Source organism: Okeania sp., from assembly GCF_035285525.1.
Classification (GTDB): Bacteria; Cyanobacteriota; Cyanobacteriia; order Cyanobacteriales; family Microcoleaceae; genus Trichodesmium.
The window spans coordinates 1-51155 of the sequence record NZ_JAYKGW010000226.1; the positions used below are offsets into that span (position 1 = coordinate 1).

The 51155-nt window shown below is 34.9% G+C and carries 43 protein-coding genes and 2 pseudogenes; 17 read left to right on the top strand and 28 right to left on the bottom strand.

Annotated features, from left to right (window positions below; translation table 11 throughout):
- Positions 1 to 277 precede the first annotated feature (277 nt).
- A complete protein-coding gene (locus VKJ25_RS21215; protein ID WP_324238635.1) occupies positions 278 to 1075 on the bottom strand; it encodes a hypothetical protein in 798 nt (265 codons plus the stop codon).
- Positions 1076 to 1414: 339 nt separating this feature from the next.
- On the bottom strand, positions 1415 to 1582 hold the full coding sequence (locus VKJ25_RS21220; protein ID WP_324238636.1) for a DUF2283 domain-containing protein: 168 nt from the start codon (positions 1580 to 1582) through the stop codon (positions 1415 to 1417).
- Positions 1583 to 2620: 1038 nt separating this feature from the next.
- Between VKJ25_RS21220 and VKJ25_RS21225 the strand changes: the two genes are divergently transcribed.
- Both VKJ25_RS21225 and VKJ25_RS21230 read left to right on the top strand, forming a co-directional pair.
- Positions 2621 to 2779 (top strand): hypothetical protein, encoded by a 159-nt coding sequence (locus VKJ25_RS21225; protein WP_324238637.1) that lies wholly within the window; start codon positions 2621 to 2623, stop codon positions 2777 to 2779.
- A 219-nt stretch (positions 2780 to 2998) separates the two neighbouring features.
- Positions 2999 to 3178, top strand: a complete 180-nt coding sequence (locus VKJ25_RS21230) for a hypothetical protein (protein WP_324238638.1) — start codon at positions 2999 to 3001, stop codon at positions 3176 to 3178.
- Between the two features lie 147 nt (positions 3179 to 3325).
- On the opposite strand, the gene VKJ25_RS21235 is transcribed toward VKJ25_RS21230, so the two are convergent.
- From VKJ25_RS21235 to ribE, 7 genes and pseudogenes are all read right to left on the bottom strand, one after another.
- Positions 3326 to 4072 (bottom strand): hypothetical protein, encoded by a 747-nt coding sequence (locus tag VKJ25_RS21235; protein ID WP_324238639.1) that lies wholly within the window; start codon positions 4070 to 4072, stop codon positions 3326 to 3328.
- A gap of 439 nt (positions 4073 to 4511) precedes the next feature.
- On the bottom strand, positions 4512 to 4985 hold the full coding sequence (locus tag VKJ25_RS21240; protein ID WP_324238640.1) for a hypothetical protein: 474 nt from the start codon (positions 4983 to 4985) through the stop codon (positions 4512 to 4514).
- A gap of 174 nt (positions 4986 to 5159) precedes the next feature.
- Positions 5160 to 6407, bottom strand: a complete 1248-nt coding sequence (locus VKJ25_RS21245) for an urease accessory protein UreH domain-containing protein (protein WP_324238641.1) — start codon at positions 6405 to 6407, stop codon at positions 5160 to 5162.
- Between the two features lie 350 nt (positions 6408 to 6757).
- Positions 6758 to 6988, bottom strand: a complete 231-nt coding sequence (locus VKJ25_RS21250; protein ID WP_324238642.1) for a PIN domain-containing protein — start codon at positions 6986 to 6988, stop codon at positions 6758 to 6760.
- Between the two features lie 660 nt (positions 6989 to 7648).
- A pseudogene (locus tag VKJ25_RS24760) lies at positions 7649 to 7774 on the bottom strand (DUF5615 family PIN-like protein); the annotation flags it as partial.
- A gap of 308 nt (positions 7775 to 8082) precedes the next feature.
- Positions 8083 to 8673, bottom strand: coding sequence for a GNAT family N-acetyltransferase (locus VKJ25_RS21255; protein WP_324238643.1), 591 nt, complete (start codon positions 8671 to 8673; stop codon positions 8083 to 8085).
- A 354-nt stretch (positions 8674 to 9027) separates the two neighbouring features.
- Entirely contained in the window at positions 9028 to 9750 is a 723-nt protein-coding gene (ribE, locus tag VKJ25_RS21260; protein ID WP_324238644.1) for a riboflavin synthase, read from the bottom strand.
- A 422-nt stretch (positions 9751 to 10172) separates the two neighbouring features.
- Here ribE and VKJ25_RS21265 point away from each other — a divergent pair, with 422 nt between their 5' ends.
- From VKJ25_RS21265 to VKJ25_RS21280, 4 genes are all read left to right on the top strand, one after another.
- Positions 10173 to 10676: a bifunctional nuclease family protein gene (locus tag VKJ25_RS21265; protein WP_324238645.1), complete on the top strand. Its 504-nt coding sequence runs from the start codon at positions 10173 to 10175 to the stop codon at positions 10674 to 10676.
- 538 nt (positions 10677 to 11214) lie between these two features.
- Positions 11215 to 12330 (top strand): aldo/keto reductase, encoded by a 1116-nt coding sequence (locus VKJ25_RS21270; protein WP_324238646.1) that lies wholly within the window; start codon positions 11215 to 11217, stop codon positions 12328 to 12330.
- A 706-nt stretch (positions 12331 to 13036) separates the two neighbouring features.
- Complete coding sequence (locus VKJ25_RS21275) at positions 13037 to 13588, top strand: gamma-glutamylcyclotransferase family protein (protein WP_324238647.1); 552 nt, start codon at positions 13037 to 13039, stop codon at positions 13586 to 13588.
- 110 nt (positions 13589 to 13698) lie between these two features.
- Complete coding sequence (locus VKJ25_RS21280) at positions 13699 to 13830, top strand: hypothetical protein (protein ID WP_324238648.1); 132 nt, start codon at positions 13699 to 13701, stop codon at positions 13828 to 13830.
- Between the two features lie 448 nt (positions 13831 to 14278).
- Here the strand turns inward: VKJ25_RS21280 and VKJ25_RS21285 are convergent, their stop codons facing one another.
- Positions 14279 to 15124 (bottom strand): M48 family metalloprotease, encoded by an 846-nt coding sequence (locus VKJ25_RS21285; protein WP_324238649.1) that lies wholly within the window; start codon positions 15122 to 15124, stop codon positions 14279 to 14281.
- The gene (locus tag VKJ25_RS21290; RefSeq protein WP_324238650.1) at positions 15124 to 15546 is read right to left on the bottom strand and encodes a BlaI/MecI/CopY family transcriptional regulator; all 423 of its coding nucleotides are present in this window, start codon (positions 15544 to 15546) and stop codon (positions 15124 to 15126) included. Before VKJ25_RS21290 ends, VKJ25_RS21285 begins: the two co-directional genes overlap by 1 nt.
- A 147-nt stretch (positions 15547 to 15693) precedes the next feature.
- On the opposite strand from VKJ25_RS21290, the gene petE reads away from it, so the two are divergent.
- Together petE and petJ are read left to right on the top strand one after the other, a co-directional pair.
- Positions 15694 to 16095: a plastocyanin gene (petE, locus tag VKJ25_RS21295; protein ID WP_324238651.1), complete on the top strand. Its 402-nt coding sequence runs from the start codon at positions 15694 to 15696 to the stop codon at positions 16093 to 16095.
- A 308-nt stretch (positions 16096 to 16403) separates the two neighbouring features.
- Positions 16404 to 16748: a cytochrome c6 PetJ gene (gene petJ / locus VKJ25_RS21300; RefSeq protein WP_324238652.1), complete on the top strand. Its 345-nt coding sequence runs from the start codon at positions 16404 to 16406 to the stop codon at positions 16746 to 16748.
- 393 nt (positions 16749 to 17141) lie between these two features.
- Here the strand turns inward: petJ and bioU are convergent, their stop codons facing one another.
- Positions 17142 to 18149, bottom strand: a complete 1008-nt coding sequence (gene bioU, locus VKJ25_RS21305) for a (S)-8-amino-7-oxononanoate synthase BioU (protein ID WP_324238653.1) — start codon at positions 18147 to 18149, stop codon at positions 17142 to 17144.
- A gap of 1204 nt (positions 18150 to 19353) precedes the next feature.
- Between bioU and VKJ25_RS21310 the strand changes: the two genes are divergently transcribed.
- The 3 genes from VKJ25_RS21310 to VKJ25_RS21320 all read left to right on the top strand — a co-directional run bounded on the left by VKJ25_RS21310 (position 19354) and on the right by VKJ25_RS21320 (position 21166).
- A complete protein-coding gene (locus VKJ25_RS21310; RefSeq protein WP_324238676.1) occupies positions 19354 to 19566 on the top strand; it encodes a DUF2997 domain-containing protein in 213 nt (70 codons plus the stop codon).
- A 20-nt stretch (positions 19567 to 19586) separates the two neighbouring features.
- A complete protein-coding gene (locus VKJ25_RS21315) occupies positions 19587 to 19973 on the top strand; it encodes a DUF1257 domain-containing protein (protein ID WP_324238654.1) in 387 nt (128 codons plus the stop codon).
- A gap of 761 nt (positions 19974 to 20734) precedes the next feature.
- Entirely contained in the window at positions 20735 to 21166 is a 432-nt protein-coding gene (locus VKJ25_RS21320) for a ferredoxin (RefSeq protein WP_375340362.1), read from the top strand.
- 923 nt (positions 21167 to 22089) lie between these two features.
- On the opposite strand, the gene VKJ25_RS21325 is transcribed toward VKJ25_RS21320, so the two are convergent.
- The 3 genes from VKJ25_RS21325 to VKJ25_RS21335 all read right to left on the bottom strand — a co-directional run bounded on the left by VKJ25_RS21325 (position 22090) and on the right by VKJ25_RS21335 (position 30581).
- Complete coding sequence (locus VKJ25_RS21325) at positions 22090 to 25707, bottom strand: response regulator (protein ID WP_324238655.1); 3618 nt, start codon at positions 25705 to 25707, stop codon at positions 22090 to 22092.
- Positions 25708 to 26119: 412 nt separating this feature from the next.
- On the bottom strand, positions 26120 to 26623 hold the full coding sequence (locus tag VKJ25_RS21330) for a response regulator (RefSeq protein WP_324238656.1): 504 nt from the start codon (positions 26621 to 26623) through the stop codon (positions 26120 to 26122).
- A gap of 1723 nt (positions 26624 to 28346) precedes the next feature.
- A complete protein-coding gene (locus VKJ25_RS21335) occupies positions 28347 to 30581 on the bottom strand; it encodes an ATP-binding protein (RefSeq protein ID WP_324238657.1) in 2235 nt (744 codons plus the stop codon).
- 989 nt (positions 30582 to 31570) lie between these two features.
- Between VKJ25_RS21335 and VKJ25_RS21340 the strand changes: the two genes are divergently transcribed.
- From VKJ25_RS21340 to gatC, 3 genes are all read left to right on the top strand, one after another.
- The gene (locus VKJ25_RS21340) at positions 31571 to 31921 is read left to right on the top strand and encodes an SH3 domain-containing protein (protein ID WP_324238658.1); all 351 of its coding nucleotides are present in this window, start codon (positions 31571 to 31573) and stop codon (positions 31919 to 31921) included.
- A 965-nt stretch (positions 31922 to 32886) separates the two neighbouring features.
- On the top strand, positions 32887 to 33408 hold the full coding sequence (locus VKJ25_RS21345) for a photosystem I assembly protein Ycf3 (protein WP_324238659.1): 522 nt from the start codon (positions 32887 to 32889) through the stop codon (positions 33406 to 33408).
- A gap of 529 nt (positions 33409 to 33937) precedes the next feature.
- A complete protein-coding gene (gene gatC, locus VKJ25_RS21350) occupies positions 33938 to 34228 on the top strand; it encodes an Asp-tRNA(Asn)/Glu-tRNA(Gln) amidotransferase subunit GatC (protein WP_324238678.1) in 291 nt (96 codons plus the stop codon).
- 355 nt (positions 34229 to 34583) lie between these two features.
- Here the strand turns inward: gatC and VKJ25_RS21355 are convergent.
- The 3 genes and pseudogenes from VKJ25_RS21355 to cobJ form a co-directional block, all read right to left on the bottom strand.
- Positions 34584 to 34970: pseudogene (locus VKJ25_RS21355) on the bottom strand (PIN domain-containing protein); the annotation flags it as partial.
- 155 nt (positions 34971 to 35125) lie between these two features.
- Positions 35126 to 35296, bottom strand: coding sequence for a UPF0175 family protein (locus VKJ25_RS21360; protein WP_324238661.1), 171 nt, complete (start codon positions 35294 to 35296; stop codon positions 35126 to 35128).
- Between the two features lie 363 nt (positions 35297 to 35659).
- Positions 35660 to 37708, bottom strand: coding sequence for a precorrin-3B C(17)-methyltransferase (gene cobJ, locus VKJ25_RS21365; RefSeq protein ID WP_324238662.1), 2049 nt, complete (start codon positions 37706 to 37708; stop codon positions 35660 to 35662).
- 208 nt (positions 37709 to 37916) lie between these two features.
- Here cobJ and VKJ25_RS21370 point away from each other — a divergent pair, with 208 nt between their 5' ends.
- The gene (locus VKJ25_RS21370) at positions 37917 to 38375 is read left to right on the top strand and encodes a hypothetical protein (RefSeq protein ID WP_324238663.1); all 459 of its coding nucleotides are present in this window, start codon (positions 37917 to 37919) and stop codon (positions 38373 to 38375) included.
- A gap of 515 nt (positions 38376 to 38890) precedes the next feature.
- On the opposite strand, the gene VKJ25_RS21375 is transcribed toward VKJ25_RS21370, so the two are convergent.
- The 7 genes from VKJ25_RS21375 to VKJ25_RS21405 form a co-directional block, all read right to left on the bottom strand.
- Positions 38891 to 39307: a secondary thiamine-phosphate synthase enzyme YjbQ gene (locus VKJ25_RS21375; RefSeq protein ID WP_324238664.1), complete on the bottom strand. Its 417-nt coding sequence runs from the start codon at positions 39305 to 39307 to the stop codon at positions 38891 to 38893.
- A gap of 274 nt (positions 39308 to 39581) precedes the next feature.
- Complete coding sequence (locus VKJ25_RS21380) at positions 39582 to 41288, bottom strand: mechanosensitive ion channel family protein (RefSeq protein ID WP_324238665.1); 1707 nt, start codon at positions 41286 to 41288, stop codon at positions 39582 to 39584.
- A gap of 349 nt (positions 41289 to 41637) precedes the next feature.
- Positions 41638 to 42750: a glycosyl transferase gene (locus tag VKJ25_RS21385; protein ID WP_324238666.1), complete on the bottom strand. Its 1113-nt coding sequence runs from the start codon at positions 42748 to 42750 to the stop codon at positions 41638 to 41640.
- A gap of 1549 nt (positions 42751 to 44299) precedes the next feature.
- Positions 44300 to 45793 carry a UDP-N-acetylmuramoyl-L-alanyl-D-glutamate--2,6-diaminopimelate ligase gene (locus VKJ25_RS21390; RefSeq protein WP_324238667.1) on the bottom strand — a complete coding sequence of 498 codons (1494 nt, stop codon included), beginning with the start codon at positions 45791 to 45793 and terminating at the stop codon, positions 44300 to 44302.
- 723 nt (positions 45794 to 46516) lie between these two features.
- Positions 46517 to 46714 (bottom strand): type II toxin-antitoxin system VapC family toxin, encoded by a 198-nt coding sequence (locus VKJ25_RS21395; protein ID WP_324238668.1) that lies wholly within the window; start codon positions 46712 to 46714, stop codon positions 46517 to 46519.
- A gap of 195 nt (positions 46715 to 46909) precedes the next feature.
- Positions 46910 to 47119: a hypothetical protein gene (locus VKJ25_RS21400; protein ID WP_324238669.1), complete on the bottom strand. Its 210-nt coding sequence runs from the start codon at positions 47117 to 47119 to the stop codon at positions 46910 to 46912.
- A gap of 48 nt (positions 47120 to 47167) precedes the next feature.
- Positions 47168 to 47290 (bottom strand): hypothetical protein, encoded by a 123-nt coding sequence (locus tag VKJ25_RS21405; protein WP_324238670.1) that lies wholly within the window; start codon positions 47288 to 47290, stop codon positions 47168 to 47170.
- A gap of 182 nt (positions 47291 to 47472) precedes the next feature.
- On the opposite strand from VKJ25_RS21405, the gene VKJ25_RS21410 reads away from it, so the two are divergent.
- Positions 47473 to 47703, top strand: a complete 231-nt coding sequence (locus VKJ25_RS21410) for an element excision factor XisH family protein (protein WP_324238671.1) — start codon at positions 47473 to 47475, stop codon at positions 47701 to 47703.
- 334 nt (positions 47704 to 48037) lie between these two features.
- On the top strand, positions 48038 to 48370 hold the full coding sequence (locus tag VKJ25_RS21415; RefSeq protein WP_324238672.1) for a XisI protein: 333 nt from the start codon (positions 48038 to 48040) through the stop codon (positions 48368 to 48370).
- Positions 48371 to 48701: 331 nt separating this feature from the next.
- Here VKJ25_RS21415 and VKJ25_RS21420 read toward each other — a convergent pair whose 3' ends face one another.
- The 3 genes from VKJ25_RS21420 to VKJ25_RS21430 all read right to left on the bottom strand — a co-directional run.
- Entirely contained in the window at positions 48702 to 48977 is a 276-nt protein-coding gene (locus VKJ25_RS21420; RefSeq protein WP_324238673.1) for a glutaredoxin family protein, read from the bottom strand.
- Between the two features lie 162 nt (positions 48978 to 49139).
- Positions 49140 to 50105, bottom strand: coding sequence for a 3'(2'),5'-bisphosphate nucleotidase (locus VKJ25_RS21425; RefSeq protein WP_324238674.1), 966 nt, complete (start codon positions 50103 to 50105; stop codon positions 49140 to 49142).
- A gap of 176 nt (positions 50106 to 50281) precedes the next feature.
- The coding region (locus VKJ25_RS21430; protein WP_324238675.1) for a Calx-beta domain-containing protein at positions 50282 to 51155 on the bottom strand (874 nt) is incomplete at its 5' end.

The window sequence follows — 51155 nt, forward strand, 5'->3', positions numbered from 1 at the left end:
TTTCACAAATTACCGATGACTCGTAAAATTCCCGAATAATTTTCGGCTTTTATATTCTGATTATTTTTTTGATTAAATATAGATTTAAACATTTTTTCAGCATCATTTTATCATAGTCAATTATCAAGATCGTAGGAGTTTGATTTCTCCATCTAATTTGGCTAGGGTTGGGAGACCAAACCCCTACAGTTTTTTTTCACAAATTACCGATTCTAAGTATATAAAGTACAGAATTTAACAATCAAATAATTATCAATTATCCATTATTAATTATTCATTAATGAACTATCCAATATAAAGGAGAAACAATTCCATAAGGTTTCCATTTTAAAGGTTCTCGTAAAATAGAGTGGGGACTACCGAATTCATCGGTACGATTTGGACGGGGGTCATTTCGATGTAAAACACCAAAAGTAGATATAGCATAAAAACGTAAATTTTGTTTAGGAATACCCCTTTTTAATATATTTGTAGTTCTGGGTAAATGAACTTTAAATATATCTAATTCTGGGTCTAAACGACCAGGCCATATTTCTCCTCTTTCACATTTACTCATGGCTATAGCTAAACGTAAATCTTCGATGCGATCGCTTTGATCTATTAAGTCAATAAATCTTTCTATTACTTTACTATAAAATATGTCACTTCCTGGTTCCCATTTATGGAGTAAAATTAGACAACCAAGATTATCTTTAATCAGACATTCTTCTAGAAATTCTTGATGCAATGGATTAGAAATTCCACTTTGTAATTGATTAAAAATTTCCCCTGGATAATCTCGAACAACTAGGTTGATTTCTTCTGGTTTTCGTTGCCACCAATGTTTGACTTCTATGTGAAAAGAATACAAAGGTAAATCGTAGAAACTTTTAATTCTAATTCCGTCAATAATTGTCGGTTCTAAAGAAGCTCCATTGAGAATAATATTTTCAGCTTTATTAGCTAATTTTTTGGCATCATTAGTAATAGGTGTAATTTGAAAATTAGGATGATTTTTTTCTGGCCAATAAGCTAATCCAGCTAAATAAGTTGTTTTCCCTGCACCAGTAGGTCCGATAATGCAAATATTCCCCATTTTTTTTGATTAATTCTTGAAATTTTTAGGTGTTTATATTAATTATTAAAATGCAGGGGGGAATGGCATTCGCCCCTACCATTAAAATATTATACGATTGCTATATGAATTAATTGAAAATAATAAGAGTCATAAATAATCCCCCTAAATGCTCCTTTGTAAGGGAGACTTTGAAGACTTCCCTCCTGAGAAAGATATCAACAATAATTGTAGATTTTAAAGAGGCTCCATTGAGAATAATATTTTCAGCTTTATTAGCTAATTTTTTGAGGATAATCCTACCAAACTAAAATCTGCATTAATCGGCAATTCAAACCAGGTTTTTTCCGATAGTCTTTTTCAGAAAAACATTACTTCTAAATTTTCAATTTCATTTGTTTTCGGATGAAAACTAGCAACAACTCCATACTCAATTTCTGCTGATTCTTTTTCTGGGTATGGAGTGCATTTATTAATATAAAGAGTATCTCCTATACGGTCATATTCAAAAGTTAATTTCGAGTCCATATAATTTCTCCTTGAGTAATTTTAGCCGTCAAGTAAGCAGTTACGATCTAATTACGTTCTTCAGGAAAAGTATCAGTGACAACAACTACCACAATGTACCTGCCTTTACGAATATTAGGATACTACCTTGATAATAAGATTGTATTTTCATACCTTACATCACATCTAAATTTATTTACCTCAAGTAAGGTATCGGCAATTAACTGTTGATATACTCTTCCTCAATCTGGATGTTTTTCAGTTATATGAATTCCTCTTTCATTGGTTAATTGAATATCACTATTTAAGTAATAACATAAAAAATTGATCATACAATTTTTTTGCTATTTACAAGTTTTACTGCAGCAATTTTTAGGTCAATAAACCACATGAAAAAATGATAAATCAGTAAGGAAGTTGAATATAACATCCCGATAAGGGCGAATGCCATTCTCCCCTACTCTTGAAAATCTGAGGAATCATAAATGATGCTTTAGTTGGTATTATTATCTTACTCAAACGTTATAGTTTTCTCAAAGCGATCGCTCTGAAAAAAATATTATTTATTTGACTTTTGGAATTATAATTATAGTAGTTGTTAATAATGTCAGATTTAATATGGATGCTGAGGAACTTTTAAAGCTTTTGAACTACCCCAAAGTTTACAAACTCTATTTATCGAAATCGAACGCACAAAAACTCTACTAACTGTTATCCATGAAGGAAAACCATTAATAGTTATTCATCCTGCTATTACTGAAACTAAACGTGATCCCTGTGGAGTAATGAAAGGAAGCGCCGAAATATTAGTAGATATAGTCGCTCCTGTTACCGAATCTTGGGAAGCGATTGATAATTAATAATATAAAATTCGGTTTAACAGTAGTCCCTATCGACGAAGCGGAAGCAATATCTGGGCACCCCTGAGATTACTTCCTTCCATGGAGTGACCGTCGCAATGACGTAAGGTATAGTAATTGATTTGATATAACGGATAGTTTATAAGGGAATTACTATAACTTTCATTATTCATTGTTTATTATTATTTTCTAAAATATTATGATTACACAAACACAACTAAATTTAGAACAATTTTTAGCTCTTCCAGAAAGAGATACAACTGATGAATTAATAGACGAAAAAATACAATCTAAAATGTCTCCCAAAAGATTTAATTATCGTTTAAAAGGAGCACTTTATCTACTCCTAACTAACTGAAGTAAATCAAAAGGAGAAGTAGGAATAGAATGGGGAATTATCCTACAAAAAAATGGTAAATATTGGGTTCCCGTACCCGATTTATTATATATTTCTTATCATAAATTACCCCAAGAAAGATTTGAGGATGAACTCTGTCCTTTTCCTCCAGAATTAGCCATTGAAATTAGATCTCCTGGTCAATCTTTTGGCTATCTAAGTTAAAAAGCAACAGATTATTTGAATGCTGGAATTTTGAGAGTTTGGATTGTTGATTCACAAGCAAAAAGCATTACGATTTTTTATCCTTTTTATCCGCCAAAAACTAAACGGGGGCAACAATGTTTAACAGATGAAGTTTTGCCAGAATTAGAAATAACTGTTGAACAAGTTTTTCAGCAATCAGGAATTGAAATTTAATTGATAATCGCTAATTGATATAGCCACAAGAAATCATTGGTGACAAAAAACTGTAGAAGTTTGGTCTCCAAACATCCTAGCACTTGGGGAAAGGAGACCACACCCTTACCAGAAAATCTGATAATTTCTTGAGAATTTATATAATTATTAATTATCCAAATAACTTGCCAAATATATCCAAGGTAATTCTAATAAATTACGATGATAAATACTGGTAATAAAACATCGCACCGACAAACCAGAACGACTTTGATTGATTTTTTCCAACTCCGATTTTACAGGTTGAAAATAATTATTAATTACATAATTATGACGTTGTAACCAATTCAAATTAGAGCCATGAGGCAAATAACTCAATAGAGAAATTTCCTGTTCAATATCACAATTAATTAAATCAGCTTTATTTAAACAAATAATAATCCGTCGTGGTTGAGAACAATCATTAATAAAAAACTCAACCCAACGATTAAATCTATTACACCATTGTTGCCGAGTAATAAAATTTTCCCGATCTATATGAGGCTGTAAAATTTCTCGATAGGGAGGAACAATTAAAAAAATTCCTGCACTTTTACTAACTATTTCTTGAAAATTTTGCCATTCATTAATATGCTCAAATTGCCACGACCTCCGAAATAATTCTCCTGGAGAATCTATCCAATCTACAGAAATTTTACTAACACCAATAGGCAATTTAACTTCCACATTTAAAGAACATTTTTCAATAGTTTTAGTCGGTTTAATCGTACCATCTAAATTTAGCAAATTTGCCTGGATATTTTGATTATTTTGATTAACTAAATTAACCCGAACATAATTTCCTTTGGATTTAGTTAATGCTAATGCCAAATGAGTTTTTCCCACAGCGCGATCGCCTATATAAACTACTCCCATCTTTTCAGTTATCCGTTATTACTTATCCGTTATTAGTTATTAGTTATTAGTTATTAGTTATTACTTATTAGTTATTAGTTACAACATATTTCTGAATAATGAGTACAAAGCATTGATAGTAAAATTATTGTAGTGCGGGGATTTTGCCCGCGATAACTCTACCTTAAAGATACCAATTTTTATTATCAATAGGACTTACGCAGGCTAACTCAGAAACCGAGTTTCTTGTAGATGTTGATTGTCAAAAACAATGACTTACTCAGGACTTACGCAGGTGAACCCAGAAACCCGGTACGAGCGTAAACGCTTACTGTTCAAAATAAGGATTTGTCGTAGAAACCGGGTTTCTTTGCGTAAGTCCTATTACTGTAGAAACCCGGTTTCTTTGCCTAAGTCCCGATCAATAATCCATTATTAATTATTAATTATTAATTATTAATTATCTATTAGTAACAGTGACAGAATAATTAAATTTAAAAGGTTTAAAACTGGTTCCATCTTTAGCACTCCCAATAATTTCTAAATCATAAACACCAGCTTGAGGAAACATAATTTCTGCCCCTGGAATATCTTGATATTGTTCAGTCTTAATTCCTTTTAATTCTGGATTCATTATCGTTTTACTGTCAGAGTTACGAGGTTCAAGATAAACATTTAACTGACAATTACATTTACTAAAAGGAATACTTTTACCTCCTTGGCGAGTCAGAGCAAACCAAGCTAAAGAAGACTTACCAACCTTGGGATTATGATTAGGTGTAATGTGAAAAGTACAAGCTACATCTTGAGAAACTTCTACATTATGAGCGTAAGTAGGAATTAGTTTATTAGGCAATTTATGATTAACTATTTCTGCTTTTGTGCCAACAGAAAATGCTAAAATTAACAATAAGATTTTGATACTAATTTTCATTATTTTGTAATCCTAAAAAAATTGTACCGTTACGGATGTTGCATTTCCAGTAGGGACGTTGCATGCAACGTCCCTACTGAGACATTATTTAAAGTGCGTTACAATATTATTGGGGGGCGGGTTTATCTAATTTTGGGTGAAAACTCATTAACTTAATCAAGAAACCCGCCCCTACTATTTATTAATTTTATCACTAACTTGTTTCAATGGTAAAACATAATATTTATCTAAATTAAACCAAGACCAAAAATATCGCGATCGCACAAACAATACAACTAATATTACCATCCCCAAAATGACGGAACGCAACTTATTTTCCCAACTCCATTCTAGGGAACCCAAATAATTAGAACCCATTGCTACCGCATGAACTCCAGATAAAATAAAAGCTGGCACACTCAATAAATGTAACCTCCGCCACCACTTATCCAGAAACTTCACTGCGCCATCAAAACTCGTTAACGCTAACGGTAACATTAATCCCAAACTAATAAAACCAGTCCTTATGGCGAACTGATGTTGAGGCAACATGAACGAAACTGCTTGGAGACTCCAATTTAAACTGTGGTCTAACATTCGCCCTGTATGCGCCATTGATAACACAAACGCTCCCACACCCAAAGCACGACGATAACGTAAAGGTTGACTCCAAAACCGACTGAGGGGACGCGCTACCAAAGCTAAAATCAGACAAAATATGGCAGCATGACCAGTGTAGTCAATCATATCACCATTTCGCAGCACTACCATAACGCCAACACAAATACTTACCCAACCTGCCATTTGAAATAATTGACTGCGTTTATCTGCGCTCAAAAAAGAAGTCAACATTCCTACTCCCAACATTGAAGGTAATGTTCCTAAACCAAAGGCGAACATACTCCCTGCACCTAACCAAATATTGCTAGTTTCTGCCGCTTTTATTTGAGCAGCATACAGAAAACCACATGGCATCAAACCCCAAACTAATCCTAGTAACAGGGGAGTCCACCATTTATTTTCCATAGAAAGGTTGACCATAACTGTACTCAAGCGCTGATGCAATTTACCTTTTTTCAGAGGATGGAATATTGGCAAATTTGGTAATAGTTTGGGTTGCACTTTTGCTAAACCAAACCAAATAAGCATTACACCTGTAATTATTGCTAACCATCGTCGCAAGTCACTGTCAATACCTGCTAAATGACCGCTTGCTACTAACACAGAACCTAATGCTCCAATACCTGCACCTGTTAGGGTGTAGCTACAGAGACGACCAAAGTTAAGTAGGGTATGAAATTGAAATTGATGCCATTTCTTCTCATAAATGGGAGATTTTGTAGAAAGGGAGAAACTTGCAGTTATTGGTCCGCACATTCCGACGCAGTGACCGAAACTGCCGAAAAATCCTAAAGTTGTTAATAATAATAAGTCTAATAGCACTTTATTTATATTATAAATAACACCCCAAAAACTAAATTAAAGTATTTATAATTCATCGGAAATAATTAATGTAATTATTTCTGTTTTATTTTGACGATAAATGCGAAAATCACTGTCTAAAGTTAATAAACTACTGCCTATAATTAATTCGCTCATTCTGACTATAGCAGGGAACAGGGAACACAGAAGGTAGGAACAGGGAAGAGTTGTTCAAGTGTTTCCGTGGTCTTTGATTTATCATCAGTCCATGTCCTAATCGCCTTGTCGGTTGCTATAAATCAAGTATCTGCAAAAGACATAGGAAAAGATTGGTATTTTTTCATTAACTCTCGAACAATAGTTACTTCATTTCAGAAATGAAAAGGAACTTCAAAATAACCACTACTGACTAAACCTATTACTGCATCCTTACCACCATAGATATCTTTCAAAATAAAACAAGCTTCACTAATAATTGCTTCACAGGTGAATACTGGTTTAGCAATATTTCCCCATTCTTGAAGTGCCCAGTTATGGTGGCGAGCGCTTTTGTTTAGGATAGCTACCAAAACTCCTGTATCTAGGATAACTTTTCTGTACATATTAGTTGATTTTTTCTATTTTAGTTCCTTTTTTTTCAAAGACAGCTCGCCTATTCCGCTTTCCAAACAACCAACAAATTCTTGAGCTGCTTCTAAGATTGAAATAACTTCTTCTTGTTGATCCGAAAAATTCTGTTTTTGCCCTTTAAATAAATTGCAAAAATTCAATAACATCTCCAACCTTTTGCTGTTGTTGAGGAGTTGATTTTTTCAGACTTTCTAAAATAGTTTTTTCTTGAGTAATTGTTTGAATCATTTGTTTATTTTTCTAGTAAGTTTAACAAGATTTTTTATATTATAACAGATTTTTGATGTGACATTAATAATCCACAAATTCTCAAAATGTAAGGTTATAGTTTTCTAAATTTCCTTTGACCAATTATAAAAGCGATCGCTTTGTTAACTATTTTATGATAATTCTCACATTATTGTCAAAGGCGATCGCTAGAGGAAATTTCCTGCTTTAAAGAACAACTAAGTCAATTAACTTGGTTTCTAGGTTGGTTTGTGTCTTGGTTATAAAGGTAAGTAAGTAATTTGATTTGCCAATTCTTTAGGAATAGAAGCTTTAGCAATAATTTCTAAATCTTGTACACATTTACCAATAGAAACATCCCGTTGGTGAGCATAGATAATTCCAGAAAAACTTACACTCTCAGCTTAACGGTAACTTACTTCAGTTAAAAAATCATCATCTTGAGTAAATAAGACACGCTGAAGTTGACTAGCGCTATTAAATACTTTTGTATCGGGTTCTCCAGATAGACCATCTTCTTGAACTGTTAATACATCTAAACCTCACCGACGCAACCCTTCTGTAAAAAGTAATATCAAAACAAGAGGGAACCGGGAACAAGGAGTAGGGAATAGGGGAGAGTAATTAATAATTTATGGATAATAATTGATGATATTTTTAATTTTTGGAGATGTCTATTAGTTAAACTTCTTCCTTCTTAGATCATGCTCGGATAATCACTTAACAATAAATTCATTGCGACTGGAACATAGTCGAAGGAAGCAATAGATACGGGTTTGAGATATCTCTTCTATCTATATCCTAATCATAACTATTTAACTAAACATGATATTACTTCTTACTTCTTCCTTCTTTCTTCCTCCATAAAATCTTCTTTATTCAAAGTATACTTAACACCTACTTGCTGAGATTCTGAATAAACAAAATTTCGTTCAAACTTTAACCCTACTTTTTCCATGACTCGAATAGAAGCTTTATTTTCTGACAAAGCACTAGCAACTATTCGCTCTATTCCTAACTCTAAAAAACCTTTCTTAACTAAAGCTTTTGAACCTTCAGTTGCATATCCTTTTCCCCAGACTTTTCTTGGCAACCGATAACCAAGTTCAATATCATTAACTTCATACAAAATTGCTCCCATATAACCATCTAAACCTGGTCGAAAATGAAACCAACCAATAAATGTATTACTTAACTTTTCCATAGCTGCCCAAAAACCATAATAATTAGGATATTGTTGGTAATATCGGAAAACTTTAGGCAAAAATTCATTTTTAATCTCATTGTATGAAGTTGGTGTTCCAGAGCGAGCGCCTAACTTAGTAAATCTCGTTACTTCTGGATCCCTATCTAACTGAAATAATAATTCTGTATCAACTTCTGTAAACTGTCGCAAAATTAATCTTTCTGTCTCTAAAAAAATCTTCATTTCCCCCCTACTTTCTCTTTTCTGAAACTATCTAATAGGATTAGGATTTACCCATAAAAGCAAAAGCTATTGGTAGTGGTGCATCAAGCTTAAAGTAGTAGAATAGATTTTTGAGGTAAAAGCCTTGAAAAATGAGCGTTATACGATTTTCCTAAAACACTATTTCCAGCTTGAAACGCCAGTAGGGTGTGGAGTGCGTAGCGTAACGCACCAAGACTCTAGAGTTGTTTGGAAATAAAAATTTAAAATACTCAAAAGTTTACTAGATAAAGCTTTCAAAGGGATAAAAAAATAAACTTCAGTATTTTAAGTGTATGACTTCAGCTAGAGATACTGATCACTGAAATAACCTCCCTATAAAAAACCATTTTCTACTAAAAATTCAGGTGTAATATCTTTTAAACTATTAGTAGAAGTTGTTCCTAAAGCTGAAGGCAAAACCGAATAATTATTCTTTCCATGACGCAAAAATTTAGCTACATATTTACCCAGAATATCCGCTTCAATATTTACTAAACTACCTGGTTTTAAATAACTCAAATTTGTTTCATTAAAACTATGAGGAATAACTGCCACCTCAAACCATTTACCATCCACATCACAATCAGCTACAGTTAAACTAATACCATTAACTGCAATGCTACCCTTCGGTACGATATAAGGCGCAATCTGACATTCCCATCTTTGATCTGCTGTCTGTGGCGCTGCAAATTTCATTTCCCAAGCATTTATAGTTTCTGTAGAACTTTGCAAACATCCCACCCCATCTATATGACCGGTAACAAAGTGGCCTCCCAACTTACTCCCCGCTCTTAATGAAGTTTCAAGATTAACATATTTATCTGATAATTGGCCGAGGGTACTACGTTGTAGCGTCTCAGGTGACACGATCGCTACAAATTCTTGAGCTAAAATATTTGTTACTGTCAGACAAACACCATCTACAGCTACACTGTCACCAATGGCCAAATCCTCTAAGATGATTTGACTGTTAGTAGATGACCCCAGAGATATTAAAATTTGGCTTTCTGCTAAAAGCTTAATTTTTCCGAAAGCTTGAATTAATCCTGTAAACACTTTTTTTCCTCTGATTAATTAATTAAAGATTAGTTAAATTTTATGAATAAAAACTCTATCTATATCCAAACTGAAGATGCAGTTTAAAGACTACAACCCTACAGTTTTTTTCAGATATCATTTAGGAGATAGATTATGGCAACCTATTAGTCAAGGTAGACACCATACCTCCATAGAAGATAATAAATAAATGTAAAAATAATTAATCTAGGTAGATATCAAATCATGCTAAAAAAATTTCATTTATCTTTACCGAAAAATTGGGTCTAAATCTTCCCCTTTGGGAATGAAAAAAAAATAAACCTCAGTATTTCAAGTCTCTGGCAAAAGCTACGAGGTACTGATAACTAATAACTGAAATGACCTAGTTATTTACATACTACACAGTTTGACTAAAATTATTATAAAATGAGGCAGAAAGAATGATTGAAATGAAAGTCGCTGGAATCGCATTGGATGCAGCAACACGCAACCCAATTGTTTTGCTAAGAGATAGTACAGAGCGACGTGCATTGCCCATATATATAGGTCAAGAACAGGCCAAGGCAATTATCACTGCTCTAGAAAGTCAGCAACCTCCACGTCCATTAACTCACGATTTAGCAGTAAGTATTTTAGAATCACTAAACGGGTTTCTGGAAAAGGTAGTAATTCATTCATTGCAAGATAACACATTTTATGCTGTGCTAATTGTAAAGCAAGGAGAAGCTAGAAGAGAAATTGATGCTCGTCCTAGTGATGCTATTTCTATTGCCCTCCGCACAAATAGCCCGATATGGGTAATGGAAGAAGTAATAGCAGATGCCTCTATTCCTGTAGATCGAGATGCAGATGAAGCTGAAAGACAAGCATTTCGCGATTTTGTGTCCAAGCTTCGTCCTGAAGATTTAATCAAACGTGGTCGCTCTAGCACTGGTGGAGTATAGCACTACGGAAAAGTCAAAAGTTAGAAATAATCTCTGAGAGAGTTTGAGCATTTATATATGTCTTAGCCTCTGGTTCAACTGCTATACTCTGATATCCCTTTTTCTTGACGGGAGTCAAACTTTAAAAATTAAAATCAAAAAATATTTACTTCTTCTTAATTCTTAATGCATGAATTTGGAATTTTGACTTTTGACTTAGATAATGTTCCTCAAGTTAAGATTTTGGGGTAACACAAAGCAGACAAATAAATAAACCATTCTTAAAGACTACCTTCTCTATAATTTTTTGTTCCTCCTGATTCTTAACTACTCCCTACTCCCTATTTCAAGAAAAAGGTAAACTTTCAGCTATTAACTGTCAACTCCCAGATTTTTAATGAATAAAACAAAACAATTATTTCGTTTTCTTCTTAATTTAATGCATGAATTTTGACTTTTGAATTATATATCTTACTTTTTAAGGCATGAATTTTAACTTTTGACTTTTGAATTAGATTAAGATTTTGATACACAAATAAAATAGGATTGCTATATACAGGTGCATTATCGTAGGTTTGGCAAAACAAACTTAAATATTTCAGTATTTTCTTTGGGTACTATGCGATATTTGGTATCTGAGGAAAATGCTGTAAAAACAATACAAAAAGCTGTGGATAAGGGAATTAATCATATAGAAACAGCTAGAGGTTATGGTAAAAGTGAAAAGTATTTAGGCATAGCTTTAATATCTGGATTGCGACGTAACCTACTCTATATAACCACAAAAATTACACCAACAAAAGATGTCAATTTGATAGAAAGTTATATAGATGAATCATTGGCAAATCTAAATACAGATTATCTAGACTGTTTAGCTATTCATGGCATTAATACTTGGGAACATTTAGAAATTATCTATCATAACATTAAAGGGTTTCAAAAAGTAATAGATGATGGACGAGTCAGAAATATTGGTTTCTCAACTCATGGTCCTTTAGAAGTGATTTTAACTGCCATTAATACAGACTTTTTTCAATTTATTAATTTACATTATTACTACTTTTTTCAACGTAACGCTCCGGCAGTAGAATTAGCCCATCAAAAAGATATGGGCATTTTTATTATCTCCCCAGCAGATAAAGGTGGACAGTTATACACACCACCTCCTACTCTTCAGAACTTGTGTCAGCCTTTTTCTCCACTGGAATTAAATTATAGATTTTTGTTAAGTGACCCTAGAATTACCACTTTGAGTTTAGGTGCTGCTCAACCAGAAGAGTTAGAATGGCCACTGACTATGAGCGATCGCACAGAATCTCTGACTTTTCAGGAAAAAGAAGTATTTCAGCGCTTGGAAACCATAGCATTAGAGCGCTTGGGAATGGAGAAATGTAGTCAATGTTATGGTTGTTTACCATGTCCAGAGGGTATTAATATTCCAGAAGTCCTGAGATTAAGGAATTTGGGCATAGCTTATGACATGGTAAATTTCGGTAAATACCGATACGGAATGTTTGAAAATGCTGGTCATTGGTTCCCTGGAAATAAAGGCAACCGATGTACTGAATGTGGGGAGTGTTTACCCAGATGTCCCGAAAAATTGGATATACCAAATTTATTACAAGATACCCATCAAAGATTTAAGGGTGTATCTGGTCGTCGGTTGTGGGATTAAATTTATGGATAAGGCGATGGGGCTATTTCAGTTCTCACTGATCAGTTATCCATACTAAATCCGGTTTAGAAAAGCTGATTATAGATATCCATATTATGCTTCACTTTATAATCAGTATAATAAACGGATTTGGTATGACAGCCTTCTAGGCTGTGTTACAAAAGTTTAATCAGTCTATAATAACCGGATTTGGTATCAGTACCTTTGAGTTAGGCTGGCTGATTAAATATAAAAGTCTTTACATATAAAGGTTATAGCCTTTTTCCAGCTCGAAAAAGTGCAACTATTACAAATATAACTACCAAAAAGTTAGGATTTGCGATAGACAAGGACGGAAAAATCAAGGTAAAACTATTCCCTCTACTTCCCAGTCTTCCCACACTTCCCACACTCCCAGACTCTGCCTTCTGCCTTCCTAAAATATAAAATCACTTTTATTGTTTGTTTGTTTACAGAAATTGCAAATAGCTAAGAGTTAAGATTCATCTTCAACAAAAATATCTAAATCAAGACTTAGGCAATGTTACCAAAAAACGGGGTTTATTGCTGTGATATTGTTGTTCAAACTACCAAATTTATTTAATAAACCGGGTTTCTGCGTAAGTTCTGTAAATATTACTTCAGCAAAGCTTAAAAAATGTAACTTTTTTAGCTAAAGTTTACCGTAAAAAATATACTAATTTAGATTATCCAGTTAAAAATTAAGATGAAAAAACCAACTTCTGGAGAGAAAAAATTTTACTACTTTGCTTATGGTTCGTGTATGTGTCCTGTGGATTTAAAACGAACTTTAGGTGAAAATACTCATCCTTATGTTATTGGTCCGGCAAAACTTAAAGGATACAAAATTGGATTTTATCGTTATTCAGAAGTGCGTAAATGTGGAGTATTAGATGTAGTAAAAGATGAAAGTTCTACTGTGGAAGGAGTGCTTTATTATTTACCTTTACGGTTACGCGATCGCCTTGATGAAAGAGAGGATGTAAGATTTGATTTGGTGAAGCAAATTCATTATGGTACTTATCGACCTGAAAAAGTTGATGTATTTTATCAAGATCAGTTATTTTTTGATGTTAATACTTATGTAGTTGTTGATAAATTATCTCACGAATTAGCTCCTAATGATTGGTATTTTCATGTTGTGCTTCGAGGAGCAACAACTTGCGGACTTTCTGAAGAATACTGTTGGAAATTATTTGAACACATGCACAATTTACAACATCAGAAAAAACAAAAGAAAGTTTTAGCTATTGCTTAAAAAATTAACTATTACCTCCTATTCTCTATCAGCAATCCTAAATTGGTTGAAATGTCAAGTCTGGTTAATTAACCATAATAAATAAATCAGCTATTTTTAGTCATCTTTAGATGACTTTTGCTTCCAGCCAAGAAATTTATTTCTTGACTTGGCGGATAGACAAACCTTGCCAAGGAGATAACACAACCCGCCAAGGATTGAAATCCTTGGCTAATAGCTTAAGTCATCTGAAAGATGACTAAATTTCTATAATGTCTTTTTGTATTGTAGTTAATTAATGCAATTTAATATAATATTTTATTGCAGGGGTTTGGTCTCCAAACACTAACATAAATAGGATTGGAAAACCAAACCTCTACAGTTGGCTTTCACAAATAATTGAGGATTAATATTTTCACCTCTTTTCTATTTTTCTACTGATGAAAAAACATATAGGATTGGAAAACCAAACCTCTACGGTTTGCTTTCACAAATAATTTAGCATTTAGGATTAATATTTTCACCTCTTTTCTATTTTTTTAATGATGAAAAAACATATAGGATTGGAAAACCAAACCTCTACGGTTTGCTTTCACAAATAATTTAGCATTGATGAAAAAACATATAGGATTGGAAAACCAAAGCCCTACAGTTTGCTTTCACAAATAATTTAGCATTTAAGATTAATATTTTCACCTCTTTTCTATTTTTCTACTGATGAAAAAACATAGTAATCAAAGGTAAAAAATTTAACAATATCCAACTCCAAAACCAATAACTTTTTTGCTCCATAGAAAAATCTGTTTCTGCTAATATAGCATCAATTCTTTCTGTCAAACGATTAGGAGGAGTTGTACAACTATAAGCTGCATAAAAGTTATTTTGTTCAGTGAAGCGATCGCTTACCATTAATAACAAAGTTTCTGCTAATAATAATCCATCAACTTGTTTTTTTGCCCATTGGTCAGCACGAATTTCTCGGAGTGTCAAAAGTTCATGCCATAAAACTTGAGTTTTTGGTAAAAAAGGAACTATTTTTCCTAACCAACCTAACCAGAAAAACCAAAAAGTATCTCGATAATAATAATGACCTTGTTCGTGATTTAAAACTGCATCAAGTTGCTCAGAATTTAACCTTTCTAAAATACCTTTACTAACAACTAATTTAGAATCCCAAAATCCTATTTGCGCACTAAATAAAATTGGATTATCAAGTAAAAATACAGATTTACCTGCAATATTTATTTGAGGATAATTATTAACCTTTTGCACAGACTGCCAACCTTGATAAGCTAAAGCTAAACCTAAAATAGCCGTCCATCCGCAAAAAATCCAGGCTAATATATAACTAACCCATCCAGTTGAGAATCCTAACATTTTCCCTTGAGGTCCCATACAAATAACCGCAATAGCTGTAGCAATTAAAAGTAAGGGTGGAGAAATAAATAATAGTAAAGAAATTTGCCAACGGACTAACCACTTAGAAGATGTCAAAAAATCTACATATCTAAGACCATAAGCTAAACCTAAAGCCAAAAATATAATAATTAGGTGCATTACTTTTTCTCCTCCCTAGCTTGACGTATTGCTTTTAGCTTCTGGGCGATCGCCTCTATTTGGTCTATACTTGCAGGGTCTAAACTATCGGCAAAAGCGGCCACCACATCAGGATTTCCTACTGCCAAAAATTGATTTAATTGTTGGTGCGCTCTTAAGATTTTGCTTTCTCGACGAGAAATTAAAGGTCGCCAGACAAAAGCACGACCATTTTCATCACAAGTTAGCCAACCTTTTTGAGTTAGGCGACGTAGAACGGTCGTGACTGAAGTATAGGCTAACTCTCGGTCTGGATCGGCCAGAATATGTTCATGTACTTGTTTGACTGTAGCACAACCTAAGTCCCAAACAATATTCAATATTTCTGTTTCGAGAGGGCCAAGGGACATTTGTTGGGGACGATGAATTGGTAGAGGACTCATAATTTCTAATTTTTTTCGATTTGGACTATACCTAGTTGAAAAATTTTTTTCTTATGATAGTTTACTTAATATGACGAGCTGTCATATTATTATTTAAGTGACTTTTACATACAGAATAAAAATCTCAAAAAATAGGAGTTCTAAAAGATGCGCTTTATATCTTCACTTTCTAAGTCTATAGCACTATTAGCTTGTGTAGTTACTCTAGTTATCGGTAGTTTAGTATTCTCTGCTCCAGCAAAAGCAGCAAACATAACAGTAACCATGGGTGCTGGTGGACTACAATTTAGTCCTAAGAAAGTAACTGTTAAACCAGGTGATACAGTTACATTCAAGAATGGTATGCTTGCACCTCATAATGTAATTTTTAATCCTGGTAATTCTCCTGACCCAAGTCTATCAAAAGCACTTTCCCATAAACAATTGGCATATAAACCTGCAGAAACCTTTGATCTAAATATCCCAGCAGATGCTAAGTCTGGTGATTATGAATTTTTCTGTACTCCTCACCGTGGTGCAGGTATGGTTGGCCATTTAATTGTTGAATAATAGTAAATCCGAGATATCAGAAGTTTAAATAGGTTTAAATTTATCAGGACTTACCCAAATAAACCCGGTTTCTAAGAGAAACCGGGTTTCTGGGTTTATCTGCATAAGTCTTGATATACTTGGAGTCCAAGACACCGGGTTTATTGATGTTATGTTGTTGTTCCAAACAGCAAATTTCATTGATAAACCCGGTTTCTGCGTAAGAATTTTTATATTTGACAGGCTGTCGTTTGACGTAATATTCGACTTAATTCAGAATAGGAAGCGCATATTTAATCATGTGTGTTTGTGTTGAGAGAGGAGAACAAATGAAAAAACTATTATCAATTGTCCTATTAGCCATCATGCTTGTTGTTGTTGCAGTACAACCTCCAGCTTTAGCTGCTGATTTAGGTAATGGAAAAAAGATATTCCAAGGTAATTGCAATGCCTGCCATTTGGGAGGTAGAAATACTATCATGGCTCAGAAAACCTTAAAAACAGATGCCCTAAACAAATATCTCAAGGGTTTTAAAGATGATCCTGTAGCAGCAGTTACTTACCAAGTAACAAATGGTAAAAGTGCAATGCCAGCTTTTGGCAAGAAGCTCAAGCCTAAAGAGCTTGAGGATGTTGTAGCTTATGTTATAGATCAAGCTGACAAGTGGAAATAATTCGGATTGAAAATTAGGAAAAGATAGAACAGAAAAGTTTTCATTTGTCAAGTAGAAAACTTTCTATTCTTGATGATATATTCTTTGATAGTTGGGGTGAAAATTTAGAGCTAGAGAAAATGTCAAATCTATAGCTTTATGTATTTGCCCCAATATTTTTATTTGAAGTAAATATAGTAATGCTAAATGATTTGTAAAAAAAAATCTGTAGGGGTTTGGTCTCCCAACCGAAGTAGGGGTTTGGTCTCCCAACCCAAGTATACGGTAAAACCTTACAACCTATTTTAAGATTGCTATGTATCAAGAGACTTATACCGACAAACCCAAAAACCAGGCTTTTTTGCCTAATTCCTGTTTGTGAAATTTATTACCTCACCCATTCAACACAAATCACTACCTAACAAACTTTGGCATAATTTCAGCAGCAGTAAATAAACCATAAATACCTCTTCGATATAAATCTACTCCTGCTTTCAAATAACCAAACGCTGGACCACAAACATTAGCTGCCATACTTGTTTCATCTCCTAATGTAAAAGTATGGGTAGAAATTTTACCTTCAAAAGTCCGACCTGTCACCTGTACATTTGTACTTAAAGGTTTTTTCGGATTGCGAGTATCCACAATACCTCCTACTGTTACCCGGTCGCGATCGCAAATTCCGGCCAACTCTAACATAATATCGTCAGCGTGTTCCATATTTTCCAAGGTCAACAAACCATTTGTCTGTTCTAACAAAGCTTCTACCTCAGCATCAGTCATGGCCTTAGCTTTTTCTACATCATATCCAGGTAAATGGCCAATATCTTCGCGAATTGTCGCCCGGTAAGCTTCCCAGTTAGCAATACCTACGCCAAAAGTAATTTTTACACTATGAATTTCCGCATAACTCTGAGCTGCTATTGCTGCTGCTGCGGTTAATAAACCAGGAGTTGCCCCACAACCACTCATATAAGTAATACCGGCAGCTTGTAACTCATCTTTAAGGGCCAATAATTGTTCGACAGCACTGGTTCGCTTAATGGCATCTACTAATACTCCTCGCCAACCAGCAGCCATAAATTGTTTGGCGACATTTGCCATAAAGGTATTAGGTAAGTTAGGAAGGGCCAGAAAATAACCATCTACAGTTTTGCCTGTTTTAATTAATTCTTCAATACTCTGATTACTTAAAATTCCGCCTGGTTCTAAATAACCTAAAGACCCTTGAGTATTGTACACGGCCATACATTGGTCAGAATTTAATCCTTCGGGGTTGTAGGCATAACCTTTTTGGTCAGCAGCAGCAACCCAGACCATTTCTTGTTTGGGTGTAAGTACCCTAGCTGCAGCTTGTCCGAGACCACCGAAACCTAAAACGCCTACATGGATTTGATTTTTGGAAGTTGTAATTTCACTCATAGCACTAATTAAGTTATCAGTTAACAGTTATCAGTTATCAGTTATTAGCTGTCAAAAGTCAAAAAATGAGAATGCAGTTTAAGTTATTTTTGTCAATAGTTTTTTAACTTAAATTTTTAATTAAAATTGACTTGTTTATACTACCTTCTCTTCAAACTTTCCCACACTTCTGAAACTTCAGATATTTTACCGATGATCGCCACATCCAAGATGCAGATTGGGTTGTTACCCTTAGGGTTGCGCAACATAGGAAGTAGCTGTCAAAAGTCAAAAAATGAGAATTCAGTTTAAGTTATTTTTGTCAATAGTTTTTTAACTTAAATTTTTAATTAAAATTGACCTGTTTATACTACCTTCTCTTCAAACTTTCCCACACTTCTGAAACTTCAGATATTTTACCGACGAGCGCCATATCCAAGATGGAGATTGGGTTGTTGCCCTTAGGGTTGCGCAACATAGGAAGTAGCTTGCTTCTGTGCATTAGTAACCCAACAAAAATATTTCTCTCCTGTCCTTTACTCCCCTACTCCCCCACTCCTAGTCCTTTAGGAATTTTGCATACAAAGTCCCTACCCTTAAAAAAGAATTCTTTGATCCCACATTCCGCACTTCAATTTGTAGTATTAAACTAGGAGTCAGAATTATGAATTATAAAGAAAGTCATACTCAAGTAAGTATTTATACTCTATGAATTATTTCTATTTAACTTTCTCATTGGTCAAATTCTCAGGAAAATATTAAGCATAAATACTTACTTAATTGTTGACTACTATGATTTTATCGTATTTGCGCAGCATGGAGTAGGAAATTCTGACACCTGGATTCTGGACTTGCACTACATTTTGAAGTGCGTAATGTAAGTTTTATAGGAATTACGCACCAGACGCTATATGTAGAGTTTAAAACTATGGAGCCATAGTTTTTTAACTCTATAGATAGTACCTTTGCCTAAATCCTGTTTCAGTAAACCCTAAGTATCTTGACGGTTTCCCAAATATACGCCAAACTTAACAAATAACTGATCTATTGCTTCTATTTATAATAACTTTTGTTAAGAAATGATTCTCTATCTATCAATTAGTAAAAATTGATTTAGATTAAAAAAAGTCATTGAAAAAATCTAGAAGCAACTTCAGCAGATATCAATTTGAAAAAATTGTTGTCTGTTTATACACCTATAACTGTTCATCATTTAGCCATGAACATGGAAACTTTAGAATTCATTATTCATCCAGATGGCCGAGTCCAGGAAAAAGTTACTGGTATTGTCGGTAACTCCTGTACAGAAGTAACTGCGGCGATCGAAGCTGAGTTAGGTATTGTCCTCACTCAACAATCAACTTCCGAATACTTTGCGCAACAGCAGCATCAGTCTGATACTGCTAAAACGCAGGTTTCTTCTTTTAGCAATTGGTAAAAATTTTTTTTAAGATAACTATGTCACACTTTAGTCAAATCAAAACTCAAATTCGTAATCTGAATTCTTTACAGTCTGCTCTCACAGATTTAGGTATTGACTGGAAATCTGGTCCTACAGAAGTCCGGGGTTATCGCGGACAAACTAGCACTGCTGAAGTAGTGATCGAACAAAAAAATGGGTATGACTTAGGTTTTGCCTGGAATGGTAATGAATATGAGCTGGTTGCTGATTTACAATTTTGGCAACAAGCATGGTCTGTAGATCGCTTTGTGAAAATGGTGACTCAAAGTTATGCTTTCCAGACTGTAGTTAAGGAAACTGCTAAACAAGGATTTCAAGTGACTGAACAGCAAAAAAATCAAGATGGTTCCATTCGTTTAGTTGTTCAACGCTGGAGCGCCTAAATAATGCATAATCGATAATTAATAGATATCTCCAGAAAAGAGGGAACAGGGAACAGAGAAGGTGGGAATAGGGAAGAATAATTGATAATTTCGTATGGGAGAATTGATTTCAATTTTTATTTTTGGAGATGTCTAATAATGAAAACTATCTCTAAATTATCAATTATTCATTCACATCTAAAATAGTGGATTAGGGAATCAGACTCTGCAGGGTTTGTGTAAACCTTAGAGTAACCATGAAAATTTCCGCTAAAACCCGTCCCTACCCTGTGCAACATTTAATCAGGACTTACGCAAAGAAAGGCACTATATATAGATTCTTGGTGCGTTAGCGTAGCGTAACGCACCATACTAATAGCGTTCATGGGTAAGTCCTATTAATATAAAACAGTCTAGTAGTGGATTGTTTCATCTTTAGGACTGACGTAAAGGTACTATATATAGCTTATCGGTGCGTTACGAGATACGCTTTACATGTCCCGTAGCGTTTCGGCGCTTGAGCCGACATATAAAGCGGAGCTTTGCGGAACGCAAAACACACCCTACTGATAGCGTTCATGGCTTTAGTCCTGATCTTAATTAATGGTGCAATAGGAAGTTGGCCTGAGATTGCTTTCGGTCCGGAATGCTAGGCAAACACTGTCGTTCGCAATGACAAATAATCATGCACTATTTAGTTGAAACAGTCTAGTAGAGTGCGTTAGCCGAACGAAGTGGAGCGTAACGCACCTTAATCAATATACTGATAACTTATAACTGAAATGACAAAATCCTTTCCTGAAGCTAACACTGAACGCTCCGGTTTTGAACCAGAACTTGGTGGAATATTACGGGATGCTCCTGAACGTTCGGGTTTTGAACCAGAACTTGGTGGAGTGTTGCGACAAAAAGGGGTCTACGTTGATGAAATTACCTGTATTGGTTGTAAACACTGCGCTCACGTTGCTCATAATACCTTTTATATAGAACCTGAACATGGGCGATCCCGAGTTTTTCAGCAATATGGCGATTCTGAAGGATTAATCCAAGAAGCGATCGATACTTGTCCGGTTGATTGTATTCACTGGGTTGATTATACTAAACTGAAAACATTGGAAGCAGAACGCAAGTATCAGGTTATTCCTATTGCTGGCGGTCCAGTTGAGCATAGTCCAACGAGTATTGCTAATCATAAGCGGAAATTTAAACTATAGATTATATCATTTCCGGATCAGATCGCGATCGAACTCCGTTCCGCTGACGCGACCAAAAACTTTTATTTCTTTGAATCAATCAGGACTTACGCTACCCTAAGTATATATAGAGTCTTGGTGCGTTACGCTACCCTAAGTATATATAGAGTCTTGGTGCGTTACGCTACCCTAACGCACCCTACCAATAGCGTTTATGCGTAAGTCCTAATACAGTAAAAAAACTATTGTGCAATAGTTTTAAACACACGCTACCCTAAGTATATATAGAGTCTTGGTGCGTTACGCTACCAATAGCGTTTATGCGTAAGTCCTAATACAGTAAAAAAACTATTGTGCAATAGTTTTAACCACACCCTACCCTAAGTATATATAGAGTCTTGGTGCGTTACGCTACCCTAACGCACCCTACCAATAGCGTTCATGCGTAAGTCCTAATACAGTAAAAAAACTATTGTGCAATAGTTTTAACCACTATATCTAGGGTAACAGCGTAAGTCCTGTCAATATTCCCTTCTGCTTCCCCCCTTTCACTCATGGGGTTGGGGGGATTTCCTCATCGCCATAACCAAAACCTTGTAGGGACTATGTAACGTCCCTACTGTTGTCTGTCGAAATTAAAACCGCTGTAATCTTGTTTTGGTATTATACCCATAAGAAATAATTTCTGAGAAAAAACTGTAGGGGTTTGGTCTCCAAACCCAAGCTTAAAGAGGTTTAGAGACCAAACCTCGTTAGATAAAATCTAATATCAAATCCCCTTGCTTTGGAGAATAAGGTTTACCATCAATGTTGGCGAAAATTGATAGTTTGTAAGGGTACGGTTCCCGAAAAATTGGAGACCAAACCCCTACGATATTGAATTTTACCGATACTACCGGATTTGATATAACAACCTATTTAGGATTGCTATGGGTTAAAAATGCCTATGCTACAATTACTGACCCTAGCACTATATCAATACTATCTAATACTTTTTGAAACTCTTGAACTAAAAGAGTAGCTTTGGTAGACAAGACTTCTATATTACAAGTTTTATTTCGTAAATCTTTCTCTAAAGCGGCAGCAGATTTGTAGAGAATCTCTGCTCCAATATTACCTCCCATTCCTTTCAGGGAGTGAACCAAATATAATGCCTTAGTTAAATCTCCCTGGTTGATAGATGCCAGGATTTCGGTCTGATAGTCTTCTTCAGAGGTTTGAAAAAGTTTCAGAATCTCCTGATAACTATCCCAGTCACCACCTATAAGCTCTAAACCTAGCTTGACATTCAAACTAGGTAAAGCTGCTAAATTAGTATTTGAAACAGAAGTCTTTTTGGGCAAAACCCTAGAGAAATTATTGGTAGCGATCGCAGAACTTTGAGTAGGAGCAATCCACTTATAGAGAGTATTATATAATTCTTGGGGATTAACAGGTTTGGAGAGATGCGCGTTCATACCAACTGCCGAACATTTGGTTTTATCTATATCCATCGCATTCGCTGTGATAGCAATAATTGGTACAGTAGCTAACCACTTTGTTTCATTATTATTCTCATCTGCTAGAGACCGGATTAATCTAGTTGCCTCTAAACCATCCATTTCCGGCATTCTAATATCCATCAAAATTAGATCGTAACTACTCTCTTGAACTTTAGCGATCGCTTCTTTTCCATTGTTTGCGCAATCTACATTCATCTTCACCTTTTCTAATAATTCTTGACCAATTTGTCGGTTGATTGCATTGTCTTCTACCAGTAAAATCTTAGCTCCCTGAATTTTCTCAAGTTCTACTAAGCTAGAAAATTGATGTTCTCTGAGGTGATTAGCTCCAAGAAAACCATTAGATGATTTTACGTCATCAGTATCACTTTGTTTCCTAGAATAGCCAAACTCTAGTTCAAAATAAAATGTACTACCTTTACCCAGTTCACTCTTGATTCCAATACTGCTTCCCATCATTTCAATCAAACCTTTGCAAATTGCTAGTCCGAGTCCGGTTCCACCATGCTTGCGACTGATGGAAGCATCACCTTGGGTAAAAGATTGAAATAGTCTTTCAATTTTAGACTCACTAATACCAGTCCCTGTATCTTGTACCTCATACTTGAGACGCACCATTTGATCAGTACAACTAACCTGTTCCACTTTAATCGCCACAAAACCACTTTCAGTAAATTTAACCGCATTGCTCCCTAGATTCATCAATACCTGAGTTAAGCGCAAAGGATCTCCAATTAAATATTGGGGAATATCATCCCCAATTTTAAAAAGCAGTTCTAATCCTTTTTCCGCAGCTTTGAGACTAATAATATTATTGATTTGATTTAAGACTTGAGCTAATTCAAATCGAATAGATTCCAATTCCATTTTCCCGACTTCGATTTTAGAAAAGTCAAGGATGTCATTGATGATTGCTAGCAATGATTCCCCGGAACTATGAATTTTGTCGAGGTAGTCTTCCTGATTAGGTTGAAGAGGAGTTTGTTTGACTAAATGAGTAAGTCCGATAATACCATTCATCGGAGTCCTGATTTCGTGACTGATGAGAGCTAAAAATTCACTCTTAGCCCGGTTAGCATATTCGGCCGCTTCTTTTGCTTCTCGCATTTCTTGGTATGCTTTTGCTTGTTGGATAGCAATGGCAATATGAATAGATAACCGTTGCACTAAATTAATTTCATCTGTTTTCCAAGTGTAAGCATCTTGGTGAGTTGCCACCATCAAACCCCATAGTTGATCTTCGACAACAATAGGTACAACTAAAGCATTACAAATATCAGAGCTAACACAAATTTCTTGAGATTTTTCTTGAGTTCGTTGTGATTTCCATAGTATGTCATTGACTAACCGAATTTCACCATTGCGATATCGATCGATCCATGTTGGAGAAACCAAGCTATGAGGAAGTTCTAAATTTAATAGCGATCGCTCACCTTCTGCAACCGACTCAGCAACCACAATATCAGAAAATTCAGGACGAAATTGGTAAATTATTGCCCGATGGCATTTTAACATTAAACGAAATTCTCGCACAGATGTATCCAGAATATTCTGCAAATCCCAAAATGAGCGAATTTGCTCCATTACCGTCATCAGTAATTTTTCTTGTTCCACTTTTGCTTTTAGAGCAGCACTCCGCTCATCCAACAGACTTTCTAGTTCCATAGTGCGACTTTCCAGCAATTTAATTCGCTCTGCTTCTAAGCGCACCACATGTTGTTCCAAAACTTCCATTAATTTATGAACTTCTAAGGGATTAATACCTTGCAACACATTAGTTTGAGTAACGATACCTAAAATCTCTCCCTGTTTCCCTGTCACTACTAATCGACGGATATTTTGTTCCTCCATGAGCTGTAGAGCAACCAAAAGTGAAGCATCTGGCTTAATTTCTAGAATCGGTTTACTCATTACCGTCTCTGCGGTGCAATTTTCTAGATTTAAGTTCAATGCTTGAAATCTTACCACATCTTGTTCCGTGATTATTCCTACTGGAATTTTTAGGGGTTGTGTACTCGTACCACCCGGTTCTACAATCACAACCGAACTAATTTTATATTCTGCCATAAGTTTAGCGATCGCCAACACAGAAGTATCTGGTGTTGCACAAACCACCTCATAGTTCATCACCTCTCTCACCAGATGTACTTTGAGGAAGTCAGTTGGTTGGTAGATTTGTCGCAAACTTTCATGGGTTAACAATCCAACTAAGTGGTCTTGGTCATCTATGATTGGTAAGTGACGAATTTTATATTGCTGAAGCAGGTTGATTGCAGAAAACAAATCAGTCAAATCTGATTCCCGCATGGTCATCACAGAACTTGTCATCATCTGACTTATTACCAAATTATCTAAAGATTGCTCTTCAGCACTAAGGTGAACCACATCGCGCTCAGTCAGAATACCCACTATTTGATCTTCTGCAACCACTAACACACAACTTGCTCTTGACTGTTGAACATGGTCTTTCTCTGGTTTTGCTTTAATTTGATGAGATAGCGATCGCTCTTGACTCATCAGGTTCACAGCTTCTTTCACTGTTGTCTCTGGACTAACAACCAAAGGATTACGGATTATTGCCAACTTCAAATCTAGCTGAGTAATAACTGTGCTGCGAACGGCAACTTGACTAACACAGGTGCATAGTAAATTAGGGGTAATATCTTCCTTCACCAGATAATCTGCTGCTCCCAATTTCATGGCGCGTATTGCTACCCGTTCATCTCCCATACCAGTCAGCACAATTACTGGTAATTTCTCTTTAGGGTAGTTAGTCGCAATTTCTTCTAAAAATTCTAATCCATCTCCATCTGGTAAGTTGACATCCACCAGAGCAATATCTGGTTTCTCCGACTCCCACATTTCTATTCCTTCTTCTAAAGTTTCTACTTCTATGATGCGGTAAGTGTTGTGTGGGTCTGATTTCAGATAACGAATATAGGTAAAACGATCTACCTCAGAATCATCCAAAAGTAAAATAGTTATCTTAGATAATAATACTTCTGGTTTACTGACATTGTTGTTAATATGGGAGTTTTGAGTGGAGATTGGATTAGACATTTTTCTGAATAAATAGTCAGTAATTTCAGTTATCAATTATCAGTACCTATAGCTGCAGCCAAATTATTTAAATAGTAAATCGAATATTTTTTTTCATCTCTTGGAAAAAGGAGACTTGAGACCTTAATTTGCTTAGAGCTAAAGGTATAGATATATGTTATAACTTATGCAGACACCGGGTTTACTCAGAAAATTTTGTGACTTGAAAAACAACAATCAAGATAATAGACCCGATTTTGATTTGCCTGAGTAAGTTCTGATATTTTATCAAATAATAACATATTTAATGCCAAAAATTCTTAATGTTAAGATACTTTGTATAAATTTTTGTAAAGTAATAACAATAAGACTGATGTATAGCCCCCCTTATGTAGTAGGAACTAAATGCCCTTAACCCCCAAACTTAGGATTATTATATATAACTATTTATAGGCAGAATAACTGTTCTAAACCAATAAGATAAAAAGTTTTCTATATTTGTATGGAAATCTTTAATATTAACTGGTTTTTCCATATAACTATTCACTCCTTGTTCATAACAAATATGAATATCTTGTGGATTTGATGAAGTTGAAAGTACAACTACAGGAATTGTTTTAAGTTCTTGATTGTTTTTAATCACTTTAATTACTTCTCGTCCATCGGTTCCTGGGAGGTTTAAATCTATTAAAATTATTGTCGGACGGGGTGCTATTTTCGGATCTGAATATTCTCCGGTATTAAACAAAAAGTCTAGAGCTTCATCTCCATCTAAACAGTGATATATAGGATGCTGAAAATCTAGCTTTTTCATTATTCTAGTTAATGCAGCGTAATCTTCTTCATTATCTTCAATTACTAACAAAGATAAATTTTTTTTTAAATTATTGTTGATTTTATTCATTGGAAAAGGGAATAATGGTAATAAAGGTGTCATTTCAGTTATCAGTAGAGAGTGAACTTCCGACTAAATTCGGAGGCTTTAAATACTGAGTTAATTTTTTTCATCGCCGAAGACGGGGGAGGCTTTATACCTCTTTTTTTTGGTAATCATTCAGCCATAATAAGAGTGCTTTTAGTTTTTGATAAAAGCTTTATTATTCAGAATGAAATTTTACGATAAAAGCCAGTTTTAAGTAAGCATTCAGCTATCAGCTTTTCAAGGTAATAAGTTACTAAGGTTAGTAAGTAGTAAGGTTAGCTGATGATATTTTTATTTATATTTATATTTTACTTCTTGGAGAATAATTCCTCCTGACAAACAACATGAGTTAACGACTAATGGCTGACGGCTAAATGCTTACAGTTTTCACTTTCTTGATTCCTTTAAATATCCTCCTTAAGCTGGAGATTTTTATTGCTAATAGCTGTTGGCGCAGCATTTTGCCGGAAATGCTTACTTAAAGGTAATAATTTTTTAAAGTTATTATCTATAAATATAGATTGGATTTTTGACAAAATATCTAGGTTCACTATAACAATTATTAATCAGTTGTAAAAAAAATTATAATAGTGAATTTAAACTATATAGCAATCCTATTTTATTTGTGTATAAAAATCCTACTACTTTTAGGGAATAGGTATAGAGGCAATAGGCAATGGGTAAAATTTTCAGAGTTTATTTCTAGTTTTTGATTTGTTGCAACCTATGCACGGATTGCTATAGTAATCATAGTTTTGTGGTGAGGTCATTTCAGTTATCAGTTATCAATAAAGAGTGAACCTTCGACTAAATTTGGAGGCTTGAAAGACTGAGTTAAATATTTTTTCATCCCCGAATAAGGGGGGACTTTATACCTCATTTTTTGGTAAAAAAAACTGGGTTTTAGGGAACAGGGAACAGGTATGGAGAGAATAGAATAAAAATAGATGTGCCTTATAACTTTGGGAAACGCTATAAAACCCTTGAATATTATTTATTAATTATGTAATAATTTAGCAGTCAGCCGTCAGCTATCAGCTATTATTTTTTATTTTACATAAAAACTTTATTTAAACCCCAGCCTTTAAGAGCAAAGTTTTATTGAGCCAGAATTAATCTTAACTACAAAAAACTGGTCTTATAGCTGATAGTTAATAGCTCAGTTCTCACTTAATTATAACTCCTAACTGCCACCAAAATCTTGCGACATATAGCGTATTTAATTTTCAGCAATTAATAATGAACAATTAATCATTGCCCCTTCTTCAAAGAAGGGGATTGACTAATCATGAACATTTTTGATTTATCCCCTAGGATAGGGGAGGCTTCCAGCCGTGAATTATGAATTATTAATTATTCGGTAAGCATTTCCTGCGGAATGCACTCCCATTCAGCTATTAGTAGTTAGCCCTTCCTCCGGAATGCACTCCCATTCAACTTTTCCTGGGTTATGGTATTTAACTTTCCGGAGTGAAAATAATTCCTCTTTCCAGAATCATGAATTAATAACTCATTACTGTTAGCTAAGAGTTGACGAATGAATACTTATATTTAATCTGAATATGCTAAAGTTATTACCAATAGAGAATTAATAATTAGAGGTATAGCAATCATAAATTAGATGTGAGAACTCCTGCATAAACCAAGTTTAATAGAATGACAGTACCATTTATATCCTCTTCTCACAAATCACAACTGACTGCTATAGTTTTGATTATTAATTATCAATTATGAATTATTAATTATTCCAGAATTTTAGATAAAATATTGTTCCCTCTCCATAAATAGATTTCACCCAAATTTGACCATTATGACGTTCCATAATTTTTTTCACTATGGTTAAACCGACTCCGATTCCACCCCCAAATTTATTTTTACTATGTAATCGTTTAAAAATTTGAAAAATAGTATTTTGATACTTTTCTCGAATACCGATACCATTATCTTTGATATATATAATATTTGCAGATTCTTCAGTTTCTTTATAACCTATTTCGACAATTTTCTCTTCTTTTAAATTATACTTAACTGCATTAGTAATTAAATTGCTAAATACTTGTTCTAGAAGGATTTTATCTCCATAAATTACTGGTAACTTATTCAGTTTTTTTACTTGAAAAGATATATCTGGTTTACTAACCCGAACCATCTCAGACACATTGTCAATTAATTCATTCAAATTAATAGCAGATTTATGGAGTTCTTGACGACCTAAACGAGAGAAATATAACAAAGCATTAATTAAATCCTCCATTCGTTGACTTAAACGCGCCAAAGTCTCTAATTTATCTCGACCATCTTGATCGATAATTTCTCCATAATCTTCCATCAAAAATGTTGAATAATTATGAATACCTCGCAATGGTTCTTTTAAATCATGGGAAGCAAAATAAGTAAAAGAATCTAACTCACTATTAGTTTTTTCTAATTCCAAATTAATCTTTGCTAATTCAGAAATTCTGCGCATTACAATTCCCACAATTGCAGTTTTAAACTCTTGCGCTCCTTCTATTTCATAAGGTTGCCAAGGTAAGGAATGAAATTGAACTATTTCTTGCCATTCCTCAAAAGATTTCCGAGGACAAAGTTTCATTGTACCATTAGATTCAATCTCAATTGGATATTCTGGATTTCCTGCCCAATTAACTGTTTGACTTACTTCTGGTCGAAACCATAAAATATAAATTTCTTGTACTTTAGCAATTTCTAATACTAATAATCCACTACCAACCTCTTTAAATTCTTGAGCTGGTGGGTAAATTATTGGCAAAGAATTAGTTGCATAAATATCAGTGTAAATCTGATTTTTTACCCAATTTAATAGTTCTGTAATTTCGGCATCTTTTGGTATTTTTCCTACCTTATGGTACTCTCCTTCCAGAGAAATTACAGCTCCAGTTCCTCCCACAATTGTTAATAATTTACTATCAATATTTTTGATAACATTTAATAAATCTTCTGACTCAGAAATAATCTTAATTACTTCAGCTCGAACCGACTTCAGAGCAATTTGATAATCTAAATTATCATTCTGTTCTCTAACTGGAATATGAATCGACATTATTTGACCTAAAAATTCACAAACCACTCGTTTATTGTAGGGAATATATTTAACTGATTGGTGATGGCAAGCAATTAATCCCCATAATTTGCCTTCTTTAAGCAGAGAAATTCCCATTGAAGCCATAACACCCATATTATCCAGATATTCTACATGACAATCAGAAACACCCCGCAACACAGAAAAAGTTAAATTTAGAGGTTGTTTAGTTAAGGGATTATATTTAGGTATTAACTCCACAGCTCGACAGTGAATATTAGGAATAATGCGTAGAGAATTAACAGAAAAAAGCTCTCTTACTGGTTGGGGAACATCATAAGCAGGATAATGTAAACCTAAATATGTTTCCATATTTTCTCGTTTATCTTCGGCGATAACTTCTCCATTATCATCAGGATGAAATTTGTAAATCATTACTCGATCAAAACCAGTAATTTTGCGAACTTCTTTAACTATAATTTCACAAAGTTCCTGTAAATTAGCCGATTTTTGAATTAGATTAATTGTGGGAAAAGTGAGTCGATAAAACTGGGAAAAATCTGGCTTTGATTTATCTGCACAAAGTTCAATTTCTAGTATTACAACCTCATTATGACGATGAACAATAGTGTTAAATAATTTAACTTCATTTCCACATTTAATAGATAATTGCAGTGGATTTATACATTGAAAATCTCCCACTAAATTATTATTAATTTTATCTATTTGATGTGGTGCTAAGAGACAGTTAATGTTTTGTTGGAGTAGATTTTCTGGAGGAATATTTAGGAATTCTCCTGTATTACTACTAACTTGAATAATCTTAAACTCTGGCTCTTGTAAAACCAATAATACTCCATGATCTTGAATGTAGTCAGGAATATTAATTTGTTCGTTATAGTTATTAGTGAAATTTACTTTTTTAGTATCCATTTTACCTGATTATAATTTTTGATTCTAGATTCTTTATTTGTAAGTATAGCAATTCCCATACTTGTGAGGTACAGTTTTCTATCCCCCTTTTAAAGCATAGCTTTATAAGGAACTCTGAAACCCTTATGGAAGAAAAGGTAGACAAGGTAGACAAGGTAGATGGGTAAGAGGAGGGAGTAAGAATTTTGTCTATATTCTTCACTTATAGTGTCTGATTCAATACACTTTTCTCCACAAAAAAAGCCGACGCCAGGCTTTCACATAACTTGTCTCTTTTGTCAATTTTTATGAAAAGAGAAAGATGTTTATAAAGCATAGCTTTGAAAGGGGGGAAGTGAACAAAAAGTCTCCCTTTTAAAGGGGGGGAAGTGAACAAAAAGTCCCCCCGATGATGCGCTATCCCTTACCCATAACTCCTGAAAAGGTTGTGGGGAGAGGGGGAGAAGGGAGTAGGGGAGAAAGGAGAAAATATGATAGTAGCCAAGTAAAACTACTTAAATAACTGCAAAAAAATATGTTTTTTTTACATTTTTATCCTGAAAAAGCCAAATTAAAACTTACCCATAATTTGTCAATTTTTATATTAAGAAATATGTGGGTAAAGCATAGCTTTGAAAGGGGGGAAGTGAAGAAAAAGTCCCCCTTTCAAAGGGGGGGGGAAGTGAAGAAAAAGTCCCCCTTTTAAAGGGGGAGAAGTGAAGAAAAAGTCCCCCTTTTAAAGGGGGGGGAAGTGAACAAAAAGTCCTCCTTTTAAAGGGGGGAAGTGAACAAAAAGTCTCCCTTTTAAAGGGGGATTTAGGGGGATTATCAATGTACCTTACAAGAAAAGGGAAATGCTATAGTCAGCTAACAGCAATATGAACCAAATTTCCATAACCAAAACCTTGTAGGGACGTTCCATGTAACGTCTGTAGTCTACCAAAATGAAAACTACTGTAATGCTGACGTTATAATTATATTATGTAGTCAATTTAAACAAGGAAATAAAAATGAATAATTGGAAAAAATATCTAATTAATACTGCTTGTGTTTCTCTATGTTTATTAGGCTTGAATACAGTTGCCCTAGCTATCAACCCTAAAACAAAGATTGTACCAACTCCAAAATATCAACTGGCTCAAACTCCTGTTGGTTATTGTACAGTATCAGACCCAACTGATTCACCTTTGAATGTACGACAAAAACCAAATGGTACAATAATTGGTACTCTGGAAGATGGTGCAGTAGTTGCTATTGGAGTTACTGATGGTAGTGAAGGTAGAAATTGGACCAGAATTATTCGTCCAATAGAGGGTTATGTATGGTCACAATATTTAACAGATTGTCAATATAAGTATTAGAAAAAGGGAGTAGGAAGTAGGGAAAAATAATTGATTAATTAAGAGTGTAATAATTGACTTGATTTTTTATTACTATAAATGTCTATGAATTTATATCATGCCCAGATAATCAATGATCAAAAACTTTTCCCTTTGAACCTTTCTTTTCCTTCTGTCTTCTATAGCAATTCTAAATAGGGCTTGCGTATGGAAATATCAAAGGATTGAAATTATAAATTTTTAGCAATTTTAGCTTTAAAAAAAGTACCTATTTTTTGACTATTGTTGTCTCCAAATAGTAAATTTTTGACACAATTTGTCAGAAAATTTGACCGTAGCAGATAGTTTAAATAGTTAAGTGTTCCCTACCTTCACCATCAGACTGTTGAGCGCAAACCCTAAATAGATTCTAATCAATCAAAAACTAGAAATCAATTCTGAAACTTTGAGCTATTGCCTCCATACTTATTCCCGAAAAAAGACAAGATTTTTGACACGAATAAAATAGGATTGCTATATTTTCATTCCTCCAAAATCTAACTATTAAACCGGCCATGATATTGGATTAGTTGATGGGAAATTTTTACCTTACCTTAATTATAATTATTAGAGTGCATTTATTTTTCTTAACTTTTTATTCCCTCCGAACTAGAATGACTACTCTATATAGATGTTATACTAATTACTTACCAAAAGCAATGCTATACTTAAGCTACACTTCAATACCTTAATAATTACCAAGATTAAAAATCTGTTGCGTGACAATTATTAGTTGGTTAGTAATTATTTTTCTTACCTTTAATCTTTCCCCACACCGACCAAATGAACCACACGAACCCACCCAATCAAATATAGTATTCTTTTTGAGAAATGGTATTAACGTGCCTACTATTTTCTTCCTATTTCCTAAAAAATATGAAAAATTGCACATATTGCTCAAAATTGTTCTACTCTAGTTTATGTACCTAAAAATATAGATTTGTAATATGCCCAGAACTCAAAGGAATGATAATTTTATTGATAAGTCATTTACGGTTATGGCAGATTTGATTTTGAAGCTATTACCAACAAATAATCAAGCGAAAGAAGCTTTTGCTTATTATCGTGATGGAATGTCGGCACAAGCTGATGGGGAATATGCGGAAGCTTTGGAAAATTATAATGAAGCTTTAAAATTAGAAGAAGATTCTAATGATCGGAGTTATATTCTTTATAATATAGGTTTAATTCATGCTAGTAATGGGGAACATGATCGAGCATTAGAATATTATCACGAAGCTTTAGAAAATAATCCTAGAATGCCTCAAGCTTTAAATAATATTGCTGTAATTTTTCACTATAGAGGAGAAAAAGCAAAAGAAATAGGTAACTCAGAAGAAGCTAATAGGTGGTTTGATCAAGCTGCCGAATATTGGAAACAAGCAATTAGTTTAGCTCCTAATAATTACATTGAAGCTCAAAATTGGTTGAAAACTACTGGGCGTTCCAATAAAGAGGTATTTTTCTAAATTTAGGGAGTAGGGAGTAGCTTACAAGGGTAAGTTTTTAAGATTTGACACGGAGACACGGAGACAGGGGGGACACGGAGATCGATGACTTTCTTTGATGAACAGAGCAAGTAGTCCAGTAGGTTGGGTTGAGGAACGAAACCCAACATTAGGTCTAATCCAGTAGGTTGGGTTGAGGAACGAAGCCCAACATTAGGTCTAATCCAGTAGGTTGGGTTGAGGAACGAAACCCAACATTAGGTCTAATCCAGTAGGTTGGGTTGAGGAACGAAACCCAACATTAGGTATAGCAGTAGACTAACACACCTTAAATAGTGCATGGGTTTCATTTGATGCTGCGCAACCCTAACGGGAACAACCCAACCTACGAATAATAGGGTTGTTGGGTTTCGGTTCCATGCTGCGCAACCCTAACGGGAACAACCCAACCTACACTTCTACTCAATTGTTCCCTGTTCCCTGTTTCCAGTTAAGTGTTCCCTAGCGCTACGCACTATAATAGTTTTGAAAATAGGAACAGTTACTAATGATTATAGACAATGAACAAGTGCATAAAGTTGCACATTTAGCTAGACTAGAACTCAAACCAGAAGAAGAAGAAATGTTTACTACTCAGTTAAGTAGTATTCTGGAATATTTTCAGCAGTTGAGTGAGTTAGATACGGAAAATGTGGCTCCTACTACTAGGGCAATTGATGTTAGTAATATTACTCGTGAGGATCGTTTAGAACCTTTTCCGAATCGAGAAGAAATTCTCTCTTGCGCTCCAGAGCAAGATGGGGACTTTTTTAAAGTTCCAAAAATTATGAGTGAAGAATAAAGTAAGCAAACAGCTATTAGCTGTTAGCTATCAGCAATAAGAGCTGATAGTTGAAGGCTGAATGCTTACAGAATAAAAGCTCAAATATTAGGGCAGCAAATTGCTAGCGGGTTTTAATCCTTTGTAAAACAGGTATTTTGCTTGTGTTATTTTACTAGGATGAAGTCCGCTACTTTAAAAATCATAATTACTCACCAGCTTTTTGTGTGAGCAGATTGATTAAATTATCAGATAATATCATGTTCGGTTGAATAGTTATAATTAAAGTTATCCTGTAGGGATTTGGAGACCAAATCCCTACCGTAAAATGTGACAATCTAGTTAATGAAATGCTATATAAACAAAAACTTTTTGATCAGGCTCTGATCCGGACATGATATAACCACCAACCTGCATCAAGCAAAGCTTTAATTCTTGGAAATATTAAAGAGATAATTCCTCGTTGTTTAGCTAATATTAATATTCCACCTGTTCCAATAGTAACAATACCAAAAGTATCAGGGCAACGACGTGCTGCCCGATTATCAATAATAACCCCAAAATTAAAAGTATTAAGAGCTAGACTTAATACTTCTGATTCTCCTATTCCTAAATCCCAAGCTCCTATTTCAGGAATAATATTTGTTTTCTTTTTTTGTGCCCAATTTACAGTAGGTAACTTTTGAGATGGTATATCATTTTTACCTTCTGCTATAACTTCATTCCACACTCCTTCTGGTATTAAAATATCAGTAAAAAGCTGAGGTAATAAATCAGCTTACTGACTTTTAAATAGGGCAATTAGTGGAGAAGAGTTGATAATAACTTGCTTAATCAACATTTTCCATTTCTGCCACTAATTCTGACTTCAGAATATTGGATAAAATCTACCCGATAACGAGACAAAGCATTGATAAATTATGAACGAGTTAAACCAGCTATCTCTGCTGCTTTACCTTGAGATATTTTTCCAAGTTTGTACCATTTAATTGCTGCTGCAATACGCATTTCTTTGACAAATTCATCCGGTGTTTTGCGAAGTGCAGAAAATACTGCTGTTGGTAATTTAATAGGAATTGTTGTCTCCATATTTTTAATATTTCACTTTTTTATTAATATATTAATATATCAATCCATAAACCTGCTTTATTAATAATATTTTGTGATTTGAAAAACCATAAAAATACACCTGGTTTATTATTGAGATATACTCTTATTTGAAATACAAAAAATTGTGCTATAACAATATGAAATGATTTGCGAGAAAAAGCTGTAGGGGTTTGGTTTCCAAATCCCTTAGCGCTTGGGTTTGGAGACCAAACGGGTTTGGAGACCAAACCCCTACTATAAAATCTTACAACCTATTCAGGATTGCTATACAAGCTATAGTTATAACTATTCAACCGCACATGATATTAGTTGTTAGTTTGAACTGATAACTGATAACTGAAGTTACCCTAAATAACCTCTTGGTGTAATCATCCAATTATGATGAATTCCTGTAGATTTATTACCAATTAAAATTACAGTCAACATATCAACTGAAATTTCTAATAATTTACCTAAATTTGTTAATGTAATTTCTTCTTTTTCTCGATAAGCAGAACGAACAATTGCTACTGAATTTTCTGGTTGACGATACTCTAAAAAAATATTCACTGCTTTAACTAATTGTTCAGTTCTATTCTGAGATTTAGGATTATAAATTGCCACCACAAAATCAGCCATTGCTACTGCAATTAAACGTTTTTCTATTACTTCCCAAGGTGTTAATAAATCGCTCAAACTAATAGCACAAAAATCGTGCATTAAAGGCGCACCAACTCTTGATGCAGCAGACTGTAAAGCACTAACTCCTGGAAATACTTCTACTGCCGGAATTTTCCCATTCCAACCTTTGGCTCGAAGTTGTTCTAAAACTAATCCTGCCATGCCATAAATTCCACAATCTCCAGAAGAAACTACTGCTACAGTTAAACCAAAGTTTGCTAATTCAATTGCTCTTTCGGCTCGTTGTCTTTCTTGAGTAATTGGCATTTTTTCTACTATTTGTCCGGGATTTAATAATGGTTTAATTAAGTCAATATAAAGAGAATAACCAATCACAACTTCTGCATAACTAATGGCAGTTTTAGCAGCGGAGGTCATCTGGTCTAGTTTACCGGGACCTGTACCAACTAATAATAATTTTCCAGTTTTCCCTGTATATTCTTTTTTAGCTAAAGCAACAGCAATAGTCATTGCTCCTGGTTCCCCTTCCAGACGGAATATTTGTTTATTAACTAATAATTTTTGAGAGGATTTTAAGAGATTTTCTTCCTGTTTAAGGGAAGAAAAAGAATTATCAATAGATTCGGAAAAATCTGTATCTTTCTGTTGTTTTTCATTCTGGTTAATTTCTGTTTTTAAAGATGATTTTAATTCTTGTTTAAGGGAAGGAAAAGAGTCATCGGTAGATTCGGAAAAATTAGTGTTTTCCTCCTGTTTTGCTCCTAAAATAGCAGCAGCTTCAGCAACACTAGAAGTCCCCACTTCTGCTGCGACAATCTTAGAAGGATTAGGCACTTCAACGCTGTTTAATAACTCCGCTGAAAATGTCCTTAAAGGCAAAATTCGTTCCTGACAAAATTCCACTAATCCTACTTCATCAGCTTTAATATTAATAGTAGCAATACCAGCGATCGCTTCCATTGCTAAATGATGAGCGCGAAATATTTCTTCGATACCAGTAGCAATTAATTTTTGAGAAGTTCCTCTTTCGCAACCAACTCCTACCCACAAAACTCGCGGATGCCATTGCACTTTTGGTAAATCTGAATTTGGCGACAACTTCTCTTGAGTAAAACCAATCAAAATTTTCGCCTTCGGAGTAGGGGATGCTGCACCTATTTCTGGAGAATCAAAATAAAATGGATGTTGCTCCGGTAGATGTTTTTGCCACAACGTCGAACCTACTTCTTGAATCACTTCTACAGTTTCTCCCCTAGCAACGATACCGCTAACTTGATTCCAATCACCAGTTCCCCGTTGCCAACCAAAAGGTTTACCCAAAATATCAATACCAGGTAATTCTAAATTATGAGATGCTCCGGTAATAACTGGGGTAGCGTTCAGGAGGGGAGCAAGAATATTAGTTAATTGATCAGCACCTCCCTGATGTCCGCTACATAAACTAATGACAAATTTACCCCCTTCATCAACCACAACTACTGCCGGATCGCGATATTTATCTTGCAACAATGGGGAAATTAAACGTACAACTGCACCGCTAGCAAGACAAAAAACTATTGCACAATAGTTTTGCCAAATATTTGGGAGATGATTTTTCAGAGAGTCGGTGTAAACCTGGGTGTTGGGAGGAAGTTTGATATTTAGTTGACAAGATTCTGGTATCCAGAGAGTTGCCCCCAATGTTTGGCAAATAGGTTGTAAGAATTTTGTCGCTGTAGGAGTTGTAGCGATCGCGGCCATTGGTTGAAATTCTTGGGCAATTAAATTCATTTTGCAACTGATAAGTATGACAAGTTGTCTTTTGACATTTTAGTATTTTTCTATAATATATTATTTTGAACAAAATAATCAAATCATAACTTAAGCAAACTCCCTAAAAAACCGGGTTTATTGCCCTAATATTATATTGTTTTTCAAAGGATGAAATTTTGTTGATAAATCCGGTTTCTGCGTAAATACTGAAAATATGAAAAAAAAGATGAACAAAATACTCAAACTAACATCAACAATACTAATTTTAACCGCTGGATTAGGAGTTGCTACTACAGTCAATTCTGCAAATAATTATTTACTTGCAGATAATTATCATAGTCATAAAAAATTAGAAATTCAACCAGGACAACCTGTTCCTAAAGTTGATTTATTAGTTTATCCAGATACCAAGAAAGGATGGAATTTAGAGTTGAAATTAACTAATTTTAAATTTGTTCCAGAAGCAGTTAATCAAAATAGTAACTATTATGAAGGTCATGCTCATTTGTATATAAACGACGAAAAAATAACTAGAATTTATGGTAATTGGTATTATATTAAAAATTTAGAACCAGGAAAAAATAAAATTGCTGTTACTCTGAATACTAATAAACATGAAGATTTAGTTAGTAATGGTAAGATTATTATGGATACAGAAATAATCGAAGTTACAGCACAAAAATAGTAGAAAATTGTAGGGTGTGTGACGGCAGTTTCTTTTCAATTTTAGGGAAACTTATAAAATTTTGCCGTCACGCACCTTTTTTTGAGATGGTAGATAATATAACGATGTGATTCATCAAGAGCGAAAAGCGCTGTAAAATATTTTCAACAGATAACCTAGAGGAAATAAGATCGGATAACAGAGTCGAAAAAATTTAACACTTATTTCCATCAAAATTGTAGTAAACTGTTTCAGATAAAATGATAAAATGTGTAATCTACTAGAAAATGAAAAAACCAAAAAAAAGTAGATATTAGCAGTAAACGTCTAATTGGAATTGACCCGACTCTTCCATAATGTTCGGTGAGTTACGCTTTCGCTGCGGAATGCTGCAAATTGATGTCGCGTAGCGAAACGCTTTTCAGATCGGGCAGCGCAACCCAACAAAGCTTTATGGTTGTTGGTTTGAGGAACGAAACCCAACCTACAGTTAGTTTTTCCCAATCGCTCTAAAACTTCTGCTTTCTGCCTTACTTTCACTCCCCACTAATATGAATTACTAATTCTCGGCGATGACTACGTTGGCGATGTTCCCAAACATAAATTCCTTGCCAAGTACCTAATACTAATCTGCCATTATTAATAGGAATTTGTTCAGAAGTATGGGTTAAAACACTGCGAATATGAGCTGGCATATCATCAGGTCCTTCTGCACTATGAATATAATGATAACCTTGTGGTACTAATTTAGAAATAAAGTTTTCTAAGTCAACTAAAACATCTGGGTCAGCATTTTCTTGAATTATTAAACTAGCAGAAGTATGGCGTAAAAATAGATTACATAAACCTATTTTTATCCCTGACTTAGCTACAGCTTCCTCAACTTTAGAAGTGATTTTAGACAAAGATTTACCAGTAGTATTAATTTGCAATAATTGTTGATATTGAGTCATTTTAGTTATTAGCTTTTTCAGTTATCAGCTTTTTCAGTTATCAGCTTTTTCAGTTATCAGTTATCAGCAAGAAAAAAAAGACGAGGCATGAAATTTTATAGTCATCTAAAAATGACTTAAGCTATGAGCCAAGGATTAAAATCCTTGGCTTTTTCTGCCCCCAGTTACTTTTAACCTTTCTTCCTACTTTTGTAGAAGAAATTTAAGTTTTTTTATACTTTTAAGCTTTCCTCCTTCTTCCTTCCTCCTTCTTACTTCTTCCTTATTCCTGCTTTTAACGTAATGGTTTTAAAAATATGGGAATAGGTTGATCGTTATTCAGTGCTATGTGGTTAACTGTTGTCAGTTCAATATTTGCTTCCTCAAAAGCTTCTTTAATCATTACACCTAAAACTTTCTGGATAATTAAATGTTTTCCTGGCTTAACTTGTGTAATGACTTCTATTAATAGTTGATTATGAGAAAACTCTTCTACTCCTTCTATTATTGTTGGTTCAAGTATGTCTTCCTGATACTTTTCTTGAAGCTGCTTACCAACTTTTTCTATAATTTTATTGACTTGATTCATCTTAACTTGATAAGGAATTTTTAACATCACCACCGCATTGCTGAAACTAGAATGATTAACTATATCTTTAACATCACGATTATGGATAATATAGTTTTTATCTTCATAATTAATCCGAGTAGTTCTTAACTCTATTCCTGTTACAAAACCACTAACACCATTTATCTCTACAAAATCTCCTACTAAGTAATAATTTTCAAACAAAATAAAGAAACCTGCGACTATATCTTCAACCAAACTTTGCGCTCCCATGCCAATTGTTAAACCTAAAATACCTGCACCAGCTAAAATAGGGGTCGGATCCATTTCCATAGCATATAAAATTGCTATACCTGTACCAAAGTAAATCAGGTATTTAGTACAACTTTGAAATAAAGGTAAAAATGTTTCTCGCCTCTGCTTAGATACATCATCTGTATCATCTATATTTTCTTTATTTAAAAGTACCTCTTCTACTACAAGTTGACCAATTTCTTGAACAACACGACTCATAAAAACAATCCCAATTATTTTCAAAAATAAAGGACCATAATGAGCTAACTTACCAAGAAAATCAATTTTTTCAATTGCTAAAGTAGCTGTAGTAATATAAATTGCATATTCAAGACATCGTTTAGCCAGAGGAACTAATATACTAAGGCGATCATAGATGCGTAAAATATTTCTTTGATCGGAATATTTCTTGCTCAGACCATTCAAAGTATCAACAACTGTTGTATTAGCTTTCGTCAGTAATAATCCGACAATAATAATCATATAAACTTGTAAACTTACATATAAATATTTGATTATTACGGGTGGAAATACCATTATTTGAGCTGATACACCAGCATATAACAGCCAAATTATTTTATTAAAATTACTTCTGAAAAATTCAAATAGATTTTCAATACTGGCATCATTTGCAGTGATTGTATCAACGTTTTTTGCTTTCTTTTTTGACCAGGTGAGAAATTGATTTATATATGGAATACTCCATTTAGTTAAAATTAGGATGCCTACGATTTTAAATATTCTAATTGTTAAAATTAACAAGTAATCAAAAGATATTTTTTTTATCAGAGAAGTTTGGAAGTCAATTAAGTCTTTTCCCTGAAAAATAAGCCATCCATTAAATCCTATTGTTAATACACATAATAATAAGCAACTTATAATTAATAATATGTGAATATTTTGGTAGATAATTTCAAGGTCTTTGTGCTTTTTTTCAAGTGATGGTAGTTTAATTAATTGTTTAGATGGTGCTTTGAATAATTGTTGAGATTGTGCTTTTAATAATTGTTCATATCCTTTGCCTACAGCAAATCTAATTCCGACAAATAGACATATTATAAATCCGACTTCAGCTACAGTTAAAATAATGCTGTTTAGATCGATTGTAATTAAGTTGTTGATATTAATGTTAGAGAACATAATTAATAAATAATGGATAATGGATAATGGATAATGGATAATTGATAATTATAGAGTTATGCCATTTATCTGTAACAATGCACTTAATAACTTTTACCAAAACTAGAATTTTATTGATATTTTCTATCTTTTATTACAGCAATTTTGAGGATAAGTGATGTACACTTATCTGTAGCACAGCCTTCTAGGCTGTAACCAGCAGGAACCTTGAACTGTAAAAATTAAGAACAGACTTCCAGTCTTTAACAAATAATCAGGTACCTCACTAATTCCGAAATTACTGTAAGTACAAGTTCGTGGATAAATAGTTTTCTTTAGTTTTCTAGAGATTTCCAGAACTCTTTCATTATTAATTATTAATTATTAATTCTTCTACGACAGCTTTAGCGATCGCTTCACTGCCTTTTTTATCTAGTTTTTCAGATTTACGGGGGACTTGGAGGGGTTGTCTGAGAAACTCCCAGTCACTATCAAAAAACTCTTGAGGAGGTAATATTTGATGATAACTATAATCTTGAATCCCTGCTAATAATAATTTTGATTCGGCAAAACCTTCTCTGATTAATGAGACAATAGGTGTTTCTAAACGTAAAGCTTCAGCAAAGGTACTATATCCTGGTTTAGAAATAATTCTGCCACAAATAGGCATTAAATCTACAGGGCGAATATGTGGTAAATTTATATCTATTTTTTCAGCTTCTTTTCTGACATTTATTAGATTAGGAAGTTCAGGAGTATTATTATCAAATGTCAGAAATTGCCAGTCAGGAAAACGAGCCAGATTTTGATAAGGAATTTGGTCTAAACCTAAACCACCAAAAGTCAGTAAAATAGTTTTTTCTTGATCTGTATTAATATTAAATTTGGCTTTAATTTCTTCTGGTTGATAACGTGGAGTTCCTCCAGTTAAACCCACATCTAAAATATTAGGAAAAGCTCCCATCGGTTCGTGAAGTGGAAGACGAAATAAACGATTACATTTACTAAAACATTCTCCTATCCAATCAGCAATTTCGAGAAATTCACCACCCCAAGGACGATAAATAAAATCCCAACCAAAATTACCCAACATCCAACCAGGAATATCAGCAACTTGAGCAATTTTAGCAGCAATAGGTGGAATATCTGCTAATAATAAATCTACTTGATTTTGTTTAATAAAATTTACTTCTCCCGCAATAATTGACCTTTCTTTCTCTCGAATTTCTTGCACTTTTTCCAGGGTTGTTTTCTTATCCATAGTGATACTATCTGATTGAATTACCCCCACATCAAAAGCACGGGGACGATAAATAAAATCACCATCAATATAAGATTCTAATAACCAACGGGGAGCAGTTGTCACCATAATTAATAAGACATCTGGGCACATTTTTTGCACCAAATTAGCCACAGATGATATGCGCACCGCATGACCAAATCCATGATTAGTAATAGCAAGATATAAAGTAGGTCGAGACATAGATTTTTTTTTCTCTTTTGAAAAAGTAATATTACGCTTTTCAAGTTAATTTTTAAAGTAAACATTAATTTTCAGCATTTAGCTTCTCAAAAAATTATAGTAGTTATCTAATCTATGGAAGTACAATTTTCGATCTCCCCCGCCACCCTTAAAAAGCGGGAGAAGCTCTCAAAGCCCCCCTTAAAAAGCTGTCCCTTATAACGAACTCCTGAAACCCTTTTGATGGGGGGTGGGGATATAGGGAGGTCGGGGGAGAAAAGCCTCTAATTAAGTACTTTTACTCTCCCGAAATACCCATTGAATGACAAACTCATAACTTCTCTCTTTTGTCAAATTTTATGTTAAGAAAGATGTTTATAAAGCATAGCTTAAAAAGGGGAATTTAGGGGGATCGTATATACAACTAATAGCTGACAGATAAATGCTTACCCTGAGTTAGATAGTATAGGTCTAATTATACTGGGACTAGGAAGAAAAAATATTAATGTTTACTATAAACAGTACAAATTTGTGTTAGTGTTTTAACCTTAAATAAGTATTGTCATAAATTAACTTTCGCCAAACTATATTCTCAGCAAAAAAACTTTGCCAAGTCCAAGTAGAAATAATCCCTTTTACTAAACTATTTATTATAACTAATTTCAGGATATTTGATTATTATTATTTTATTAAATTTTGCTATAACGGATGGGTGATACTTATTTACTAATTCCTTTTGCTTTTGTGATTTTTTATCTAGCAAATTAGGGTGAAAAAAAATCAGAAAAAATTTTATCTTCATTTAAGTAGTTTTTTAGGAGTATTGACTTAAAGCACTTTTCACTCTCGATGAACTACATCGCCATAACCAAAATACAGTAGGGACGCCCTTATGCAATGTCCCTACTGTGGTTTACCGATCTAAAAACCGCTGTAATCAAAGAATATGGTAGGGGCGGGTTTTCACCAGAATTTTCATGGCTACTCTCAAATTTAGATAAACCCGCCCCCATATACACCCAAATGAACTGACACATATAAAATATAGCAATGTGCGCACTTAATCTTTACAAATTGCAGGAGCTGTCCAATAGACATCTCCAGAAAAGAGGGAACAGGGAACACTAGATATGTGGGAACAGGGAAGAAGAATTGATAATTTATAGATATAGCAGGGAACACTAGATATGTGGGAACAGGGAACAGGTGGAAAAGTCTTTCCGTGGTCTTTGATTCATCATCAGTCCATGTCCTAATCGCCTTGTCTGTTGCTATAATAATTGATTTTACTTTTTATTTTTGGACCTGTCCAATAGCTAAAAGCCTTATATTATTGGCCATTCATTCTCCCTGTTCCCTGCGCGCAGCGCTATAGTACAATAGTAGGGGCAGATTTTCACCAGAACAGGACTTACGCAGAAACTGGGCTTATCAACAAAATCTGGTGATTTGAACTGAACCCAGAAACCCGCTTTCTCGCAGAAAGCGGGTTCCTCCCGTGTAAGTCCTACAGAATTTTTATGGTTACTCTCATTCCTTAGATAAACTTGCCCCCATACCCAACCTAAATCTATACTAAACCATACTTATTGCTCAAACTATCTCTTGCCTGCTCCCGGTCATCAAAATGAATTTTTTCTGTACCCAGAATTTGATAATCTTCGTGACCTTTTCCAGCTATCAAAACCCCATCTCCAGACTTAGCTTCCATAATAGCAGTTTGAATAGCTGCAGCGCGATCGCCTATTACTAAAGGCTTAATTTCTGGGGATATTCCCTCTAAAATATCCTGTAAAATTTTTTCTGGGTTTTCAGTTCGGGGATTATCAGAAGTCACCACAGCTAAATCTGATAACTCAGCAGCAATTTTACCCATTTTTGGTCGCTTGGTGCGGTCGCGATCGCCTCCACAACCGAATACACAAATCATTCGACCAGGAATAAAAGGTCGTGCTGCTTTTAATAAATTTTCTAAACTATCAGGAGTATGAGCATAATCAACAATTACACTTACATCTTGCTTTTCAGAAATTTGTACCTTTTCCATCCGACCGGGTACACCAGGAAATTCTGATAACTGAGCAACCACCATTGCCAAATCTAAATCCAAATGCAAAGCTGTTCCCACCGCAGCTAACATATTAGATAAATTGTATTGCCCTACCAATGGTAAACTAAAAGGAATCTCACCCTTCGGAGTATGCAAAATTCCCTGAACTCCTGTGGGTTGGTATTCTAAATCTGATGCCCAGAAATCAGCAGAAGAATCATTAGTGCTATAACTCCAAACCTTTTCTGACTCTAATCTGGCAATTAACTTTTTACCGTAAGCATCATCTGTATTAACGATCGCTCGACCTTTCAGATAGTCTGAACTAAACAACAACGCTTTTGCTTCAAAATAATCATCCATGTCTTGATGATAGTCAAGATGGTCTTGAGTCAAATTTGTAAATACCGCCACTTCATAAGTGCAACCCCAAACTCGTTTTTGATGCAGAGAATGGGAACTAACTTCCATAATGCCATATTCACTACCTGCTGCTACTGCTTGCGCCAATTGATTTTGCAACTCTACTGGGAAAGGTGTGGTAAAAGCTGCTACTTGATCAAATCCAGGCCAACGTGCATAAAGAGTACCGAATAAAGCGGTAGGTAGTTGAGCATTATTGAGGAGAAATTCGACTATGTGGGTGGTAGTGGTTTTGCCGTTCGTACCAGTAATGCCTACCATTTTCATTTTTTGCCCAGGATAATCATAGAATGCAGCAGCAATTTCTGGGCAAATTTGACTCATGTCTGCAACTGCAATTACACACTCATTTTGAGGTGGATGTTTTGTAGCTGCCGAATCAGAAACTAAAGCTGCTATTGCCCCATTAGCGATCGCGCTCTCCCAGAAGTCTCCTCCATCAACGCGATTACCTGGTATTCCTATAAATAAATCCCCTGGTTGGCAAGTACGAGAGTTTGTAGCTAAACCTGTAACTTCTGTTTCTAAAGCTTTGTGATTATTTGTCAGTGAGATGCTGGGAACTTTGGCTAATAATTCTCTCAATTTCATATTAGAAACTCCGATAATTTTTTTTGTAATTTTAAGGGTATTTTGGATTTTTTGGCAAAAAAAAAAGAAAGAAGGAATGTCCAAAAGGAGTGAATATCAGGACTAAAGCCACGGGAACCCAGAAACCCGGTAGGAGGGTGGATATTTATTGTTAAAAACAATGATTTACCTTAGAAACCGGGTTCCTCCCGTGTAAGTCCTGAATATAAAATTACAACATCAAAAATAACTTTTATTATAATTCATTGTTGGTAAAAGTTTTGTTGTTAATTTTACTAAAGAAGGAATAATTCTAGCGATCGCTTAAATAGGATTGCTATATGATATCAAATCTGCTAGTATCGTTACAATTGAATGCCGTAGGGGTTTGGTCTCCAAACCCTATACCAACTAGCAATTTTCTCCAATACTGGTAGTAAAACCTTATTTTCCAAAGCAAAAAGATTTGATATGACCACTTTTATTCCACAAAACTATTCGTAAGCATTCAGTCCTCAGCTATTAGCAATTGCTTTAGTTTTATTAAACCAAATAGGACTTAGGCAAAGAAACCCGGTACGAGCCTAGAAACCGCGTTTCTGGGTTCAGTTCAAACCATGAGATTTTGTTGATAAACCCAGTTTCTGGGTAAGTCCTGCCAAATTTAACTTTGGCAACAAAAGGAAACTTCTATTCCTAATAGCTGAATGTTGACAACTCTTCAATTCTCCAGTCTGCAAATTGTTAACCAGGAACTCTTTCAAAATCTCTGCTATTTCGAGTTAATAGAATGCCATTCTGAGAAATTACAATAGCAGCAATTCGTAAATCCAGAGTGCCAATCCGAATTTTTTGACTAACTAAATGTCTATAACAAATATAAGCTTTTTCATCAAAATCAAGCAAATTTACACTTAAAAAATAATTTAAAGTTGTCTTCAAATTTGTATAAGCTGCTATTAGTTTTGCTGCTGAATTTGATCTTCTAATTCAATTGAGTCGTCCATAAAATTGTTCCTTTGCAGTAATATATAGTTACAGCAATTTCATCATAATTAACGGCATTAATACGCCGTGTAAGAATTGGATGTCTCTGTTGAAATAGAGAGACATGATCGGTATCCAGTACCCACAAACTCACTTTACTTTTTCCTCCACATCAAGTTGATGATAATAAATTTCCATCTCTGCATCAAGTTGGCGACGATCTTCTTCAATAAAAGCTTGTACCTCCTCAAAATCTGGATCATCTTTAAACATTCCGGCAAATTTCATCCAGGGATGTTCGGGTTTCGGGCGTTCAATTTCCAGGGATACAATTTCCACTTTTTCTAAACGTGCTGTCACTATCTGAGAGAATTTGGTAAGTGCTTCATCGCGGTTTCCTGCGATAGCTTAACATTCCGGCCATCCTAATATTGTGGCTCGATACTCACCAGTTTCGATAGGTTCAACCAAAACTGGATAATTCAATTTGGTGGAATTTTCTGCTTGATTAGTAAAATTAAAACTCATCATATTTCTTCTAATTTTTTTTCATTATAGCAGAGGAATTTTAATAATTTATTCAACAAAAAAATCAACTTCAAGATGATAGTTAAAAAGTCATTTTTTTAGAACCATAAGCATTTCCTCAGTGCTATAATATCAAAAACAACCCCAGCAACTAAACCAAAATTAAACCTCAAAAAAACCCTATTATGTCAGCCAAAGACATCTTTGATAATGCCGTACGCTTCGTCCTCGAAAAAGATGGATGGACTGTAACTCACGATCCTCTATTTATGAGAGTCGGCGACGTTAGTTTCCAAATAGATTTAGGTGGAGCAAAAATCATTGTTGCTGAAAAAGGCGAGCAAAAAATAGCAGTAGAAGTGAAATCTTTTGTAGGAGCATCCGAGGTGAAAGAATTTCATTTAACCCTTGGCTAAATGCTTAACTACCGCTCTGCATTAAGAAAAGCACATCCAAATCGAATCAGGATTTACGCAAAGGCACTATATATAGCGTATTGGTGGGTGACGAAGTGCGCTTTTCATGTCCCGTAGCGTTTCGGCGCTTGAGCCGACATATAAAGCGGAGCTTTGCGGAACGCAAAACACACCCTACTAATAGCGTTCATGCGTAAGTCCTACGAATATTATATCTGGCAATTACCTTGGAAATTTACGATAGCTTTTTTCGTCGCGAATTTGTTCGAGATGTCATCGCCGAACATTAATTAAAATTACTAATTTTTGATTCTAGCAAGGAGAATATTATAACATGGAAAAACTAAATTATTCCGAACTGGTGCAAAAAATTTTGACCGAAAGTTTCTTAGGAGAAGATATTTCTCCAGATACAGAAGTAGAAGTTGTTTTCGATACAGTACGCGATCGCTATTTAGTCGTTAATCTAGGTGGGGATGCCCATAAACGGGTATATGGGACTACAGTTCATGTTGATATTAAAGATGGGAAAATCTGGGTACAACAAGATTGTAGCGATATCGGCATTGCTGACGAGTTATTAGAGGCAGGTGTACCCAAGACAGATATAGTTTTTAGTTTTCAATCTGCTTATCGGCGACAGTTTAGTGGGTTTGCTGTTGGTTAGGGAAAAGCTATTTTTTCCAAAGGAATTAGGTGTATTCTTGATCAACAGGACTTACACAAATAGAATATATATGGGGTGTTGGTGCGTTAGCGTAGCGTAACGCACCCTACCAATAGCTCCTCCCTTCCCACCTTGTCTTCCTGGTCTTCTTTGTCTGCTTCGTAGCTGGTAGAGGGTTTGGAGACCAAACCCCTACGGTCTTCAATTCTACGAATACTAACGCATTTGATATGACTTTGGTATAGTAATTATCTGGATTTGATCTAAGTCCTATTTCTCACAAATATGATGACTGTACACCACCAAAACAGTTACTAAACCTAGTCGCAATTTACAAATATTTCTGTAACACTTGCTGCAATTTTCTGACTGGTGTTCGAGGTGAAAAACGTGGTATCAACTTTTCTGTTGCTGTATCTGTTTCAGAAACACAAAGTACAGGGATTTCATATTGATAAGCTTGAAACCAGTCATCACGGGTGGTGATGTTTCTAACCTCTAACTCAAATTTACAAGTGCTTTCGGGGTCTTTCAATATTTCTTCCAATTTTTCTTGAAGTCCTTCACAGAGATGACAACCTGGTTTACTGTATAAAATCAAATTCATAATTTTAGATTAGATGGCGCTAGGGAATAGGGAATAGGGAATAGGGAATAGGGAATAGGGAATAGGGAATAGAGAACAGATGCTATAGCTGACAGTAGGGGCGAATGGCATTCGCCCTTGTAGGGACGTTCCATAGAACGTCCCTACTTTGTGATGTCGTAATTATGAAAAACTCTGTAAAGCAGATAAAACCCGATCGTGAATTATCCCATTACTAACAACCACACCCCGGTTATCAACCATTTTTGATCCATCAGCAAAATTCAAAGGTTTGCCATAAATATCGGTAACGCGCCCCCCTGCTTCCTCAACCACGATCGCTCCGGCAGCATGATCCCAAATATTTTCTCGGTAGTCTGGTTTCTTTGGTGATGGCAAACGCAAATATAAAGCAGCTTTTCCAGATGCCACAATCCCATATTTTGCCTGGGAGTCTACCCTAACTGATGGTGCAGTAATACCAACTGCCTGAGCTACAGCATTTTGACGGTCTTGGTCGCCGTGAGAACTTTCCACGCTCTCCACAAACCGAAGATTAGCAGTATCATCCGCTTGCACAACCTGAATCGGAGTCAGTTCACCTCCTGCTATTGGCATCATCGCTGCACCTTCACCCCGCACCGCTACATATAACATTCCTGGTTCATTATTTTCCACTGGCATCGCTGGACAAGCTAACACTCCGACCTTCACTTCTCCTGCTTCCACTAATGCTAACGCCACTGCATATTGGTCTTGACGTAAGAACCCTTTTGTGCCGTCAATGGGGTCTAATGTCCAATAACGAGGTCCCACTTTACCGTTACCTTGGTTAATCCACTGTATAACCTGTTCTGAGGTGGCATCTGGGATTTGTTGCTTAACATAATTTGTTACTTTTGTCAAATTTTCTGCCATTTCTGGAGTCAGTAAATCAGTAGCATCCTCTTCTCCTACCACTGGAACCTTAGGAAAAGCTGCAGCTAAAGCCTTGCAAATTAATGCCTGAGCGCCATAGTCAGCAACAGTTACAGGACTTTTATCCCCCTTTTCCATTGCGGGGGGAATATTGCTGCGGACTTGTTCACAGAGTTTAGCTGCTGCTAGAGCCGATTCTATAGCTATTTGTTTTTCGCGATCGTATGCCATAAGTAATTTTATGTTAGGTACTTTGTTATAGCATATATTATTATAAACAGGACTTACGCAGATGAACCCAGAAACCCGGTTTCTCCTAGACTTCTATTGCTCAAAACAACGATTTCTCCTAGAAAACGGGTTCCTCCCGTGTAAGTCCTAATCAAGATACCTTTAGGGGTTTTATGTTACAGCAAATCAATGCTCAAACGGTAGGGAGTCCGACTACTACCTTGAGGATACACCCGCACAAAATAATTTCCTGGTTCTAATGTGGTGATTATGATTTCTGGGTTATTACCATCGTTTTTAGACTGGTTAATCAATTCTTCACCACTGCCATATAATTCGACGTTGGCATCTTTGAATAAACCGTCAAGGAACAATGCAAAATCTCCTTCCTTATCTGTTTGGAAGCGGTAAAAGTCATTGGTATCACGATAACTTCCTCTGGTAAAACCGATGTCGTCAACTACAACCACTTCCTCTGTAAGTTTGCCTAAATCGAGCGCTGTCTGGAAACTATCTCCGGGTTCACCGCTGTTCTCATCATTATCCTCAATAGTACCAACAGCAGATTTATCTCCCAATTGAACATTTTTTGGTTTGCTGAGTTTGACGCTAAATGTTTCGTCCTCTTCCTTGAGAGTATCTCCTAATATGGGAACGGTTATGGTTTTTTTCTTCTGGTTGGGTTTGAAAACGATTTTGCCTTCTTTTGGTTGGTAGTCAGAATCTTGTTTAGCAGTTCCGTCAACAGTGGCATAATTTACTTCAACCCTTTTGTTAACTTTGGTGTTGAGAGTAACGTCAAATTTTAGTTGTTTTGTGCCGTCATCCCCTTCAGTTATTTCAGCATCTTTGATGGAAACTTTGGCAAGGTCGTTATTGCGAATAGTGCCAATACCTCCATTATCTTGGAGTTGGGCGTTGATGGGGTTACTGAGGTTGAGCTTAAAGGTTTCGTGAGGTTCTACTTTTGTGTCGCCCAAGATGGGGACGGTTATATTTTTTTGGGTTTCACCAGGTTGGAAGGTAAGAGTACCTTGGGTGGGTTGGTAG

Excerpts from the sequence above, each read along its gene's own strand:
- VKJ25_RS21215 (WP_324238635.1), bottom strand. The coding sequence starts at position 1,075 with ATGGGGAATATTTGCATTATCGGACCTACTGGTGCAGGGAAAACAACT.
- VKJ25_RS21220 (WP_324238636.1), bottom strand. The coding sequence starts at position 1,582 with ATGGACTCGAAATTAACTTTTGAATATGACCGTATAGGAGATACTCTT.
- VKJ25_RS21225 (WP_324238637.1), top strand. The coding sequence starts at position 2,621 with ATGATTACACAAACACAACTAAATTTAGAACAATTTTTAGCTCTTCCA.
- VKJ25_RS21235 (WP_324238639.1), bottom strand. The coding sequence starts at position 4,072 with ATGGGAGTAGTTTATATAGGCGATCGCGCTGTGGGAAAAACTCATTTG.
- VKJ25_RS21240 (WP_324238640.1), bottom strand. The coding sequence starts at position 4,985 with ATGAAAATTAGTATCAAAATCTTATTGTTAATTTTAGCATTTTCTGTT.
- VKJ25_RS21250 (WP_324238642.1), bottom strand. The coding sequence starts at position 6,988 with ATGTACAGAAAAGTTATCCTAGATACAGGAGTTTTGGTAGCTATCCTA.
- VKJ25_RS21255 (WP_324238643.1), bottom strand. The coding sequence starts at position 8,673 with ATGAAGATTTTTTTAGAGACAGAAAGATTAATTTTGCGACAGTTTACA.
- VKJ25_RS21265 (WP_324238645.1), top strand. The coding sequence starts at position 10,173 with ATGATTGAAATGAAAGTCGCTGGAATCGCATTGGATGCAGCAACACGC.
- VKJ25_RS21275 (WP_324238647.1), top strand. The coding sequence starts at position 13,037 with ATGAAAAAACCAACTTCTGGAGAGAAAAAATTTTACTACTTTGCTTAT.
- VKJ25_RS21280 (WP_324238648.1), top strand. The coding sequence starts at position 13,699 with ATGACTTTTGCTTCCAGCCAAGAAATTTATTTCTTGACTTGGCGGATA.
- VKJ25_RS21285 (WP_324238649.1), bottom strand. The coding sequence starts at position 15,124 with ATGCACCTAATTATTATATTTTTGGCTTTAGGTTTAGCTTATGGTCTT.
- VKJ25_RS21290 (WP_324238650.1), bottom strand. The coding sequence starts at position 15,546 with ATGAGTCCTCTACCAATTCATCGTCCCCAACAAATGTCCCTTGGCCCT.
- petE (WP_324238651.1), top strand. The coding sequence starts at position 15,694 with ATGCGCTTTATATCTTCACTTTCTAAGTCTATAGCACTATTAGCTTGT.
- petJ (WP_324238652.1), top strand. The coding sequence starts at position 16,404 with ATGAAAAAACTATTATCAATTGTCCTATTAGCCATCATGCTTGTTGTT.
- bioU (WP_324238653.1), bottom strand. The coding sequence starts at position 18,149 with ATGAGTGAAATTACAACTTCCAAAAATCAAATCCATGTAGGCGTTTTA.
- VKJ25_RS21310 (WP_324238676.1), top strand. The coding sequence starts at position 19,354 with ATGGAAACTTTAGAATTCATTATTCATCCAGATGGCCGAGTCCAGGAA.
- VKJ25_RS21315 (WP_324238654.1), top strand. The coding sequence starts at position 19,587 with ATGTCACACTTTAGTCAAATCAAAACTCAAATTCGTAATCTGAATTCT.
- VKJ25_RS21320 (WP_375340362.1), top strand. The coding sequence starts at position 20,735 with ATGACAAAATCCTTTCCTGAAGCTAACACTGAACGCTCCGGTTTTGAA.
- VKJ25_RS21325 (WP_324238655.1), bottom strand. The coding sequence starts at position 25,707 with ATGTCTAATCCAATCTCCACTCAAAACTCCCATATTAACAACAATGTC.
- VKJ25_RS21330 (WP_324238656.1), bottom strand. The coding sequence starts at position 26,623 with ATGACACCTTTATTACCATTATTCCCTTTTCCAATGAATAAAATCAAC.
- VKJ25_RS21335 (WP_324238657.1), bottom strand. The coding sequence starts at position 30,581 with ATGGATACTAAAAAAGTAAATTTCACTAATAACTATAACGAACAAATT.
- VKJ25_RS21340 (WP_324238658.1), top strand. The coding sequence starts at position 31,571 with ATGAATAATTGGAAAAAATATCTAATTAATACTGCTTGTGTTTCTCTA.
- VKJ25_RS21345 (WP_324238659.1), top strand. The coding sequence starts at position 32,887 with ATGCCCAGAACTCAAAGGAATGATAATTTTATTGATAAGTCATTTACG.
- VKJ25_RS21360 (WP_324238661.1), bottom strand. The coding sequence starts at position 35,296 with ATGGAGACAACAATTCCTATTAAATTACCAACAGCAGTATTTTCTGCA.
- cobJ (WP_324238662.1), bottom strand. The coding sequence starts at position 37,708 with ATGAATTTAATTGCCCAAGAATTTCAACCAATGGCCGCGATCGCTACA.
- VKJ25_RS21370 (WP_324238663.1), top strand. The coding sequence starts at position 37,917 with ATGAACAAAATACTCAAACTAACATCAACAATACTAATTTTAACCGCT.
- VKJ25_RS21375 (WP_324238664.1), bottom strand. The coding sequence starts at position 39,307 with ATGACTCAATATCAACAATTATTGCAAATTAATACTACTGGTAAATCT.
- VKJ25_RS21380 (WP_324238665.1), bottom strand. The coding sequence starts at position 41,288 with ATGTTCTCTAACATTAATATCAACAACTTAATTACAATCGATCTAAAC.
- VKJ25_RS21385 (WP_324238666.1), bottom strand. The coding sequence starts at position 42,750 with ATGTCTCGACCTACTTTATATCTTGCTATTACTAATCATGGATTTGGT.
- VKJ25_RS21390 (WP_324238667.1), bottom strand. The coding sequence starts at position 45,793 with ATGAAATTGAGAGAATTATTAGCCAAAGTTCCCAGCATCTCACTGACA.
- VKJ25_RS21405 (WP_324238670.1), bottom strand. The coding sequence starts at position 47,290 with ATGATGAGTTTTAATTTTACTAATCAAGCAGAAAATTCCACCAAATTG.
- VKJ25_RS21410 (WP_324238671.1), top strand. The coding sequence starts at position 47,473 with ATGTCAGCCAAAGACATCTTTGATAATGCCGTACGCTTCGTCCTCGAA.
- VKJ25_RS21415 (WP_324238672.1), top strand. The coding sequence starts at position 48,038 with ATGGAAAAACTAAATTATTCCGAACTGGTGCAAAAAATTTTGACCGAA.
- VKJ25_RS21420 (WP_324238673.1), bottom strand. The coding sequence starts at position 48,977 with ATGAATTTGATTTTATACAGTAAACCAGGTTGTCATCTCTGTGAAGGA.
- VKJ25_RS21425 (WP_324238674.1), bottom strand. The coding sequence starts at position 50,105 with ATGGCATACGATCGCGAAAAACAAATAGCTATAGAATCGGCTCTAGCA.